41 protein-coding genes and 3 pseudogenes (1 of these 44 running past the window's edge) are annotated in these 57,671 nt (G+C 37.4%); 11 read left to right on the top strand and 33 right to left on the bottom strand.

Annotated features, from left to right (window positions below):
• Both IV86_RS06965 and IV86_RS06960 read left to right on the top strand, forming a co-directional pair.
• Positions 1 to 961, top strand: partial view of an MFS transporter gene (locus IV86_RS06965; protein WP_002834485.1) — the 3' portion only. Its footprint begins 233 nt before the window's first position; 961 of the gene's 1,194 nt are visible here — the last part of the coding sequence; its start codon lies beyond the left edge, outside the window; its stop codon occupies positions 959 to 961.
• 148 nt (positions 962 to 1,109) lie between these two features.
• Positions 1,110 to 1,964 (top strand): patatin family protein, encoded by an 855-nt coding sequence (locus IV86_RS06960; protein WP_002834486.1) that lies wholly within the window; start codon positions 1,110 to 1,112, stop codon positions 1,962 to 1,964.
• 40 nt (positions 1,965 to 2,004) lie between these two features.
• Here IV86_RS06960 and IV86_RS06955 read toward each other — a convergent pair whose 3' ends face one another.
• From IV86_RS06955 to IV86_RS06935, 6 genes and pseudogenes are all read right to left on the bottom strand, one after another.
• Positions 2,005 to 2,589, bottom strand: coding sequence for a peptidylprolyl isomerase (locus IV86_RS06955; RefSeq protein WP_002834487.1), 585 nt, complete (start codon positions 2,587 to 2,589; stop codon positions 2,005 to 2,007).
• Between the two features lie 98 nt (positions 2,590 to 2,687).
• Positions 2,688 to 2,825: pseudogene (locus IV86_RS08735) on the bottom strand (anion permease); the annotation flags it as partial.
• 25 nt (positions 2,826 to 2,850) lie between these two features.
• Positions 2,851 to 4,233: a class II fumarate hydratase gene (locus tag IV86_RS06950; protein WP_002834489.1), complete on the bottom strand. Its 1,383-nt coding sequence runs from the start codon at positions 4,231 to 4,233 to the stop codon at positions 2,851 to 2,853.
• A gap of 191 nt (positions 4,234 to 4,424) precedes the next feature.
• Positions 4,425 to 5,885, bottom strand: coding sequence for a UDP-glucose--hexose-1-phosphate uridylyltransferase (locus IV86_RS06945; protein WP_002834491.1), 1,461 nt, complete (start codon positions 5,883 to 5,885; stop codon positions 4,425 to 4,427).
• Positions 5,885 to 6,889: a UDP-glucose 4-epimerase GalE gene (galE, locus tag IV86_RS06940; RefSeq protein ID WP_002834493.1), complete on the bottom strand. Its 1,005-nt coding sequence runs from the start codon at positions 6,887 to 6,889 to the stop codon at positions 5,885 to 5,887. The genes IV86_RS06945 and galE overlap by 1 nt, the downstream gene beginning before the upstream one ends.
• Before the next feature lie 56 nt (positions 6,890 to 6,945).
• Positions 6,946 to 8,109 (bottom strand): galactokinase, encoded by a 1,164-nt coding sequence (locus IV86_RS06935; RefSeq protein ID WP_056979460.1) that lies wholly within the window; start codon positions 8,107 to 8,109, stop codon positions 6,946 to 6,948.
• Positions 8,110 to 8,389: 280 nt separating this feature from the next.
• Here IV86_RS06935 and IV86_RS06930 point away from each other — a divergent pair, with 280 nt between their 5' ends.
• The gene (locus IV86_RS06930; RefSeq protein ID WP_002834495.1) at positions 8,390 to 10,270 is read left to right on the top strand and encodes a glycoside hydrolase family 2 TIM barrel-domain containing protein; all 1,881 of its coding nucleotides are present in this window, start codon (positions 8,390 to 8,392) and stop codon (positions 10,268 to 10,270) included.
• Entirely contained in the window at positions 10,254 to 11,213 is a 960-nt protein-coding gene (locus tag IV86_RS06925; protein WP_056979459.1) for a beta-galactosidase small subunit, read from the top strand. The genes IV86_RS06930 and IV86_RS06925 overlap by 17 nt, the downstream gene beginning before the upstream one ends.
• 107 nt (positions 11,214 to 11,320) lie before the next feature.
• On the opposite strand, the gene IV86_RS06920 is transcribed toward IV86_RS06925, so the two are convergent.
• The 3 genes from IV86_RS06920 to IV86_RS06910 all read right to left on the bottom strand — a co-directional run bounded on the left by IV86_RS06920 (position 11,321) and on the right by IV86_RS06910 (position 15,727).
• Positions 11,321 to 13,264 (bottom strand): sugar MFS transporter, encoded by a 1,944-nt coding sequence (locus tag IV86_RS06920; protein WP_002834497.1) that lies wholly within the window; start codon positions 13,262 to 13,264, stop codon positions 11,321 to 11,323.
• 291 nt (positions 13,265 to 13,555) lie between these two features.
• Positions 13,556 to 14,584 carry an aldose epimerase family protein gene (locus IV86_RS06915; protein ID WP_002834498.1) on the bottom strand — a complete coding sequence of 343 codons (1,029 nt, stop codon included), beginning with the start codon at positions 14,582 to 14,584 and terminating at the stop codon, positions 13,556 to 13,558.
• Positions 14,585 to 14,731: 147 nt separating this feature from the next.
• A complete protein-coding gene (locus IV86_RS06910) occupies positions 14,732 to 15,727 on the bottom strand; it encodes a LacI family DNA-binding transcriptional regulator (RefSeq protein WP_002834499.1) in 996 nt (331 codons plus the stop codon).
• Positions 15,728 to 16,048: 321 nt separating this feature from the next.
• Between IV86_RS06910 and gnd the strand changes: the two genes are divergently transcribed.
• Complete coding sequence (gene gnd, locus IV86_RS06905; protein WP_002834500.1) at positions 16,049 to 16,948, top strand: phosphogluconate dehydrogenase (NAD(+)-dependent, decarboxylating); 900 nt, start codon at positions 16,049 to 16,051, stop codon at positions 16,946 to 16,948.
• Between the two features lie 115 nt (positions 16,949 to 17,063).
• Here the strand turns inward: gnd and gntK are convergent, their stop codons facing one another.
• Positions 17,064 to 18,611 carry a gluconokinase gene (gntK, locus tag IV86_RS06900; RefSeq protein ID WP_002834454.1) on the bottom strand — a complete coding sequence of 516 codons (1,548 nt, stop codon included), beginning with the start codon at positions 18,609 to 18,611 and terminating at the stop codon, positions 17,064 to 17,066.
• Between the two features lie 109 nt (positions 18,612 to 18,720).
• Positions 18,721 to 18,768 (bottom strand): annotated as a pseudogene (locus IV86_RS08915) (stage V sporulation protein M); the annotation flags it as partial.
• A 49-nt stretch (positions 18,769 to 18,817) separates the two neighbouring features.
• Here IV86_RS08915 and IV86_RS06895 point away from each other — a divergent pair.
• Together IV86_RS06895 and IV86_RS06890 are read left to right on the top strand one after the other, a co-directional pair.
• Positions 18,818 to 19,495, top strand: a complete 678-nt coding sequence (locus tag IV86_RS06895) for a GntR family transcriptional regulator (protein WP_002834452.1) — start codon at positions 18,818 to 18,820, stop codon at positions 19,493 to 19,495.
• 45 nt (positions 19,496 to 19,540) lie between these two features.
• Positions 19,541 to 20,563 carry a LacI family DNA-binding transcriptional regulator gene (locus IV86_RS06890; protein WP_002834451.1) on the top strand — a complete coding sequence of 341 codons (1,023 nt, stop codon included), beginning with the start codon at positions 19,541 to 19,543 and terminating at the stop codon, positions 20,561 to 20,563.
• A 53-nt stretch (positions 20,564 to 20,616) separates the two neighbouring features.
• Here IV86_RS06890 and uxaC read toward each other — a convergent pair whose 3' ends face one another.
• The 6 genes from uxaC to IV86_RS06860 all read right to left on the bottom strand — a co-directional run bounded on the left by uxaC (position 20,617) and on the right by IV86_RS06860 (position 28,210).
• Entirely contained in the window at positions 20,617 to 22,035 is a 1,419-nt protein-coding gene (uxaC, locus tag IV86_RS06885) for a glucuronate isomerase (protein WP_002834450.1), read from the bottom strand.
• Positions 22,036 to 22,057: 22 nt separating this feature from the next.
• Positions 22,058 to 23,611 carry a tagaturonate epimerase family protein gene (locus IV86_RS06880; protein ID WP_002834449.1) on the bottom strand — a complete coding sequence of 518 codons (1,554 nt, stop codon included), beginning with the start codon at positions 23,609 to 23,611 and terminating at the stop codon, positions 22,058 to 22,060.
• Between the two features lie 26 nt (positions 23,612 to 23,637).
• Positions 23,638 to 25,068, bottom strand: coding sequence for a glycoside-pentoside-hexuronide (GPH):cation symporter (locus IV86_RS06875; RefSeq protein ID WP_036673295.1), 1,431 nt, complete (start codon positions 25,066 to 25,068; stop codon positions 23,638 to 23,640).
• A gap of 223 nt (positions 25,069 to 25,291) precedes the next feature.
• Positions 25,292 to 25,525 carry a hypothetical protein gene (locus IV86_RS06870; RefSeq protein WP_002834446.1) on the bottom strand — a complete coding sequence of 78 codons (234 nt, stop codon included), beginning with the start codon at positions 25,523 to 25,525 and terminating at the stop codon, positions 25,292 to 25,294.
• 32 nt (positions 25,526 to 25,557) lie between these two features.
• The gene (locus IV86_RS06865; RefSeq protein WP_002834445.1) at positions 25,558 to 26,553 is read right to left on the bottom strand and encodes a D-isomer specific 2-hydroxyacid dehydrogenase family protein; all 996 of its coding nucleotides are present in this window, start codon (positions 26,551 to 26,553) and stop codon (positions 25,558 to 25,560) included.
• 34 nt (positions 26,554 to 26,587) lie between these two features.
• Positions 26,588 to 28,210, bottom strand: coding sequence for a mannitol dehydrogenase family protein (locus IV86_RS06860; protein WP_055125931.1), 1,623 nt, complete (start codon positions 28,208 to 28,210; stop codon positions 26,588 to 26,590).
• A gap of 181 nt (positions 28,211 to 28,391) precedes the next feature.
• Here IV86_RS06860 and IV86_RS06855 point away from each other — a divergent pair, with 181 nt between their 5' ends.
• Positions 28,392 to 29,810, top strand: coding sequence for an MATE family efflux transporter (locus IV86_RS06855; RefSeq protein WP_307724819.1), 1,419 nt, complete (start codon positions 28,392 to 28,394; stop codon positions 29,808 to 29,810).
• Between the two features lie 1,232 nt (positions 29,811 to 31,042).
• Here IV86_RS06855 and IV86_RS06850 read toward each other — a convergent pair.
• Complete coding sequence (locus IV86_RS06850) at positions 31,043 to 33,538, bottom strand: glycoside hydrolase family 31 protein (RefSeq protein WP_056979458.1); 2,496 nt, start codon at positions 33,536 to 33,538, stop codon at positions 31,043 to 31,045.
• Between the two features lie 273 nt (positions 33,539 to 33,811).
• Here IV86_RS06850 and IV86_RS06845 point away from each other — a divergent pair, with 273 nt between their 5' ends.
• Positions 33,812 to 35,218, top strand: a complete 1,407-nt coding sequence (locus IV86_RS06845) for an MFS transporter (protein WP_002834440.1) — start codon at positions 33,812 to 33,814, stop codon at positions 35,216 to 35,218.
• Positions 35,219 to 35,390: 172 nt separating this feature from the next.
• Here the strand turns inward: IV86_RS06845 and IV86_RS08845 are convergent.
• From IV86_RS08845 to IV86_RS06825, 5 genes and pseudogenes are all read right to left on the bottom strand, one after another.
• Positions 35,391 to 35,561, bottom strand: a pseudogene (locus IV86_RS08845) (putrescine carbamoyltransferase); the annotation flags it as partial.
• Between the two features lie 197 nt (positions 35,562 to 35,758).
• Positions 35,759 to 37,264 carry a xylulokinase gene (gene xylB / locus IV86_RS06840; RefSeq protein ID WP_002834439.1) on the bottom strand — a complete coding sequence of 502 codons (1,506 nt, stop codon included), beginning with the start codon at positions 37,262 to 37,264 and terminating at the stop codon, positions 35,759 to 35,761.
• 49 nt (positions 37,265 to 37,313) lie between these two features.
• A complete protein-coding gene (xylA, locus tag IV86_RS06835) occupies positions 37,314 to 38,657 on the bottom strand; it encodes a xylose isomerase (RefSeq protein ID WP_056979457.1) in 1,344 nt (447 codons plus the stop codon).
• A 14-nt stretch (positions 38,658 to 38,671) separates the two neighbouring features.
• Positions 38,672 to 39,823 (bottom strand): ROK family protein, encoded by a 1,152-nt coding sequence (locus IV86_RS06830; RefSeq protein WP_056979456.1) that lies wholly within the window; start codon positions 39,821 to 39,823, stop codon positions 38,672 to 38,674.
• A gap of 23 nt (positions 39,824 to 39,846) precedes the next feature.
• The gene (locus IV86_RS06825; RefSeq protein WP_002834436.1) at positions 39,847 to 41,232 is read right to left on the bottom strand and encodes an MFS transporter; all 1,386 of its coding nucleotides are present in this window, start codon (positions 41,230 to 41,232) and stop codon (positions 39,847 to 39,849) included.
• A gap of 225 nt (positions 41,233 to 41,457) precedes the next feature.
• Between IV86_RS06825 and yicI the strand changes: the two genes are divergently transcribed.
• A complete protein-coding gene (gene yicI / locus IV86_RS06820; RefSeq protein ID WP_002834435.1) occupies positions 41,458 to 43,740 on the top strand; it encodes an alpha-xylosidase in 2,283 nt (760 codons plus the stop codon).
• Between the two features lie 101 nt (positions 43,741 to 43,841).
• Here the strand turns inward: yicI and IV86_RS06815 are convergent, their stop codons facing one another.
• On the bottom strand, positions 43,842 to 44,699 hold the full coding sequence (locus IV86_RS06815; RefSeq protein WP_002834331.1) for an ROK family protein: 858 nt from the start codon (positions 44,697 to 44,699) through the stop codon (positions 43,842 to 43,844).
• Positions 44,700 to 44,881: 182 nt separating this feature from the next.
• Between IV86_RS06815 and IV86_RS06810 the strand changes: the two genes are divergently transcribed.
• On the top strand, positions 44,882 to 46,003 hold the full coding sequence (locus tag IV86_RS06810) for an NAD(P)-dependent alcohol dehydrogenase (protein ID WP_002834332.1): 1,122 nt from the start codon (positions 44,882 to 44,884) through the stop codon (positions 46,001 to 46,003).
• A gap of 157 nt (positions 46,004 to 46,160) precedes the next feature.
• Here IV86_RS06810 and IV86_RS06805 read toward each other — a convergent pair whose 3' ends face one another.
• The 9 genes from IV86_RS06805 to IV86_RS06765 all read right to left on the bottom strand — a co-directional run bounded on the left by IV86_RS06805 (position 46,161) and on the right by IV86_RS06765 (position 57,476).
• A complete protein-coding gene (locus IV86_RS06805; protein ID WP_002834333.1) occupies positions 46,161 to 47,588 on the bottom strand; it encodes a C69 family dipeptidase in 1,428 nt (475 codons plus the stop codon).
• A gap of 19 nt (positions 47,589 to 47,607) precedes the next feature.
• Positions 47,608 to 47,970: a PqqD family peptide modification chaperone gene (locus tag IV86_RS06800; RefSeq protein WP_002834334.1), complete on the bottom strand. Its 363-nt coding sequence runs from the start codon at positions 47,968 to 47,970 to the stop codon at positions 47,608 to 47,610.
• Positions 47,954 to 49,873: an OPT/YSL family transporter gene (locus IV86_RS06795; RefSeq protein ID WP_036673256.1), complete on the bottom strand. Its 1,920-nt coding sequence runs from the start codon at positions 49,871 to 49,873 to the stop codon at positions 47,954 to 47,956. Before IV86_RS06795 ends, IV86_RS06800 begins: the two co-directional genes overlap by 17 nt.
• A gap of 32 nt (positions 49,874 to 49,905) precedes the next feature.
• A complete protein-coding gene (gene tdcB / locus IV86_RS06790) occupies positions 49,906 to 50,961 on the bottom strand; it encodes a bifunctional threonine ammonia-lyase/L-serine ammonia-lyase TdcB (RefSeq protein ID WP_029257661.1) in 1,056 nt (351 codons plus the stop codon).
• An 18-nt stretch (positions 50,962 to 50,979) separates the two neighbouring features.
• The gene (gene ald / locus IV86_RS06785) at positions 50,980 to 52,086 is read right to left on the bottom strand and encodes an alanine dehydrogenase (RefSeq protein ID WP_002834339.1); all 1,107 of its coding nucleotides are present in this window, start codon (positions 52,084 to 52,086) and stop codon (positions 50,980 to 50,982) included.
• Between the two features lie 206 nt (positions 52,087 to 52,292).
• Positions 52,293 to 53,717, bottom strand: coding sequence for an L-arabinose isomerase (gene araA, locus IV86_RS06780; RefSeq protein ID WP_002834340.1), 1,425 nt, complete (start codon positions 53,715 to 53,717; stop codon positions 52,293 to 52,295).
• 29 nt (positions 53,718 to 53,746) lie between these two features.
• The gene (locus IV86_RS06775; RefSeq protein ID WP_002834341.1) at positions 53,747 to 54,475 is read right to left on the bottom strand and encodes an L-ribulose-5-phosphate 4-epimerase; all 729 of its coding nucleotides are present in this window, start codon (positions 54,473 to 54,475) and stop codon (positions 53,747 to 53,749) included.
• Between the two features lie 14 nt (positions 54,476 to 54,489).
• Entirely contained in the window at positions 54,490 to 56,085 is a 1,596-nt protein-coding gene (locus IV86_RS06770) for a xylulokinase (protein ID WP_002834342.1), read from the bottom strand.
• Between the two features lie 20 nt (positions 56,086 to 56,105).
• Positions 56,106 to 57,476: a sugar porter family MFS transporter gene (locus IV86_RS06765; RefSeq protein WP_002834343.1), complete on the bottom strand. Its 1,371-nt coding sequence runs from the start codon at positions 57,474 to 57,476 to the stop codon at positions 56,106 to 56,108.
• Between the last annotated feature and the right edge of the window lie 195 nt (positions 57,477 to 57,671).

The raw sequence follows: 57,671 nt of genomic DNA, 5'->3' as shown, positions 1-57,671 counted from the left end.
AATTTTAATTATTAGTTTACTAATTTTCTCAATTTTTAACGGTATTTCAGCTTTCACCACTACCTATGCGGCTTTTGTTATGATTCGTTTTATTGTCGGTTGTGGATTGGGTGGTGAACTGCCTGTTGCTTCGACTTTAATCTCGGAGAGCGCCCCTGCTCATGTTCGAGGGCGGGCAGTAGTGCTCCTCGAAAGTTTTTGGGCAGGCGGTTGGTTAATTTCGGCTCTAATCTCTTATTTTGTCATTCCCAGTTGGGGCTGGCGGATTGCCGTGTTTATCACTTCCTTAGCGGCGCTCTATGCCTTGGTTCTCCGTTTTAGTATTCGCGAAGCAGATTCAAATCATTCTTTTACACCCAAAGCTCGCCTAGCTTTACGTTTAAAAAATATTTGGAGTCGTCCCTATGCTAAAGCCACGTTGATGCTTTGGATTGTTTGGTTTATGGTTGTATTCTCATATTATGGAATGTTTCTTTGGTTGCCTAGTGTCATGGTGATGAAGGGGTATAGTATTGTTCACAGTTTTGGTTATGTGTTAATCATGACTGTGGCACAACTTCCGGGTTACTTTATGGCAGCTTGGTTAATTGAGCGATGGGGACGCAAATGGACTTTGATGGTTTTCTTATTCGGTACTGCCGTCAGTGCTATCGCCTTTGGTTTTGCTCAAGGGCTGATGATGTTATTGTTAGCTGGTATTTTACTATCCTTCTTTAATCTTGGTGCTTGGGGCGCACTCTATGCCTATTCTCCGGAGCAATATCCTGAAGAAATTCGTGGAACAGGTTCCGGGCTAGCAGCCGGAATTGGGCGCATCGGTGGGATCGTAGGCCCTCTTTTGGTGGGATTTTTAACTGAAAAAGGCGTTGCTTTATCAACTACTTTTATAATTTTCTTCATCTCCATTATGATAGCTGTAATTGCAATCGGCTTCCTAGGTAAAGAAACTATGGAAAAATAATTTTTATGAGAAAATTTTTACGCTATCCCTAGCTTTAATGCTCTTCTAGTATCACTTCTATAGCGCCTTAATTGGAGAGGTATTTGCCACAACTCCATCAAAAGCGCTAAAATAGTGTCTATAAAATTAGAAGAGAGAAGGTATTCCATTGGAAAAAGCAGCTTTAATACTAGAAGGCGGCGCTCTCAGATCATTTTTTACTAGTGCCGTTTTGGATTATTTTCTCGAAAAGCAAATGGATTTCGAGTACATCCATGGAGTTTCAGCTGGAACCATGGCCGCTATGAATTACATTTCAAAGCAAAAAAGACGTTCCGCTGATGTTAATCTCCATTTTCTTCATGATAAACGTTATATCGGCTTTAACAACCTCATTCGTAATGGTGGAATCTTTAACTTAGATTTTTTGTTTTCGCCTGAATGTTATGATTACAGCCCCTTTGACTATAAAGCTTATAATGAAAGTAAACAGATTTTTGAAATTACCGCTACCAACGTCTTAACTGGTAAAGCCGATATTTTCCGTAAAACGGATACTGACGGTCAAGAAGAAGCCGTCAAAGCTTCAGCTAGTATGCCGTTAGTCTCTGATATTCGGGTCGTTAATCACCAGCCATACTTAGATGGCGGAATCGCTGACTCGATTCCTTTCAGACGAGCTCAAGAATTAGGCTACGAAAAGATTGTCGTGGTCTTAACTCGCGACATTAGCTACCGTAAACCGGAAAATAGTCGCGCTATGAATCGTTTAGTTAAGTTTAGATACCGTGATTTTCCACGTTTTGTCCAAGCTTTTGCAGATCGTCCACAACAATATAATCGTTCATTAGCAGAAATCGAACGCTTAGAACGTGAAGGAAAAATCTTTGTAATCCGTCCTCAAGAACCCGTTTCAGTATCTCGGGTTGAACGTGATGATAAAAAGCTCATGGCCCTTTACGAAAAAGGAACTGAAGTTATTCAAAATCAATTTGCAGATTTACAGAAATATTTAGCACAATAAATAAAACCCTCCGAAAAATTAATTTTCAGAGGGTTTTATTTTATTTTTCAACGATTACTTGTTCCATCACAACATCTACGTTAGGGCGATCTTCGCCATTACGTTTTACCTTACTAATTGCTTTAACAACATCCATCCCTTCGAACACTTGTCCGAAGACCGTATGCCGACCATCTAGCCAAGGAGTTCCTCCTTGACGATATGCTTCCACAATTTCTTCAGGAAATTCTGCCGCTTTAAGTTGTTTAATCATTCGCTTAGGAACATTACTGTTAGTAACGATAAAGAATTGACTACCATTAGTATTTGGACCGGCGTTAGCCATAGATAGGGCCCCGTTTAAGTTATAGAGCTTATTTGAAAATTCATCTTCAAACGTTCTGCCATAGATGCTTTCGCCACCCATACCAGTTCCCGTAGGATCACCACCTTGAATCATAAAATCTGGGATCACCCGATGAAAAATAACGCCGTTGTAGTAGCCCTTCTCTGCTAATTCAATAAAGTTTTTAACTGTTTTAGGTACCAATTCATCAAAAAGTTGAATTTTGATGTCACCTTGGTTAGTTTTAATAGTTACTTTTGTACCAGTTGCATTTTCTAAGTCTAATTGTGGATAAGCCATTTATTAATTCTCCTGCTTCTTTTTTTGGGTCATAAACCATTCTAATCTATTTGAAATATAAAAACACGTCTAAAGTAACGGATTATAATAAGGGCTTTTTACCACATACCAATCACTTTCATCCAAAGTGAGCCAATTCCAACCCAAATTACGATGTAAACCACACCCAGAATGGCATTCATCCGCCACCAATCTTTTTGCGTTACAAAGCCCGAACCAAATAGAACGGAGACAGGCTCTAAAGTCATCTTTTTTACTCCTCTATTTATCATAATTAGTCATCTCAATGGGAACCACCCACTGATCAAATTGCTCAGCGGTAACTTTACCAGATTTTAGGGCAGCTTCTTTCAGCGTGGTCCCATCTTTTTCAGCCTGCTGAGCGATTTTAGCGCTATCGTGGTAGCCAATATGAGGAGATAAGGCGGTAACTGTCATCAGGGAATGGTTAACTAATTCTTCCATCCGTTCTGCATTAACTTCTAATCCAGCGATCATCAAGTCGGCAAAACTACGAATCGTACCTTCTAATAGAGTGGTTGATTCCAAGAAAGAGCTGATGATAACTGGTTTATAAACATTCATTTCAAAATTGCCCTGGCTTGCAGCTAAATCAATCGCAACGTCATTAGCCATAACCCGCACTGCCGCCATGGTAAGGGCCTCTGCTTGAGTTGGATTGACTTTACCTGGCATGATTGATGATCCGGGCTCGTTTGCTGGTAGTTTCAACTCGCCATATCCTGCCCGCGGACCACTACCCAAGAAACGAATATCATTAGCAATTTTCATCAAATCACTCGCCAAAGTTTTAATCGCTCCGTGAACCACATTCAAACCGGAGTGATGTGCTAGTCCATAAAATTTATTAGAATCCGCCGTGAATTCAAAGTGGTAGACTTCGCTCATCTGAGCTGCAATTATGGACGAAAAATGCGGAGCTGCATTTAAACCCGTTCCGACCGCTGTACCCCCCATTGCCAATTCACTTAGCGTTGAATTAAGTTCTTTTAAGTATTCCAAATCATGTTCAAGGGCGCTCTTCCATCCACTAATTTCTTGGCCAAAAGTTAGTGGAGTCGCATCCTGGAGGTGAGTTCGTCCAATTTTAACCACGTTCCAATATTGCTTTTGTTTTTGGTCTAATTGTTCAATTAAATGTTGAACTGCCTCTTCCAAACGTACTACCGCTACTGCAGCTGTAATATTCATGGCCGTTGGGAAAATATCGTTTGAACTTTGTCCATGGTTAACATCATCATTAGGCAAAATTTCTATTTCCGCATTAATTTTAGCAGCCATATGGGCCACCACTTCGTTTACATTCATGTTAGTTTGCGTTCCCGAACCAGTTTGATAAACTACCAGCGGAAAATCTTTCCGTAATTCAGCATCATCCAGTGCTAGCAGACGATCAATAGCTACTACAATTAAATCCGCTTTTTCAGCAGCCATTGATCGTTCCTTTTTATTAGCGATGGCTGCCGCTTTTTTAATCTGTAGAAGAGCTTTGATAATTTCCAGGGGCATCTTGGCACCAGTCGCAAAGTTATGACGACTTCTTTCAGTTTGGGCTCCCCAAAGTGCATCTACTGGGATTTGGACGGGCCCAAGCGTATCTTCTTCTGTACGATATTTTTCCATATTATGACCTCCGAAATTAATTGTCTAAGTCGCATTCCTACTAATTTGCTTCGTTTTTATTATAAAGGACTCCCGATAAAGCACCAGTGAAATTTAAAATAAAAATACGATCCACCTAGGATTATCCATCCCAGGTGAATCGTATTTAATAACTAATAATTCTTACAGGTTTAAACGAGCTTAAAATCTTACTAATTAATGGATGAGATAAAGTGCGCAAATGCGGCTTCACCGGCGTCATCCCATTTAAAGACTCCTGCATCAGCTAAAACTCGCGCAAAAACATTTCCAACCGCAGCATTTACCACGGCAGTAACATTTTCTGCTGTAATTGAATGTGTTGCCTTCAATTGATCCGCCCAAGCTTGATGCATTTCTGCCATTTGGTTAGTTTGACCCAATAGGTAATTTTCTACTTCTACCAATTCTGTCTTTAACCGAGCTGGTAAAATCGCTCTTCCCATTACTTCAATCAAACCAATGTTTTCTTTTTTGATGTGTTGAACATCTTGATGGGGATGGAAAATACCATCTGGAAATTCGGCTGAGGTTTGATTATCTCGGAGTACTACATCCAAAACATAGTTTTCTCCATCCTTGTACGCAATCGGCGTCGTCGTATGATGACGAGTTCCGTCCGTGAACGCTCTTACATCAACACTTTCATCAGAATAGCTCATCCACGCATCATGAATTTTAACAGCAGCATCTGTCAATGCCACCACATCACTACCAACTAACCGAATTGTTGACATTGGCCATTTCACAATTCCAGCTTCCACACCTGCTACTCCTAAATCAATCGTTCTAGCAATGGGAGCCTTCATCATTGGAAATACATGACGTCCGCCTTGGTAATGTTCGTGTGATAACATCGAACCTCCTACAATGGGTAAGTCGGCGTTACTCCCTACAAAGTAGTGCGGTAACTGTTTAACAATTTCAAGTAAATTGGTAAACGTCTGACGATTAATCACCATAGGGCGGTGAATTTGGTCTAAGAAAATAGAATGTTCATTGAAATATGCGTATGGTGAATATTGGAAGCCCCAAGTTTCACCACCCAAGGTCATCCGAATAATTCGATGGTTGCTACGTGATGGGTAACCCAAACGTCCTAAATAACCTTCATTTTGCATGCATAATTGGCATAATGGATAACCATCCTGAGGTTGATTACGAGCAGCTGCAATTGCTTTAGGATCTTTTTCTGGTTTAGAAAGATTAATGGTAATTTCAAGTTCACCAAAATCAGTTTCCGCTGGAAAAGATACATTCTTAGCAATGGCCCGTGTTTTAATATAGTCATTAGTTTTACTTAAATTAAAGAAATAATCCGTCGCTGCTTTAGGGCTAACTTGATACTTATCCCAAAAACGTTGATTTAAAATCGAAGGTAATGGCGTAACTAAATCCATTAATTGATCTGCCAAAATGCTTCGGTCTGATTGAGCATCTTCAATTTTACCGTTTTGAACCGCAGTTTTAACTAAGGCATCTACTAAGCTAGTTACTTGTTCATCGGTAGCTTCAACCGGTTGATCTTCACCCACTAAACCTAAAATCCGATTATGCACATAAATTCGATCTAAATTGGTGTATGGTGATGGCGAATCGATTACAACTTGGACAAATTGTTCTAAGCTACTCATTAGGCTTGTCCTCCTCGGTCATCGTATCCAGCTGGATGGTTGACTTTCCAATTCCAAGCAGTTTTGATAATTTCCTTAACATCATCGTATTGAGGTTGCCAATCTAAAATTTCACGTGCTTTATCACTCGCTGCGATTAAAGTACTAGGGTCGCCAGCTCGTCTTGGTGCCATGACAGCTGGAATTTCCTTTCCTGTCACTTCCCGAGCAGCTTCTAACATTTGGCGATTGGAGAAGCCTGTTGAAGATCCAAGGTTGAATGCATTACTATCATGACCTTGTTTGAGATATTCTAGAGCTAAAATATGAGCATCAGCCAAATCAACGACGTGGACGTAATCGCGTACATTAGTACCATCAGCAGTAGGATAGTCATCCCCAAAAATTTGCAACTGATCCCGTTCACCAGCAGCTACTTGTAAGATAATAGGTACTAAGTGTGTTTCTGGTTGATGGTCTTCCCCAATACTGCCATCTGGTTTAGCGCCAGCAACGTTAAAGTAGCGTAAAGCCACAAACTTAATGCCATCAGCCACATCTGACCAATGCATGATTTTTTCCATTGCTAACTTACTTTCACCATATGGATTGGTTGGAACTTGTGGATCAGATTCTTGAATTGGTACCCGTTCTGGTTCGCCATAAGTAGCCGCTGTAGATGAAAATACAATCCGTTTCACATCATGTTTAGCCATTACTTCAAGAAGTTTAACCATCCCAGCAGTATTATTATCAAAATACTTCAAAGGATTTTTCATTGATTCAGGGACCACGGAAAACGCAGCAAAATGAATTACCCCTTCTACGTTTTCTTTGGTGAAGACTGAATCCATAAATTCAGCATCTCGTACATCACCTTCGTAAAAACGAGCTTGCTGGTTTACGGCTGCGCGGTGTCCAGTAACCAAGTTATCAACAACCGCTACATCGTAACCTTTCGTAATTAATCGATCAACTGCATGGGAGCCGATATAACCGGCACCACCTAAAACTAAGACCGCCATTCTAATTCCTCCTCAATCTCTCAATGCGTATTACTATTTAAAAATTTTCACTAATATTAAAGTTCTTTAGGTCCATCAGCAATTTCAGCAATATAGAAATCAGCATCATAACCAATTGTATCGCGATAAACTTTACCAACATTTTCCTTGAAAGCTTCAACTTGGTCTTTTTCAACAATTGCGATTCCACAACCACCAAAACCAGCACCAGTCATTCGAGCACCTAATACACCAGGTTGTTTCCAAGCTGTTTCAGCTAAAGTGTCTAATTCCTTACCCGTTACTTCATAATCAAAGTGTAATGAAACGTGTGAAGCAGTAACTAATTCACCAAAAGTTGTTAAGTCGTCATCTGCCAAAGCCTTAGTTGCCTTGATGGTTCTTTGATTTTCAAAAACAGCGTGACGTGCGCGTTTAATTAAAGTTTCATCATTAATTAAGTAAGCTGCTTCATCAAATTCATCATTAGTTAAATCACCTAAAGTCTTGATGTCTAACTTAGTTTGTAAACGACGCAATGCTTCTTCACATTCAGAACGACGTTCATTATATTTAGAATCTGCGAGTTCACGACGTTTATTAGTATTCATAATTACAATGACGTGATTGCCTAATTTAACCGGAGCATAAGAATAATCAAGTGTGTTAGTATCCAGCAAGATTGCTTGATCTTGCTTACCCATTCCGACCGCGAATTGATCCATGATACCAGAGTTAACACCGACATAGTTGTTTTCACACTTCTGACCAATCTTAACTAGATCTAATTGACTAACACCTAAATCAAAGGCTGCGTTTAAAACTGCTCCGGTTAATAATTCAATTGAAGCTGAAGAAGATAAGCCCGCACCATCTGGCATATTTCCGTGAACGTAGAGATCGAAGCCGTGGTCAAACTTAACTCCTGTTTTGACTAATTCATTCATCATTCCTTTAGGATAATTAGTCCAACCTGCAGCCTTATCGTAATCCAAAGCATTGACATCAAAACTAATAACTCCAGCATCTGGAATATTAGCTGAGTACATTCTTACCGTATTATCGGTACGAGGAGCATAAACTCCATAAGTTCCGATTGTAATTGCACATGGGAATACGTGACCACCATTGTAATCTGTGTGTTCACCAATTAAATTGATGCGTCCAGGTGAAAAGAAAACCCTTTCAGGATTGGTGTCGAAAATTTCGGAAAATTCTTTTTTTAAGTCGTTTGCGTTCATGATGTGTCTCCTCCATAATTTTACTAAAATTTTATTAACTTGAATATATAGCTTTTACCATCACTTGTCAATACCTCTTTAATCCATTTACAACAAAAATGGTAGCGCTTCATTAAAAAACACTAGTGTTATAGATTTAGGGTTGCTTACAGCTTACTAAATCCTCCAAAAACATTAATTTTGGTTAAATTTTAACTAAAACAACGTATACAAATTTAGGGTTATGTTCTATCATTTTATTGTAAGCGTTTTATATTTTGGTTACGAAAGGAGTTTTATTATGCAAGCAAATCTTCAGTGGCTTGATGATCCTGAAGTTTTTCGAGTCAATCAACTACCTGCCCATAGCGACCACCATTACTATCGTGATTTAGACGAAATCCGTACAGGTAGCAGCTTTATTAAAAGTCTCAACGGTTCTTGGCGTTTTCACTTTGCGTCCACCCCGTCTGAACGTCCGCTCCATTTTTATTCACCTGATTTTGATAGTGCTGATTTTGATACGATCCAAGTACCAGGGCATATCGAATTAGCAGGCTACAGTCAAATTCAATATATCAACACTCTCTACCCTTGGGAAGGAAAAATTTATCGTCGTCCCCCTTACACACTTAATCAAGACCAATTAGAAGTTGGATTATTTAGCGATGCTGCTGATAACAGTGTCGGCTCTTATTTAAAACAATTTGACCTTGATGATTCATTTAAAAATCAGCGAGTTATCATTCAATTTCAAGGAGTTGAAGAAGCATTATACGTTTGGTTGAATGGCCATTTTATTGGTTATGCTGAAGATAGCTTCACTCCTTCAGAATTTGATCTAACCCCATATCTTCAAGACCAAGATAATCTTTTAGCTGTACAGGTTTATAAAAGAAGTACGGCAGCCTTTATTGAAGATCAAGATATGTACCGCTTTTCTGGTATTTTTCGTGATGTTAATCTCCTCGCTCTTCCGGCCGCCCATGTTGTGGATTTAGACATCAAACCGGAGGTAAAAGATGATTTTGAGCGCGGTACCTTGGCAGTTACTGCTGACGTTTCTGGTACTGATGCTATCTTAGAACTAACCGTTACGGATCAAAATAAACAGGTAGTGGCCAGTCAGACCCAAAGCGGAACGGGTAAGGTCCTGTTTGATTCCATGCCGTTTGATAATTTGACACTATGGTCACCAACAAGCCCCACCTTGTATCAGTTGTTGATTAAAGTCTACAACAATCAGCATCAACTCTTGGAAGTCGTTCCTTATCAATTTGGTTTTCGGCGAGTGGAATTACGTGAGGATAAAGTCATTTACGTTAATAACCAACGTTTGATTCTCAACGGGGTTAATCGCCACGAGTGGAATGCGCATAGTGGACGCGTCATTACCATGCAAGATATGCAGAACGATATTCAAACCATGCTTGATAATAATATCAACGCTGTTCGAACTTGCCATTATCCTGATCAACTACCGTGGTACGAACTATGCGATCAAGCCGGTCTTTACGTTATGGCTGAAAATAACCTAGAATCTCATGGTTCATGGCAAAAAATGGGGGCTGTTGAACCTTCCTATAACGTTCCTGGGGATAATCCTCATTGGTTAGCAGCAGTCGTTGATCGGGCTCGCTCCAACTATGAATGGTTCAAAAACCACCCATCCATTATTTTCTGGTCATTAGGCAACGAATCCTTTGCTGGTGAAGATATTGCGGCTATGCAAACTTTCTATAAAGAACATGACACATCTCGACTGGTTCATTACGAAGGTGTCGTTCGTGCTCCAGAATTACGCAATCGTATTTCTGATGTAGAAAGTCGTATGTACGAAACTCCAGCTAACATCGCTAGCTATCTAGAAAATAATCCCGATAAACCCTTCTTAAACTGTGAATATATGCATGATATGGGAAACTCTTTAGGAGGCATGCAATCATATAATGATTTAATTGATAAATACCCAATGTATCAAGGTGGCTTCATTTGGGACTTCATTGATCAAGCTCTGTTAGTTCATGATCCAATCACCCAGCAAGACGTCCTACGATACGGTGGTGATTTCGATGAACGCCATTCCGACTATGAGTTTTCTGGTGATGGATTACTATTTGCTGATCGAACCCCTAAACCAGCAATGCAGGAGGTGAAATACTATTATGGATTACACAAATAATCAATTACACGTTATATATGGCGATGCCAGTTTAGGATTAGAAGGTCCTAACTTTCACTATCTTTTTAGTTACGAACGAGGCGGGTTTGAATCTTTAGTGGTTAACCAAAAAGAGTGGCTCTACCGCACACCAACTCCGCTATTTTGGCGAGCAACTACTGATAATGATCATGGAAATGGTTTTGATGTTAAAACTGCCCAATGGTACGCAGCCGATCGATTCACAACTTGCCAAAAAATTGAATTAACAGTGGATGGACAACTCGTTCAACCGCTTCCCATCGCTCCCCTTAATAATCGCTATACCAACCATGAAATGGCAAATCAAGTGGCGTTAACCTACCATTTCGTTACTCCGACGGTGCCAAGCACTTCGGTAAGCATTACCTATACGGTTACTAGTGACGGTAATATTAAGGTCATGACCCATTTTGCAGGACGTGAAGGTTTACCTGAGCTACCAGCATTTGGACTACGTTTCATTATGCCCACGACCGCTACCGGTTTTGACTACCAAGGACTTTCTGGGGAAACTTATCCCGATCGTCTAGCAGGGGCAACTCAAGGTCAATTCCACGTTGACGGATTACCAGTGACTCCCTATCTTGTTCCTCAAGAATGTGGCATGCACATGCAAACCAGTCAACTAACGGTAACTCGTTCGACTACTCAAAATAACGCCGATCAAAGCAAGCAACCTTTTAGCCTTACTTTCAGCCAGGCAGATCAGCCGTTTGCTTTCAGTTGTTTACCATATACTGCTGCAGAGCTTGAACAAGCCACTCATCTTGAAGAACTACCATTACCAAGACGAACCGTGCTTTCGATCTACGGGGCGGTTCGCGGTGTCGGTGGAATCGATAGTTGGGGAGCAGATGTTGAAGCAAAATACCACATCCCTGCTAACCAAGATTTAGATTTCAGTTTTAATATTCATTTCTAAAATAAAGCCGATGCTGGAAAGATTTAAATTCTCCAACATCGGCTTTTAATATGCAAAAAAAGAACAATCAATGAATAAATCATTGATTGTCCTTTTAAAATCCAACTTTAGTTAGGTAATGTATTGGATAACTTCAATACATCTTCGCTATCCTTAACGTCTTCACCCAGCTCTTTGAGATAATCAAATTCAGGCATATCCTTGTTGGTAATAACTACCATTACAGTATCATCAAGGCCTGCTTTTTTAATTGCTGGCTGCCAGAATTCAATTAATTCTTGTCCTTGTTTAACGTGATCGCCTTTTTCAACATATTGAACAAATCCCGTACCACGCATTTCAACGGTACCAATTCCGATATGAATCAAGGTTAAGACGCCTGTGTCAGAACGAAGTCCAATCGCATGGCGAGTTGGGAAAGTTGCTACAACTTCACCATCAAATGGAGCTAAAACTTGACCATCGGTAGGTTTAATTGCAAATCCTTTACCCATACTTCCACTCGCAAATGTCTCATCTGCAACGGTGTCTAAACTGATTAATTTTCCTGAAACCGGATTACGGTAAAGAGTTGTAATTCCGTCCTCTTTTTCAATTTCTGCAGGTGTTTCATCTGTTTCCAAATGTGTTGACCAAGTTTTTTCAAGCTCGTCAACGATTTCAGCATGCATTTTTTCGTCCAATTTAACCTTCTTGAAGAAGATGAAGGCTCCAATTAAAATCATAGCTGCTGGAACACCAAACATCATCAATTTGAAAATAGCTTGTCCGTGGGAAGTTACGTCCCCAGCAGTTGCTCCAGCGGTCATGCCAGCCCAAACGGCAGTTAAACCAACTACACCGTTTGAAATAGCTCCACCTAATTTATCAAGCAAAGGACGAACAGATAGAGTTAATGATTCGTCACGGTGACCGAATTTCAATTGTCCATATTCAACAGAATCACTTAAAACCATCAAAACAACTAAGAAGATAAGTGGTTGTGGAATGTAGAATAGTACGGCAGAAGTTAAGATCATTGGTAATGATTGTCCGGCAAGTGCAAACATAATCAAAGCAATGATCATGACTGAAATAGCTAAGAAGAATACTTTACGACGGCTAAACTTCTTTGCCAATGGTGGGAAGGCCAATACGGCGAACACCCCAATGATGGCATTTAATGAACCAAGTAATGTAAATTTCGAAGCATCACCTAAAATGTAAGTGAAGTAGTAAAGTTCAAGTGAGTTAGTAATTGCCATACCGGCCGTGTAAATTCCGTAAGTCAAAGATAACCACATTAATTGGTCGTTACGAGCCAATACTTTGAAAACTTGTTTGAAAGTTGTTTTTTCAGTATTTTTACGTAATTCAGAATCATTTTCCTTAGTTCCCATTGCTACAGCTAAAGCTGAAATCAAAGCAACCGCAGCGATGATAATCCCGAAGGCCATCCAACCACGATTATCACCTTGTCCGCTGTTCGCCTTGGTTGAAAACATCAAAACGATTGGCATAACGACTACACCAACGATATTTTGTCCAATATTAGAACCAACCCGAGCATAGGTAGCTGTTTTTTCACGTTCTGCTGAATCAAATGAAATCGCAGGAATCATTGACCAGAACCCAACATCTTTAAATGAATAGAAAATATCCATTGTAATATATAAAATAGCAAAAACAATTAAGTATAAAATTGGGTTAGATGTATTTAAACCACCTAAACTGGTAAATAAAAGTGCTAAAACAACTGAACCAATCGTTCCACCAGTAACAATCCAAGGCTTGAAATGACCCCAGCGTGAATTGGTATTATCAATCGCGTTACCAATTAGTGGATCAATTGCAAGTTCTACGAAACGTAATGCTGCAATGATCATCGTAATGTACGCGATCATTTTAGTTCCTTGAGCCCCACTACTCTTATCAAATAAATGGGAAGTCACGAACATAATAAAATAGGTCGATAATGTTGCATAAAACGCATCATGACCAAATGCACCAAATGAGTAAGCTAGTCGCGAAGTGATTTTACGACTTTTGCTTTGTTTAACTTCTGCATCCATAATCTATACCACATCTCCTTTAATTATCTATGCACTAAATGTAATCGTTTTCAGAGAGGATGTCAATGTTTTTTAGTAAAATTTGCTTAATTATTTTAGTAAATTAGTATTTAAACGACTCAGTCCGCTTCCCAGACCAACTTATCGTTGCCCATAAACCGCTATTCCAATCTTTTTTTAATTCTAGTTTTGGTGTTTTAGGCCACTCGATGTAGTTTTACTACCTACTTTATTAAATTATTTAACCATTTAAAAAGCGCTCGGTTTTTACACCTCACGCTTAATTTAGATTTAGTTTAAACGTTCATATTGATAACGAATAGTATTTGTAACTGGCTTACCTGGACGTAAAACAATATCACCAAAATCAGAATGATTGATTGCATCAGGTAATGTTTGTGCCTCAGTAGCTAAAGCATTGTACTCATGAGCTGCTTCTTGGTCAGAATCAAATGGGTTCGCCGTGAATACAACTAGTCCGTTGCGATCTGAATAAAGCTTTACTCGACGTTTACCATCAGTATCACCTACCATTGCAATAGGAGTAGTTTCACTCGGATTAACTTCGTAAGCATCATCAAATTCAATCCCACCATTTTCAGCGTTTAACTGTTTCAAGGCGTCCTCAATAGGTTGTTCTTGATTAAAATCATAGGCGGTTGCTTTAACCGAAAGCTTCTTGCCAGTGGGAACTTTTTCTTCATCGAATTCAAGGTGAGCTGTACTGCTAATTTGCAACCATTGTTTAGCCAAACTTGTTCGATCATCCGTTGTATTCCAATAAACATGATTCGTTGGGTTAAAGAGCGTCGCAGCGTCCGTATCACCCGTAAATGAAATCGAAACTTGATTTTGATTGTCTAGGGTAAATTTAATTTCTACATCAAGGTTTCCAGGGTAATTATCATCACTCGCCTTAATATGTTTCGATAAAATCACGCTAACTTGATCATCATCTTCACTAAATTTACCATCGAAATTTAAGGTATTAAAACCGTGGTCACCACCGTGCAATGAATGAGTTTGTTCGTTCATCTCAACTTGGTATTCTTGATCATCAATCTTAAATTTAGCTCCGCCGATTCGTCCAGCAACTCGCCCAATTGATTGACAAAGGCAATAGCCTACGCGTTGATAATCAGCCATGCTATCAAGTCCCCAAATTAATGAGTGTTCCACCCCATCCTCATTAACTACGAATTCTTGCCATGTTCCTCCATAGCTTAAAACTGAAATTCTAGTTTGTTGGTCATTAACCAATGTATAACGTATGACATCCTGACCATCTATTTGATCAAATACTTCTTTTTTAGTTTCCAATATTATGACACCTCCGTATTAATTAAACCGCTTTCATTTTTAGTATACCAAATTTGGATGAGGTTGAGTAAACATTTTAGTTAAAATAAAAAGACTCATAGTGGTTGGATAATTTAATCCGACCACTATGAGTCATTCACTTCTATTCTATTTCGTACTAGCTCGTTCTACCAACCTTGTACCCAGTTCCACACGTTGCGTGGTGGTGCGACCGGCCAAACGACTCATTACTAAATTGACTGCTGTGGAACCCATCAACTCCGTATCAACGTTGACTGCACTTAGTTCAGGATAAACAAAAGTAGCTAATGAAGTATTATTAAAACTGAATAACTTAACTCTGTCTGGTACTTTAATGTCATTCGTCTGAAGTGCTTTCAATGCCCCAGCCGCCATGGGATCATTGGCCACAAAAAACGCTTTAGGTAACTGATCTCCAAGCACATCAATTGCCTTTTGCATCATTTTAGAACCAGATTCGCTAGTATAATCACCCTCGAATACAAATTCCGGTTTAAAGGCGTTACGCTTGGTCATCGCGGCCTTAAATCCTAACATTCGACGATCTGTAACAGTTAATTGGTGATCTGTCGTCATTTCTAACCCATGGATAATCCCAATATCTTCAATCCCCTGTTGCCAGAAATAATCGACTACTTTTTCGGTGGCTAATTGAAAATCAGTTATCACACTGTCAAAGCCAGCTTCGAATTGATCATCGTCCACAAAAACTAAATTATCAGTAACGGCTGCAATTTCTTCAACTTGCGGTTTACTAAATTTTCCTACTGCTATTACTGCATCAACATTTGGGCCTAGTTCTTGTAAATTATTCTGAAAAATTCGTGTCACTTCGAATTGATTGTCTTGTCCACGTTGCTCAATTCCCATTCGAATCGACATATAATACAAGTCATCTTGTTCTTCAGTTTCTGAGTACCATTGAACAATTGCCAAGCGTTTTCTAGTTGTTAAATTATTATGACGTTTATTTTTGGAATAGTGTAGAGCTTCGGCGGTTTTTAGGATTTTTTGTCTAGTTTCATCGCCAACTGAAAGAGACGCATCTTTATTCAGCACGCGTGATACGGTCGCTAACGATACGCCAACTTTATCCGCAATATCTTTTAATGTGGCTGCCATGAGCTGCCTCCTTTGAATTACTTAATTGTGCATAAATTCATTTTTCTATTAATGTACCTCGACTGGCACACAATCGTGATAGCACTCATGTAAAACTTTATCATTAAATATTGGAATTGGCGACAACAAACAACAACGTTTCCTACAAAAAAGTAGTTTAAGCCTCATAAAATAAATTACAAATATTGAAAATTCAAAAGTAATATATCAATCGTGGTTAAATAAGCGAAAATCATTACCTAATCTTGACAGCTTCACCTGAAAACGGTATCATTAATACAAATACTGATATATCAGTTTTAAATTGGAGGTTATTTAATTATGAAACTAGGTTTAATCGGATTAGGAAAAATGGGAATTAATCTCGCGCAGAATATGTTACGTCACCAAAATGAAGTCGTTGGTTTTGATTTAAATCAAGACTTAGTTAAAAAGGCGGCTAGTCTTGGCGCATCTTCTTCAACTTCACTTGAGGAGATGGCTCATCAGTTACCAAGTCCTAAAATTGTTTGGGTAATGGTTCCTGCTGGTAAACCCACTGATAATACCATTGAAGAATTGTCTCATGTTTTAAATAAAGATGATATTGTTATTGACGGAGGCAATACCTTCTGGAAAGATTCACTTCGTCACAATCGCTTACTTACTGAAAAAGGTATCCACTACTTCGACTGTGGTTCTTCAGGCGGTTGGCGTGGCGCTTTAAATGGTGGAAACTTTATGATTGGCGGAGATGAACCTGAAATTTTTGAAACTATTCGTCCTCTATTTGAAGATATCTCCCAAAAAGATGGTTATTTATACACTGGTAAAGCCGGATCCGGTCACTACTTGAAGATGGTTCATAACGGGATTGAATACGGAATGATGGAGGCAATTGGTGAAGGATTTGAAGTTCTTCAAGCTTCTGATTTTGAATATGACAATGAGGCAGTTGCTAAAGTTTGGAATAACGGCTCAGTGGTTCGTAGTTGGCTCATGGAATTAGCTGAAGATGCCTTCAAAAAAGACCCTAATTTAGATAAGATTAAGGGCCGTATGCACTCTAATGGTGAAGGTCAATGGACCGTTGAAGATGCGTTGGACCATGGTGTTCCAACACCAGTAATTGCAGCTTCCGTTATGACTCGCTATCGTTCGATGCAAGATGACACATTTAACGGCAAGGTTGTTTCGGCTTTACGTAATGGCTTTGGTGGTCATGCCATGGATAAGAATTAGAATAATCAAATATTGAAAGAAGGTTCGATACTTAGCTTATTGGAGTATCGAACTTTTTTCAATAAAACATCAATATAAAAAGCCTTCAAATCACTCATTTGAAGGCTTTTTATATCTATTCTTTCTCAGTATTAGCAAATTCTCTTTGATAATCTGCAATACTTTTATATTCGCTCGATAACTCTCTACTCAACCGAATATAGATTGGAATCAACTTACGGTACTTTTCATACACCGTTTCATCTGGCGTATATCTTTTTTCAGATCCAATATATTTACTAATATCTTCTAACTTATTTTCTAAACCAAGGCTCATCTTAGCCAAAAACATGGCTGCTAAACTTCCACTTTCATATGACTCTGGAATTACTACATCATGTTCATACACGTCTGCTAACATTTGTCGCCCTAATGAAGATTGTACAAACCCACCCGCAGCTAGAATTTCCTTAGGTTCGCCTGTAAATTCTTTTAACGCAATTGTTACTGAATACAAATTAAATACAATACCTTCCAGAACGGATCTAATCATATGAGCTCTAGTATGTGAACGATTAAGCCCGAAAAACGACCCTCTAGCATTAGCATCCCATAATGGCGCTCTTTCGCCTCCTAAGTACGGATGGAAAATTAGGCCGTCTGATCCAGCAGGAACCTTTTTAGCAATCTCAGTTAACATATCAAAAGAGTCCATCTTCAATAATTTGGCTGTCTCTTTTTCCGCTCCAAATAGTGCGTCATGTGCCCAACTAAAAATAATTCCACCATTATTAATTGGCCCTCCAATTAAGTATTTACCTTCCATTATTGGGTAGCAATATAGTCTACCCTTAGGATCAATTGCCGGTTTATCCGAAAAGCTACGAACAGCTGCCGACGTTCCAATATTAATAGCTAACACACCCGGTTTAATCGCCCCAACCCCAATCGTTGAGAGCGCACCATCCGTGGCACCCATGACAAAGTAAACATCCTCATCCAACCCCATAACCTTAGCGTACTCTGGTCGTATACCTTTAATTTTATAGGTTGGTTGAACCAGCTCTGGCAATTGATTCTTAGTGATTCCAACTTCACGAAGAATTTCATCATCCCATTTAAGCGACTTAATATTTAATAATCCTGTCGCCGCTGCCATAGATATTTCTTCTTTTAATTCATTAGTATACCTCCAAATAATATATTCTTTGATTCCAACCCAATAAGCTGTCTTATTAAAAATATCCGCCCGCTCATTCTTTAACCACAACAATTTATATACTGGTCCCATAGGATGGATTGGTAAGCCTGTTCTTCTGTACATTTCCATCCCTTTGCCATTTTGCTTATACTCAGCCACATATTTTTCCGGACGATTATCTGCCCATGTAAATGTTCTAGTTAATGGATTAAAATTATCATCTAGTGCTATCAAACTATGTTGCTGAGCTGACCAAGAAATTGCCACCACCCTTCCATCTTCAAGATTGGCCTTCGCAATCACTTCTTGAATGGCTTGCAATGTTGCATTAAATATATCTTCTGGATCTTCTTCAGCCATATCAGGTAAGGTTTGATACAGTTTGTACCCTTTATTTGATTTTCCATATATTTTTCCATTCAAATCGTAAAGCAAAGCCTTTGTACTAGTTGTTCCAACATCGATTCCGATAATATAATCCATAAAAAACCACCCCTGCAAAAACTGATATGTTAGTTACATTTTAAACCTGATACATCAGTGTGTCAAGCGCTTTCATGGTTGTCATAACAGCAAAAGCGTTGTGAAATAATCATTTATAATTAATCAATTTTTTTATAAATCCACCTATAAATTTAGGCTTATGCTAAAATTAGTGTAATAAAAATTGTCCTGGGGGTAACTGCTGTATGGATAACATGCGTGATAATGCTTATAACCAAATCAAGTATCGTATCATCCATTTTGAATATGTACCAAAACAAAAAATATCTGAAAAAACTATTTCAACTGAATTAAATTTAGGGAGAACTCCCGTAAGAGAAGCCTTAATTCGTATCGAACGCGAAGGTTTAATTGAAGTGGTACCACAAAGTGGAACTTATATTACTCAAATTGATATGCGTGCGGCGATTGAAGGGCGTTTTGTCCGTGAATGCATTGAACCAAATATTATGGTGAATGCTGTCACTAATATTTCAGAAGAATCACTTAACGCCCTTAAACAAAACTTGGAACACCAGTTAACAAGTGCTCAAAACTCTGATCCCGATAAATTCTTCGATCTTGACCAAGAATTTCATCAAAAATTTTACACCGTTACTAATAAGGAGATGGTATGGGACTGGCTTTTAGGAAACAATACCCAATTAAATCGCTTCCGTCGCTTACGCCTAAAAGAAGCTGATCTTGATTGGAAGACTTTGTTAAACCAGCATCAAGCTATCTTCAATGCTGTCGCAAATAAAGACGTCGATGAATTATCTTATTTAATGAAAGAACATTTACACTTAATGTTGGAAGAGAAACAAAACGTTGTAAATGCTTATCCCGATTATTTTCAAAATATCATTAAGGAAGAGAACTAATAAAATAAGTTTCAATATACTTTACTAGTTTTCACGGAGCATAACATGTCAAATGAACCCCAAAAAAGAGCTACTATTTTTGATATTGCCAATGCACTTGGAATATCGCACACTACCGTTTCAAGAGCTTTAAACAATAGTCCTAAAGTTAAAATATCAACTCGTAAGAAAATTCTACAGACTGCTCATAAATTAAATTATGTCCCTAATCAAAATGCTCGAGGGTTAAATCAAGGGCGCACCTATACCATTGGTTTATTTTTTACCGATCTTCAAAATGGTACCTCCGCCCTATTTCTAACTAGTATAATTTTAAACATTCGCTCGCAACTACCAGAAAATTATTTCTTATCAATCAATTCTATTTCTTCAACTGATGAATTAGGTGTCTTTGATGGAGTAATTGTAGTTAGTCAATCTAAAAAAGATCAAATATTTATTGATAAGTTGATATCAGAAAATATTCCAGTGGTAGTGCTCAACCGGCATATAAAAAATAGAAATATATATAATTATTGGTTGGATAATTATGAAGCATCTCGAAAAATCACACTACACGCATTAAATTCGGGCTCGCGTAATGTTGGTATAATACAAGGAAAATCAGACTATAATTCCACTCATGAACGTTCTCAGGGGTATCTCGATGCCCTTTCTTTTTGGACAAATAAATACCCACACCGCCCGCTATATCGCCATTTACCATTAAAGGGAGATTATTCATCCGAAGGTGGTTATCTCGCTATGAAAACTCTTCTACAAGATTTAGATAATCTTCCCGACTATGTATTTATCGAAAATGACGATATGGCTATCGGCGCTCTAAAGGCTATTAACGAAGCCTCAAATTTAGCGAAAAGAATTAGAATTTCTGGATTTGATGACACAAAAATGGCAGCGTTTAGTATTCCAGCTTTAACCACGATTCATAGTCCTATCGCTGAAATGACAACCCTAGGAGTAGCAACCTTAAATAGATTACTAAATAAGGGATCCTCAACTAATACGCCTTTAAATAAACGTTTTGAATGCCCCATTATTTTTAGAGAAACTTTACCTAAAAAATAACGACTCCGACTTGAACCAAATTCAAGCCAGAGTCGTTATTTTTATATTAGTAATTAATCAAAGAATCCAAAATACTTATAAGCATTATTGTATGAAATATCTTGTACAACTTTACCCATTACTTCTGTATCTTCTGGAATTCTTCCTTGTTCAGATAGTTTTCCTAAGAAGTTACATAAAACGCGACGGAAATACTCGTGGCGTGGGTATGATAGAAAACTACGTGAGTCAGTTAACATACCTACAAAGTTAGGTAGCAAACTTTGTTGAGCAAATACACGTAACTGTTCGTCCATACCTTCAGCTGTATCATTGAACCACCAAGCTGCACCCAATTGAAGACGTTGCTTTGTCTTGCCTTGGAATGACTGCATAAGAGTTGCAATTTCCATCCAATCATTTGGATTCAATGAATAGAAAATCATCTTAGGCGTAATATCTTTTGTTGACATTTCTGTTAGTAATTTTTGTAGTCCAGTTACAATATCAGGCTGCGTCCCCATTGAATCGAATCCTGTATCTGGTCCTAATTTTTCATACATTGGAGTATTTAAATCACGTCCAGAATTGATATGGAATTGCATTACCCAATCAAATTCATTATTCAAACTCATTAATACTTTAAGCAAAGCTGTAAGGTAACCATCACGTTCTTCTCCAGTTAGTTTTTCACCATTAATTGCTTTAGCAATGATTTGATCAAGTTCACTATCTGATAGTTCAACAAAATGATATGTTGGCAATGAATGATCTGATAGGCGTCCACCCATTTCACTAAAGAATTCAAAACGTTGACGAAGAGCTTTTGTGATATCATCGAATGACTTGATTGAAATTCCTGAAATTTCAGAAAGTGTATTTAAATATTCTCCAAAACCTGGTTTTTCAATTTGCATTAATTTATCAGGACGCATTGCTGGAAGAGTTCTAAAACCACTTGTTTCCTCTTCTTCTTTTAACAACTTATGGTAGTTCAAATCAGAAGCTGGATCATCTGTTGTAGCTACTAATTTTACATCTGAATTTTTAATCAAGTTACGAGGCTTAAAATCGTCTGTTGCTAAAAGCTCGTTAGCTTTCTTCCAAATTCTTGGAGCTGATTCGACTGTCAAACGTTCGTCAATATTAAAGAAACGTTTCAATTCTAGGTGAGTCCATTCGTATAGAGGGTTTCCGTATGAATGTTCAATCGTGTCTGCCCAAGCAAGGAACTTTTCGTATTCATCCCCATCACCTGTGATCAATTCTTCATCGATACCATTGGCACGCATTAAACGCCATTTGTAGTGGTCACCATATGTACCCTCATTTAACCAGATCCGACTAATGTTAGGGTAATTTTTATTTTCATAAATGTCCTCAGGATTTAGATGGCAATGAAAATCAATTATTGGCATTTTTTCCGCATAATCATGGAAAAGCTTCTTAGCCATATCACTTTCGAGTAAAAAATCCTTATCTAAAAACTTCATAAACTTAATCCTCCTAGATTAATTAATTTTTAGGTTCATATTTAGCCAAAACTGCTTCTTTAGTTGTTTCTACACCTTGTAATAAGTCAACATGTTCTGCCATATGGATATTCAGGAACCTATCGTATTCATCCGTATGTGTTTCCAGAATGTCAAACAAACGATCGCGATATACGTTCTTGTAATTAACTGTATATCCTAATATTGACCCATACATTGTGTGCAATACTTGACGAGCATCATCATCCACTAATAGCATTTTTACGTCATCTTCAGTTAGTGTTTCTGGCTTTGGAGCCTTTCCATCTGTTTGAGCGTTAAAGACATAAAATGCTTTAACATCATCTAAATTATCATAGCTAAACTTGTAAAGTTCTAACATGAACTTAGGATCTTCGTGAGCGACCACTCGAAGTGCTTCGAGCCAGTTTGTACCGGCAGTCTTTACATGCCATCCGTAACCGTTGGCTAAGCGAGCAATAATTGGATATGCTGATAGTTTATCTGATCCAGAGTGAACGCTTAGTTTATAACCGAATTTTTCAGCAATTGCTTCATGTTCAGCAAACTCTTTTTCAAAACGAGCAAGATCACCAATGTAATCAATCCCCTTTTGGAATTCACCGTAGAAACGCGGTGCCAATGTTTCTGGTGTAACATTTGCATCAGCTAGCTCGTTAGCAAAGAAATAGTGTTGTGCAGGAGTTGTTGAGACTGGTGTTTCATCAACTGAAATTTCAAAATCTAGTGCAAATGGTTTAACAAATTTTTCATTTACATATTCGGCAAACAATACCCCTTCGTTGAATACCAATACGGATTCTTTTAAATCACGATTTGTAAATTCAACAGTTTGTCCATTACCTAAGTCAAATTTCTTGTTTAGATATTTTTCCTCAAATCCATGACGAATCTCATCTGATAACTTATTGTATTCTGCATCCAAATCTTCATCAGAGTAATTCAAGAATTCTGTATGAGTCTTTTCCGTCAAATCTAAGGTAATCATTGTTGCACCAGAGCGAACGGCATAATCAATTTCATAAGCGTTCTTTACATGATCACCATCTGCGCCCCATCCATCCGTATATCCTTCTTCAAAAACAGACCAAGAAGCTGCTTGAATTACATCTGTGAACGTACGATTACTCAAAAGTAATTCACGAATTGATTGTTGAGCTAATACAGGAAAGATTCCCTTTCCTTTTAGTAACTTGAGATGTGCATTCGATGCATTTCCCAAACGATCTCCTAATCCTAAAGTATATTTGTGACCATGACGTGATGAAGGATTAATCCATGCAAAACGTTTTGCTAAAGCTTTGTTATTGAAGAAATTAAGTGGAGCCTTAATCAAAGCATAGTCATCATCGATTAGGCATTCATCTGCTTGAAAATCTTTGATAGCTCTTGCATCTTCATATACTACCAAGCTCTTATTTCTACCTTCACGGTAAATCAGGTAAACATTGCGACGATCAATCTGTACAGATGGTTTATAAATCCCACTATCTACATCAGCATTACGGTCTTCTATTAAAGTTTTTACATCTGTTAATAAATTTTTCAAATTCATTATTATTGCCTCTTTCTAAATTTATTTTATAAATTTCCATTTTCCCAATGACCATGATCTAAGTCGTTAGAAATTCTTGTAAATTTCTCATCGTCCAAACGGAATAGGAGTAACAGAATTATCCCTGCTAGTGCTAAACAAATTGCTGGATACAATGTCATTGCAATTTTAATACCATTTAGAGCTGCACTAGTTTGCGCGTGATTTGCTACATAACCAGTTATTGCTAGTAGCCCTGAGGAAACTAAGGCTGCAATTGATTGAGCGATTTTCCGTGAGAAATTGAATGCTGCATATGTAATACCCTCTTTACGAGTGCCTGTATGCCATTCACCATAATCGATTACGTTAGATACCATTGCCCATGTGATACCGTTTGGAATAGCTAGCGCAACGTAACCAATGGTGACAAATAAGATAAATGTATATAAATTCGTTGGTAATACAAAGTTAATAGCGTTAGCAACTGCTCCGATAAATAAGCTCACAATCGCTGTACGTTTTTGTCCAAAATGCTTCGTTAGTGCTGGCACCATAAACACACCCGCGACTGAACTTCCCATCATGATAAAGTTAATAATCGGTTGTAATCCAATATTTCCTAAATTATATTGAGCGTAAAAGACCATCATTTGGTTATTAGTATTCATAGCCGAGATAGTAAACAACGTCATTAAAATCAAGGCTCCTAAAGGTCCATTGGTAAATACAACTTTTAAGTAATCCTTCATCCCCTCTTTTTCACCATTAGCACGTTTAACATGAAGATTTTCACGTGTACCTAAGAAACAAACTAAGAATCCTAACACACCCGCGACTGCAAAGATGGCTGCAGAAATTGTGTAGCCGTGTAGCGGATGACCACCACTAGTAGCCGTCATCAGTGGGATGAATGCAACCCCAGCAATCAATTGCGCTGCTACTGATCCAATTTGACGAGTAGTCGACATGAAACTTCGATCTTCCAGATTACGGCTCATAACCGAAGCCAATGATCCGTACGGGTCATTGGTCATTGAGTAAAACACACCCCAAATCATGTACGTGATAAGAGCATACATAATCTTCTGGTTCATACTTAACCCAAGTGGCATTGTAAATGTTACAACTGTCATTATTGCTAGTAGAATAGCTGAGAGCATCATCACCGGCCTAAATTTACCATGCTTGCCCGCTTTACGATTATCTACTGCGGCTCCAACGATTGGATCCATAACAGCATCAAAAATTTTGGTGAAGGCAAAAATTGCCCCAACGATTCCCGCCGAAATTCCCGTACCATCAATCCAAAATTTAGTTAGATAAGCCTGACCTAAGTCAAACATAAATCCGTTACCCATATCACCAAATCCATATGCAATTTGTTGTGATTTAGGGATTCTCTTAGTTGAATCATTTAATAATACATCTGTTTTTTTAGAAACTTTTACTTCATTTGCATGCGTATTTTCCGCCATAAATTCACCCTCCGAAACAAGTTTTCCCAAAATGTTCACGAGAACATTTTAGGAAAATAAAGGTGGTCTGTGACACTCAAAAGAGTCTTAAACAGCCCCAGATGTTTGGACTCCTTCTACGTGTCATCATACACCTAAACAGAAAACGTTTTCAATGATTTTTCAAGAGAAACGCTAAACATTATTCAATTTAATAATATTTAGCGTTGTTCTCCCTGAATCACTAGAGTCTTAATCCTTTTAGCGCTTGTGCCAACATTTCACGATCTTCTCTGTTGTAGAATTTGAATTGGCTTGACTCTAACTTATTAAATTCCTCAATTAGCATATAAGCTGCTAAATAGCGCTTCAACCCATCTTTGCTTGCTCTAATATCATCTGGATTATCTAATTTAGAACCCCCAACTACTGCTAGCGCAAACTGGTTTGGATCAATCTTAATTTTCTTATCATTCATTTTTAAATTCCTCCACGTAATTTAATAATGTGTTATTTAACATTTTTTGTCAATTCACGGACAAGTGGAGTATCGCTAACCATATTTTTAACATCTGATACACATTTTTCCCCCATACCATGTAAACATTCATATGTATATGCGGATGTGTGCGGTGTAATCAAGAAATGTTCATCACTCAAGAATGGATGTGTAGCACGCACTGGCTCCACTTCCATCGTATCAGCTGCATAGCCACCAACTTTTCCAGCTTTTACTGCATCCAACATTGCTTCTTCGTCAATCAAGGCTCCTCGAGCATGATTTACAAAGAAAACACCCTTTTTAGCTTTATTTAAAGTTTCAGCATTGATCATGTGTTGATCGGTTGCATTTAATGACGCATTCAAAGAAATATAATCACAGTTTGCTAGTAATTCATCTAATTCTACCCGTTTGATATTAGGATGTTTTTCAAACCAGCCTTCTGGAGCATGAGGATCAGGATCGGTTACCATGACATCTTTCCCAAAGAAACTAAATAACTCTGCCACCCTACTACCAATGTTTCCGCAACCAATTACACCAAATTGTTTGTCAGAAAATTCATGTCCCATAAACTGAGCACGGTCTTCATAATGATCATCCTTAACTCTTTGAGCCGCAGCACCTGTTTGTCGTACAAGTGCCATCAAATTAGTTAAAGCATTCTCTGCAACCGCATTACGCTCTACCAATGGAGGAACAATTGTAACCTTTGTACCATGTTCCTTAGCAGCTTTCAAATCAATGTTGTTATAACCAATACCATGGCGTGAAATTAATAATAATTCATCTTTATTATCGAAGAAATCTTTTTTGAAGAATGGCGTTACGCTAGAAACAATAATATTATAACCGCGTAGTTTTTCAGCCAATTCAGAACCAGGTATATTAGGGTCCACCATAAAACGATCTACCGTTCCGATTTCTTCTAATTCTTGCCAATGCTCTTTAAAAACTTGTCCAAAACTACTAGAATTAACAACTGCTATTTTGTATTCTGTCATTACCTTTTCCACACTTTCTTAAAAGAATAGTTTTTTATTGCAAAGCCTTATGCAATGTTGATTTAATAGCACCTTTACCAGTTAACATACTCTTAAAGTCAGCTTCAATTTTCTCTGCTAAGCCAACTTGGTATAAATCAACTCCGAATATATCTACGTTGGATAATATTTTTATTACTTTATCGTGAATGCCATCAGCATTTCCAAAACTTATATCTTTAACTTGTTCGTGTAGCTCGTTGAATAACGGGTCTGGACTTGGTTGGAATTCTTCTCCACTATCATCGATTGCCATTAAATAACGTAACCAAGCTGCAATTACCAATGGAATAAACTTTAAATTCTTAGGATCAAGTGCTGGTGTTTGAACATAATGTTTAATAGTAACCCCGTAACGAATTGCTAATTTTTGTGAAGTATCCGTCGCAATCCGTTGAGGTGTATCTGGAATGTATGGATTTGGTAAACGTTTAGTTACTAATTCATCAATAAATTCTTTCGGATTAATCACCTCAGGATCTTTAACCACCGGCAATCCTTCTGTATATCCGATTTTCTTAATCAAACCTACTAGATCTTCATCTTCCATTTCTGAAGCAATTGATTTAAACCCTAGCACTGATCCAAATATTGCCAATGCAGTATGTAAAGGATTCAAACAAGTAGTAACTTTCATTTCATCAGCAGCATTTACCGTATCTCGGCTTGCCATAATTACGCCGGCTTTTTCAAATTTAGGACGTCCATTCGGAAAACTATCCTCAACAACTAGATAATGTGCCTCTTCGGTATTAGTAAATGCAGCAATATTAGTATGCTGCGGTGTGTGTAATATATCTGCATCTTCAAATCCATCCTCACTTAAATCATTTGAAATCTTATCGGATGGGTTAGGAGTAATACGATCAATCATTGATAATGGGAAGGAAATTTTATCCTTATCCGACAAATAGTTGATAAAACTTTCATCAACAAAGCCATTATTTTTCCAAGCATTAGCTATTTCTAACACCGTTGACTTTAATCGATCTCCGTTTTGTGAAAAATTATCTGTACTCAGTAAAGTCAATGGCTTGACATTAGTTTCGTAGCGTGTAAGGAGGAGGCTCACCAAAGTTGTCATGTTATTTTTAGGATATTTAGGACCATTTTCTAAATCTTCTGCCACAACTGGGAAGTATTCACCAGCGCCATTTTTTAGATTATATCCTTTCTCTGTAATTGAAAAAGAAACGACTTGTAAACTATCCGCTGCAAAAATTTCTTTTAGCCGTTCGAAACCCTTTTGGCCTGCATCAGTTGGACCAGCAAAGATTGCTTCTCCGACTGAAGCAAACAATTCACGTTCTTGTGTACCGTCCGCTTTCGTAATAACGCGTACCACGCGATTATTATATTTATCATATACATCAGGGATGACTGCTTGATCATAAGTTTCTACAACAGTTACGCCCGTTTCCATTTTTTTATCATTGATTAACTTATTAGCAATTGCTGCGTGAAAAGCACGAAATAAATTTCCACCACCAAAATGAACCCAACGAGGCGATTCCTTCGTTTTTTTAATAATAGTATCTTGTTCATACATTGGTACTTTTATACCTAACTCAGCAAAATAATTACCATTAGTTAGATAATCATCAGTAATTTTAACCATAACTCTCAAACCCTCCATTACGTATTTATTGATAATTGATAATCGACAACTGATATACTAGTATCGTTGAATACGCTTTCATTTTATCACATAAAAAAAAGCTGTCAATAGCAGATTATTCCTTATTTTAGCTTAAATTTTAACTAGAAATTTTTTCGATTACCCTGTATATTAATGTTAAATAACCCTTAATGCCTATAAACTGATATACCTGTATTGCATTTTAATCAAAAAAATATGGAGAAAAATCATGACTTCTAAAGAACTTAATGCCGATTTAACCCAGGGTAAACCTTTCATTAAAATTCTTATTTTTTCTATGCCTTTAATTGGGGGAAGTATTTTCCAACAATTATATAACTTTATCGATACAATAATTGTCTCTCGATTTCTTGGAATTGATGCATTAGCAGCAATTGGAGCTTATTACCCTTTAAGCTTTTTAGTTTTGGGTTTTATTCAAGGCTCTTGTATAGGTTTTAGCATTCCGTTATCGCAAGATTTTGGTGCTAAAAACCATGACGCTATAAAAAAAGACTTATTTAATGGCTCACTAATTTGTTTAGTATTAACTCTTACAATTACTCCCCTAATGATTATGGTGGCTGGTTATCTGTTAGAAATTTTGAATACACCTCAAGAAATCATGTCTATCGCAACAAATTTTACTATGATTTCTTTTTGCGGAATTCCATCCAATATTCTATATAATTATTCTTCGAGTATCCTACGAGCTCAAGGTGATTCTAAACATCCTTTTTTCTTCTTAATTCTATCTTTAGCTATAAACATTGTTTTAGCTTTAATTTTTATTTTATTCTTCAATCTTGGACTAAATAGTATTGCTATTGCCACTGTTATTAGTGAATTTTTCGCTGGTATTTTAAATATTGTGTATTACATTAAACATCCTTCGTTTGTTAAAATTTCACTTTCTCGTAATTTTTTTAATTTTCAAATTTTTACGCATATTTGTATCATAGGTTTTCCAATGGGAGTGGAGTACTCTATTTCTGCGCTGGGGGCCATTGTTATGCAAAATGCTATCAATTCATTAGGTATCTATGCCGTTGCAGCACAATCCGCTGGTGATAAAATTCGTCAATTATTCACACTTCCTATGGAAAGTGTAGGGGCAGCCGTTGCTACATATATGGCACAAAATTATGGTTCTAAACAATCAGCTAGATTAAAAAATGGTATCAAAGCAAGTTTAACTATCCAAATTATTTGGTCCCTTTTTTCCTTTATACTTATTTTATTTTTAAAAAAACCGATTATTAACCTAGTTTTAGGTGTTAGTAAGGGACCAGTATTTTCAATGACTCATCAATATCTAACCATTGTAAGCTATTTCTTTATTATTCACGGAAGTCTTATGATATTCAGAAACACCCTACAAGGATTAGGACATAGTATGTATGCTGTTATTTCTGGAGTTGGTGAATTAATCGGAAGGTCCATTGGTGGATATTTAGCAATTACATCACTCAGTTATACTATGATCTGTTACTCTAATCAATTGGCTTGGATTGTATCTTTAAGTTACTGTGTAATCGCTTTGAGTTTTGTATCAAAAAAAGACACTTTACTATATTAGTTTAGAAAGACGTTATAACAGAAACGTAAAAGGGTAATAAAAAGTTAGACAAAATATATTTAATTTTATACGATGGATTATTCTCGAAATTCATCGGAAGTCAAGCCTTTCTACAGAAATTCTTTGGTTGTCGTGCCACTAACATATTCGGCGACACTTTAATTTAAATCCGCATGTTCACTAACAACGATTGTTATTAGTTCATGACTGGCTCCATCCATAATGATCGTAAATTTAGTTAGAGTTTCTAAAAATATTTCTAACATAGTTTTTACTTTTGGCGTGCTTCTCTGGTTTAATGCTTCAATAAAGGAATTAAACGAACTGGTTAAGCAAATTTAGTTCAGACGGTACACATACTTATCATCGCTAATTTTTGGAGAGTATTTTATACGATGCTTATCCTAACTTAATGTTCACAAACTAATCCACCTTAAATATTTTAGTATATTTTGGCATAAGAAACCCCAGAATTATTAGATTTACTTTCTAAATAATGGCTCTACAATAACTAGTGTCGATGGATAATAAAAATTGTCTATCGACACTTTTTTACGCAAAAAAGGACATCTCCTCATCCTTAGTGCTACAATCATGTCGACTAAAACCCAATTGAAAGCAGATGATAATATATTCTGTACTGTCTTTATACAAGATAATGTCCTTAAAACTGATACCGAAAATAGAAATATTATTTATCACTTCGAACGATACTATAGCTTATCCAGTCGTAAGACTGTTAAATCGTGTAACCACTCAAGTTAAAATCGCTACTATGCATCAATCTCAATGGAACTCTAGAGAATATCGCCTTTTAAAATACTATTGGAGTTTATATTTAAAACCATTCAATCAGATAGAGTCGAAAAATCCTACTTAGAAATCACATTTAAAGGATTGTTTAACCTCTAAACAAGTTGTTTCCGAAGATATTAGTGCTAATTCGGATTTTTCTGAAGTCTACTTTGTTGTTCAATCCATTGCTGATACCATTCGGTATCAAAACAAAGAAAGATTGTTACAACTACTTAAAACCAAAACTACTAATCCATCGCACACTTACGTATATAGAAACTGAAAACACTTAAGAGATTATATATATCAAATTTATATTTAAAGCTAAAAAAGAAAACCAATTCGTAAATGAATTGATTTTCTTCATCAACACTTGTTGACTTAGGGCCTAAATAATTAGGGAGTATTTCGTAAAAATACGGAATTTCTTTTATTTATTAAATTGAAATCAAATCTTTCACATGAAAATTAACTCCAACTTGATAAATATTTTGTTTTGGATTTGCATAACGGATTAAGGCTCTTCGTTTCTCTCCGTCAAAATACCATCCTGAATTAGTATCTTTAAATTTTTCATAACTAAGATATCTATCCAATTCTTCCTGTTCAATTCTCACTGTCAAAGGTGCTATCTTTGAACAATAAACTTCTAATTCAATAGTTTTAACTTTAGTTTGATAACTTCCTTCACGTTGTACATTAATATTTACTCCATCTGAATCGGGTTTAACTCGAACTTTGGTCTCCAAAAATTCTCCTTTTTTATAGTCATTGGACACCCCATCATCTTCATAAATTGTAAACGAAGTTTCCGTACTTGGCTCAATCATCAATTCAAGTTTATTAATTAAATCATTATGAACGTTATTAAGCTCTTTACTCTGTGGAACGATACTGCCACATCTTAAAAACATCGGAATACTAGATAAATCAACAGGTATTTCAATTGTTTGACCACCATCGTAGTATTTCGAAGTTTTCATATCAAACCATTTCGTGCCCTCAGGTAGATATATTTGTTTTTGAACTTGATCTCGTTCAAGGACATTGGCTATTAATAATGATGGTCCTAACATGAACTCAAAACTTTCCTCCGCAACGGCTGGATCATTTTGAAATTCGTAGACAAGTGGACGCATAATCGGTTCACCCTTAGTAGCTGCAATGTGTAAAAGAGAATAAAAATAAGGAATTAACGAATATCTGAGTTTAATTGCATCTCTAATATATTTAGTATAGTTCGGATATGTCCAAGGTTCAGTAACTGTATTATCGGTATTACATGAATGAATTGAAAATCTAGGCTGAAAAATCCCATTTTGTACCCAACGGACAAATAGTTCAGGTTCTGGTAGTGGCCCATCGAACCCACCAATATCGCAACCTTGATTTGCCACACCAGATAATCCCATGCCTAAGATAGTTGGAACATTATACTTTAAGTTCGTCCAACTTGTATAATTATCTCCTGCCCAAGTTTGTGCGTACCTTTGTATACCAGCAAAGCCCGCTCTATTCACTAAATATGGCCTTTTTTCAGGCATAGCTTCGTTAATTGCATCTTTAGCAGCCTTTGCCATCATCGTCGACATAACAGGCTTCAATTCACCAATGGTTTTGCCTTGACCCTCAGCGTCTACTCTAGCATTATCATCATTAATCTCATATTCATTATTATCATTCCAGATTGAACTTATTCCATTCGAAATTAAGGACCTCTTCATATATTTTTTCCAAGTCTCTCTACCTTTCGGGCTTGTAAAATCAACAAAGTGAGCTGCACCTCCCCAATATTGATCAACTTGATCATCATCGTTATTTTGGTTTCTGACATATGCTTTGTTTTGCTCAAAATCTTTCTTAAAAGGATGTGTCAATAACATTCCTGGCTTAATATTCGGAGCTAACAAAACTCCTTTTTTTTCTAGTTCCTCAACAAATTTTTGGGGATTTGAAAATCGCTTTTTGTTCCAATTGAATACATATCTCTTACCGTCTTTTCCTGAAGTGTATCCTGAAGATAGAAAGAATCCATCACAAGGAATATCATTCTTTTTGCATGTATCAACGAAATCTAAAATAGCCTTATCCGCATCTTTTTCTAGTTCTGTATAGAACATTGTAGAGCCCATATATCCAAATGAAGACATTGGCATCATTGCAGATTTTCCAGTCAAATCCGTATAATGTTCTACTACATCTTTAATAGTTGGTCCGCCAATAAAAAATACATCAAGGTCTCCACCATCACACTGAAAATAGCTATATCTTAACCAATAATTACTATGTTCACAATCCATATCAAAAACTGAATCATGTGCTGTATTATAGAATAAACCAGTTGCAATATTATTTTCAGTGTTAAAATTAATGTAGAACGGAATCATTTTATATAGAGGGTCTGATTTTTTGGCATTCCATCCTAATGAATCTGTATTATGCATCCGCATACGTCGTTTGAATTTATTTAATTCCCCAGATTTTTCTCCGAATCCATAAAATTTATTCGTATCTCCCATCGTACTGTAATGGTATTCCCGTCCATTATCATCCATAACAAAAGAACGTCGTGGCAGATCCTTATGTACTACGTTTCCATATTTATCTACAATCTCAAAATAAAATGGTGCTTTATAGATATGTAGTGCATATTTCCCATTTTGTACTGTATATTTATCTTCTTTCTCTACCATTTGAATTTGTATTGGAGTAACTTTTTTTCTTTCGTTCGCTAATAATCCGTCAGTTGTATCTTCCCAAGCTGTCTTAACTAATGCGTAAGATTGTTCGGGTTTAAATTCATCATCAAACGTTCCGCGAATCCGAATAATATTTTCATCTAAAAGATATACCCTAAAGTTAGCTCCATCGGTCTTAATATCTAAATAATCGTCATTATTTTTAATATTCAATAAATTTCGGCTTGTTTTCATCTAAAGTCACACCATTCCTTTTTTAACTTTGTAAAAGAAAATATTTATCCAACAAGTGATATATTAGATACATCAGTATGTAATCACTTTAATATGTTATGTAAACGCTGTCAATAAGTAAAAAATTACTTTTTAACTTTATCTGTGTAACATTATTCCACAATGTTGTATTTTTTTATGTGATATTAATTTTCCATTGAAAACGCTTTCTTTAAGTGATATTATTTTGCTGTACTGATATATCAGATTAAAAATTAAAGGAGCGTGCCACTTTTGGATAAAACACAAAAAACCATTACCTTAAATACTAAACCTTTTAATATTAAGGATAAGGTCGGTTATATGTTTGGCGACATTGGAAATAATTTCTCTTTCAACGTTGTTAACTCATTTTTGATGATTTTTTATACAAACGTACTTGGATTAACAGGGGCCCAGATTGGAATATTATTTCTCATAGCACGTTTTGTAGATGCATTCGCAGATATTACCGTGGGTCGACTTGTAGATAACAGTAAACTTCACAAATCAGGTCGTTTTAAACCTTGGATGAGTCGTATGCAATACCCATTATTAATTTTTCTAGTGCTATTATTCGTGCCAATTGTACAAACTTGGGCTCTTCCAGTTCGATTACTCTGGGTATTCATTACTTATCTCGGATGGGGAATCTTCTACTCTACCGTTAATATTCCATACGGATCGATGGCTTCCGCGATTAGTAGTGATCCTAATGATAAAACTTCTCTATCTACATTCCGTGCCCTCGGTTCGGCTTTAGGTAGTGCCATTACAAGTTACATTATTCCATTATTTATTTACATCGGAGCAACACAAAAAATTTCAGGAACTCGTTTTTTCTGGGTTGTAGCAGCTTGTGCAGTGCTAGGATGGGTGTGCTATGAATTAACCATTCACTTAACAACTGAACGTGTTAGGACCGAAAAAAGTGAAAAAGTCCCTTTGGGTCGTTTAGTTAAGGGTCTATTTGAAAATAAGGCGTTAGTTGTTTTAGTTTTAGTTGATATCATGGTTGTTATTAATCAAAATCTTTCGGGAACTATGATTTCATATCTATTCAACGATTATTTTAAAAACAAGAGTGCTATGGCTGTTGCTTTAATTTTTAATTTTGCTACTGTCATCTTACTCGCCCCATTTGGTCACTATCTCACTAAAAAATTTGGACGCAAGGAAACGTCAATTGTTGCTTTACTTTTTGGAGCTTTGATGTATGGTACTTTATTAGTAGTACATACTCAAAGTGTTGCTTTTTACTTAGTAATGCTTTTCTTTGGTTCTTTAGGTGCCGGTATGTTCAATTTAATGGTTTGGGCATTCATTACTGATGTTATTGATAATCACGAAGTACTCACTGGTGTCCGTGAAGATGGAATTGTTTATGGAGTAAATTCATTTGCACGAAAAGTTGCTCAAGCTATCGCTGGTGGATTTGGTGGTTTTATGCTTACTTTCATTGGATACCAATCATCTACAGGTGGCGGAGTCATTCAGAATGACGCTGTTATTCACCGTATTTATAACTTAGCAACCGGTATTCCAACTTTCTGTTTAGCTTTTGCTGCTTTATTGCTTCTATTCTTCTATCCACTTAGCAAAAAACGCGTTACTGAAAATGCTACTAAACTTGCAAAGTTACATGAAAATAATATTCAATAATAAAATTATTTACTAATTAAAAATTAGCTTATTCACTAAAAAAGAGGATTGAACAGTATTCTAAAATCGTTCAGTCCTCTTTTTAACTATCCAATTCCTAGCAACTAATATAGTTATAACCTGTTAATATTACTTTCCACTAAGCATCTAATTTTCTTATAGCTTCTGCAGAAGTTCTAGTTGAGCTTTCTACAGAAATCATGCCAAGCGTCTTATTTTTTAGAAGTAGTGGCTAGTAACCATTCTTAATTGATTCTTTTATCTTAAGACCAAGATTAATCATGTATTTGATTTCCTCTTGTGTATATGTATTAGTGTCAATAAAATCTCTTTTTGTATTCATAACTGGTACTCCCTTTCGTTTTGCTTTACTTTGTTTACATGCTTATCACAAATTAATTACAAATGCAAATAAAACATTTTTAAATGCCTTGCGACAGGGTTCTAACCTATGTAACACGTGTCATTTCATGAAACATGTTTCATTTCACATAAAAAAGCCTTCTCCACTAATTTGGAGAAAGCCTTTATAAATACCCTCTAGAGATTATTTCGTCTATATTCCATTAATCCATGACTGATTTCTGCAATTTGACCATACACTCGTTTATACAATCGATACATCTTTTCATATTTTTCAACATTACCACTATTAGGCACATATTCTTGATCATATGACACAAATTTTTGGGCACAATCGTTCAATGAATCGAACCAACCGACTCCCACAGCGGCAATCATTGCCGCTCCTAAGCCGGGCCCTTGTTCATTCTTTAAAGTAACCACTTTTTTATTGAAAACATCGGCTTGAATTTGGAGCCATAGTGGACTCTTAGCGCCTCCTCCGATTGATACTACCGTATCAAAATCACTACCCTTTTCGGCAAAGATTCGCATAATATCTTTGAACGAGAAGACAATTCCCTCTAATACAGCCCGGGTAAAGTCTGCCTTATTATGGGTTCCATCAATTCCAATGAAACTACCGCGCGCGTCACCATCAGGGTATGGAGTCCGTTCGCCAACAATATATGGCGTAAATAACAAACCATTAGCACCGACGGTGGAATCGCCTGCGGCGTTTACAAATTCTGTGAAATCTTGATCGGCACTAAAAGTCTTCTTAAACCAACTCAGACTGTAGCCCGCCGCTAAGGTCACTCCCATCGTATAAAATTTATTTGGAATAGCGTGGTTAAAGAAATGTAATGCTCCCTTATAATCGACATCGGCATTATCTTCATACTTCAATACTACTCCGGAAGTTCCAATTGAAGATAGGACTTGATTAGAACTTAAGATTCCGGCTCCAATCGCTCCTGCCGCATTATCAGCGGCTCCGCCGTAGATCTTAGTCGTCGTCTTCAATCCGGAGAACTTCGCATACGTATCTCCAATCGTACCAGCGAATCCAATGGATTCAATTAATGGCGGGAAGATTGTTTGAGGCAAATCGAAGGCGTCCGCAATCTTCGTACTCCAAGTTTTGTTTTCTTCATCTAACATTACGGTTCCTGCCGCGTCCGAATATTCCATCGCGATTTTCCCGGTCATCCGATATCTTAGATAATCCTTGGGCAATAAGAATACTGATACATTATTAAAGAGTTCTGGTTCATTTTCTTTTACCCATAAAAGTTTAGGCAAAGTAAATCCTTCTAGTGGAACATTACGAGTGATATCAATAAAATCTTGTCCCATTGTATCTAGAATTTCTTTGCATTGTTCCGTTGTTCGGGTATCATTCCACAAAATAGCTGGGCGTAAAACTTGATTATGGTCATCTAATAGAACCAGTCCATGCATTTGTCCAGAATAGCTAATCCCAGTAATTTCATCCGGTTTGATACCATCCACTTTAATCAACCGGTCGATAGCCGCAGTTGTTCCGGTTACCCAATCCTCCGGATTTTGTTCACTATAACCTGGTTCGGGCTGATTCAAACTGTAGGCTTCACTTTGTTGGGCGACAATTTTTCCTTCACGGCTTACGGCTGAAACCTTAACCGCACTTGTTCCTAAATCTACTCCTAATACAACTTCCATGTCATTCACCTCTTCAAAATAAAAAGGTGGCAATTCGCCACCTTTTCGCTTATTTGCCTAATACGGTAAAAATATAATTATTTAATGTTGATTTCAATTGTTCTAAGTGACCAGATTTTGTTGCGGCAATCAATTCTGATTGAGGCTTATCGATCACATAATCTTCAAGTTCTTTGAAGGTTACCTTATCATTTTCAAAGTCGGCACCGATACCAGACTTGAATGAGCTGTAGCGATCTTCAATTACTGAATCAAATACACGATCTTCAAGTAATTTAGCAGCTACTCTCAATCCAGCAGCATAAGTATCCATACCTGCAGTATGAGCTAAGAAGAGGTCTTCCATAGTGAATGATTGACGTCTTGGTTTAGCATCAAAGTTTAAACCACCAGTAGCTAGGCCACCATTCTTAAGCATCTCATACATAACAAGGGTTGCTTCATAAATATCATTAGGGAATTCATCAATATCCCAACCAATCAACTTGTCACCCATGTTGGCATCAAGCGAACCAAGTAAGCCAGCGTCACGAGCCACACGAACTTCATGTTCGTAAGTGTGGCCTGCAAGATAAGCATGGTTACCCTCAAGGTTTAACTTAAAGTCTTTTTCTAGACCGTAGGTCTTAAGGAAGGCAATTGTTGTTGCCGCATCTGTATCATATTGATGTGATGTTGGTTCCTTTGGTTTTGGTTCAAGCAGGAATTGTCCTGTGTAACCAATTTCGTTAGCATAATCCTTAGCCATGTGGAAGAATTTAGCAATGTGTTCTTGTTCAAGTTTCATATCAGTATTGAGTAATGATTCGTAACCTTCACGACCACCCCAAAAAACATAGTTCATGGAATTTACCCGTTTAGCAATTTCCAAAGAATGTTTGATTTGAGCAGCTGAGTAAGCAACGATATCAGCAAAAGGTGCTGTAGCACCACCCGCAACGAAACGAGGGTTAGTAAAGAGACTTGATGTGTTCCAAAGCACTTTCTTACCAGTTTCTTGCATCTTTTCAACAATTTTGTCGACTACTTTGTCTAAATTAGCATTAGTTTCACGTAAAGTATTGCCTTCTGGAGCTAAATCACGATCATGGAATGCGAAATATTCAACGTTCATCTTGTCCAAAAATTCAAACATGTAATCTACTTTAGCCAAAGCTTGTTCCATTGGATCTTCAAATTTGTCCCATGGACGTTGAGCTGTACCATCTCCGAATGGATCAACTAAACGTTGGTCCATTGTGTGCCAGTAAGCAACGGAGAATTTCAACCATTCGCTCATCTTCTTGCCTTGGATAAGTCCGTCTGGGTTGTAGTAGTGAAAACCATCTCCAGCCTTTAGACCTTTTTGGTTACCAATATATTCCATCTTGTTAAAATCGTAATATTCACTCATTATAAAAACCTCTTCTATTTTTTGTATTGTAATTTAAGTTTCGAAACACCTAAAATAGTTCGAATCATTTGGGCACAGCCGCCATAAAGACTTGCATTTTTAACGTTCTCACTTAAAACAATCGGTGTATTTCTAACCGAAACATGTGCAAAACCATTACTTATTCGTTCTAAAATTTCTGGAAATTCTTTGAAAATGTATGCATTAACAACTAACACGTCCGGATCAAATGACACAATTACGTTATTAATTATCTTTGCAACATTATTCTCAAACTCTTTTAAAATTTCTAACGTTTCTTGATCTTTATCATCAAACATTTGTCGAACTAGTTGCCAATTTATATATTCCAATTTTTTAGCATTTTTAATCCGCGCTAAAATTACTTGGGGAGAACAAACGTCTTCAATTTTGTTGCTTTTCTCAAGTGACTGATTTTCGCTTTCAAAAGCAACCGTTTGACCAATCTCGCCTGCTTCACCTTTTCGTCCTCGATACAATTCGCCATCAATAATTATTCCTGCACCAATACCTTTATGCATACTAATGCTGACTGCATTCTGAATTTCATTTACGCTATAATCGCGCTCAAAAGTGGCTGTCAAATTAGCCTCATTTTCTAAAATTACTGGTATATCAAATTTTTTTGACAACGTATCAGCCAAATCAATTTGTTTCATATTCCAAAAAAGAGAATAAATAACTTGATTTTTATGAACGATTCCATGGATCGATACTAAAAGTCCTAGCAATCGTTCTTTATGCATTTCTTGAAATTCAGCCAATATTTCATATATTTTTTCAATGGCTGTGCTTATATCGTCATTTTCAAAAATTATGTGTCTACTATCTAATTTTTGACCATTAATTGACATAGAAAGCACTGATAATTCTTGATATCCAAGATCGATGCAAACCACATATCCATATTTCGAATTAATCCGTAACAACTCTGGCTTTCTTCCACCTTGTTGTGTGCTATCTCCAGATCCCGCTTCAACAACCAATCTACTTGAAATAAATTTATTAATTATTTGTGACACAGTCACTTTGTTTAGGCTAACATCCCTAGCTACCTGGCTTTTTGAAATCGGACCTTCGGTAAAAATTCTCTGTAAAACTGATTTTTCGTTTGCTGATCTCATCGTTTCTTTATGAATTACCATGTTGCTCTCCCTAATTACTTATATTATTCTTCTTCGTTTTCTTTTTGATGTTTTGCTGCAAGATCTGCTTGCATCTTATCTTCAACACCATCTACCTTGTAGAATAACAAAGCAATTGCTGATAGTCCAAAACCAATAATTGGAACCCAAATGTAATTTTGTTCAATAGCTCTTAAGGCTGTTGCTGTTTGTGTAGCATTAGCTACATAACCACCTGCACTCAAAATCATACCAGTTACTGCACCACCAATACCCATTCCAAGTTTAGCAGAGAAGCTAGAGAATGAAGTAACGATACCTTCGGCACGAACACCATTCTTCCATTCACCATAATCCACTGAGTCAGCTAACATAACAGCAATTAATCCTGAAACAAAACCAGTTCCTAGATATCCAACCAAGGTTGCAACAATAATGATTGCTACACTTAATTGACTTGCACCTATACTCAAAATTAATTGACCAACAATTGCTAAGAGCATTCCCATTAACATGGTATTTCTCTTACCAATTTTTTTAGCTACCGCTGGTGTAATAACAACTGCCAACAATGCCACAATTTGTAAACCTAATACCAATGAAGCTAATCCGGCGTTATGCATGTTGTATTTGAAGAAATAAACAGTAACTTGACTCTTGGTTTGCATTCCAAGCCAGTAAATAAAATTGATAAAAATGACAATTGCCCAAGGCCAATTTTTCTTGAGCGCTTTCAAAGATTGTTTAACTGGAATGGATTTTCTTGAACTCTTAGTTTGAATACGTTCTCTTGTATTAGCAAAAGTTATTAATAATAAAATTGCAGAGATAATAGCCAAAATTAATACACTAATAAAGAAACCTTTTTGTTGATTGCCACCACCAAAGAAGTTAACCATTGGTAATGCTGCAACTGTAACAATGGTTGCGCCTGCTGTACCAAAGAATTGACGAATTGTACTTAGAGTTACACGTTCATCAGTATCATTTGTTAAACTAGGCAAAATTGAAGTAATTGGAATATTTACAGCTGAATACAAAACATCTACTCCAATATATGTGATGTATGCCCAAACAACCTTTCCACCCATGCTTAGATTAGGTGTTGTGAAACACAATACACAGAAAATTGCGAATGGGATAGCAAACCATAGGAAGAATGGACGACTCTTACCCCATCTTGTATGGGTATGATCAATTAATAATCCCCAAACTGGACCATCAATAGCATCCACAATACGAGCCACCAAGAATAACGTTCCTACTGCAGCTGCTGTAATCCCGAAAACATCTGTATAGAAGAACATTAAGTATGTTCCAATCATTTGGAATGACAAGTTACATGCAAAATCACTCACAGCATAACTAATACGTTCTTTCCATGAAACTAAATTATGTGTATGTACTGGTTCTTTTTGTGGTATTTCCATAATATTAGCACCCTTTTCCTAATTTTTTATTATGATACAAAAGGTTTGTTAGTTCTATTTACAAACAACATTATACATGCTTAGATATTTTTGTAAAGCGTTTTCAAAAAATAATAAAAGCGTTGACATTAAAAGTGTATTCGCTTACAATTTGTTTTTGAAAAGGTTTGTTAGTTTTGCTTATTAATTGATTTGTCTATTAATTCAAGGAGGCTCATTAGTAATATGAAATTTACAAATGGTTATTGGTTAGATAAAGAAGGCTTCGAAGTAAATAATCCGAAACAAGTATATAGTTACGATATTCATGACGATAATGTACAAGTATTTGCTCCTTATAAGAAGATTAACGAACGTGGTGATACTTTAAATCTTGGTATGACTACTATTGACGTTACATCACCTATTAAAAATGTAATTGGTGTTAAATTAACTCACTTTGATCAACTTCAAAAAGGACCTAGTTTTGGTCTAAACGATCAACACGTTAATTTAGAAACATCTACAGAAGACAACCAACTTAAGATCCAATCTGGTGACTTATCTGCTGTATTTCCTGTAGATGGTAGTGATTTTAAAATCGAATTTAAAGCTAATGGTAAAGTTATCACTAAATCTGAACCCAATGCTGAAGGTGAAATCACCGAAACTGCTACTAAGAAACATTACATGCGTGAACAGCTATCAATCGGTATTGACGAATTAGTTTATGGACTTGGTGAACGTTTCACTTCATTCGTAAAGAATGGTCAAAGCGTTGATATTACTCAAAAAGATGGTGGAACTGGTAGCGAACAAGCTTACAAGAATATTCCATTCTACATCACTAACAAAGGCTACGGTGTATTTGTTAACCAACCTGAAACTGTTTCATTTGAAGTAGCTTCAGAAAATACTTCACGCGTTCAATTTAGTATCGAAGGTGAATCACTTGAATACTTTGTGATTTACGGCCCTACTCCAAAGAAAATTCTTGAAAACTACACATCATTAACTGGTAAACCAGCTCTTCCACCAGCATGGTCATTTGGTTTATGGCTTTCAACTTCCTTCACTACTGATTACAGTGAAGAAACTGTTATGAAATTTATTGATGGAATGAAAGAACGTAACATTCCACTTGATGTATTCCACTTTGACTGTTTCTGGATGAAGGGCTTTGAATGGACAAGTTTTGAATGGGACAAAGATTCTTTCCCAGATCCAAAGGGTCTAATTTCAAGAATTCACGATAAAGGTCTCAAAGTTTGTGTTTGGTTAAACTCATACATCAGTCAAAAATCGCGTTTATTCAAAATTGGTAAAGAAAAAGGTTACTTCATTAAACATAGCGATGGTAACGTTTGGCAATGGGATTTATGGCAAGCTGGTCAAGGCATCGTTGATTTTACTAACCCAGAAGCGACTGAGTGGTATAAAGATTACCTCCGCGAATTGATGGATATGGGTGTGGATGCATTCAAGACTGACTTTGGTGAACGAATTCCAGTTGAAGATGCTGTTTACTTTGATGGCTCCGATCCAAAACGCATGCACAACTACTACACTTACTTATACAACAAAGCGGTCTTCGATGTATTGTTGGAAAAGAAAGGCGAAGGCGAAGCTGCTGTATTTGCTCGTTCAGCTACAGTAGGTTCACAAAAATTCCCTGTTCACTGGGGTGGCGATAACTTATCACGTTATACTTCAATGGCTGATTCACTTCGCGGTGGATTATCATTCCTCCTTTCAGGATTTGGTTTCTGGAGTCACGATATTGGTGGTTTTGAAGATAACGCTTCAGCTGATATTTACAAGCGCTGGACTCAATTTGGTCTTCTTTCTTCTCACAGTCGTTACCACGGTAATATCGAATATCGTGTTCCATGGAACTACGATGAAGAAGCTGTTGACGTAACACGTAAATTTGTTAAAAACAAGTTAACTCTAATGCCATATCTCTATGATGAAGCTGTCCGTACTCATGAAACTGGTGTGCCATTGATGCGTCCAATGTTCCTTGAATTTGGCGAAGATCAAAACAGTTATCATTTGGATACTCAATACATGCTCGGCTCTAACTTGTTAGTTGCTCCTATTTTCAACGAAGAAGGCACTGTTAAGTACTATATTCCAGGTGGTAAATGGACTAACATCTTAACTAATAAAGTGTATGATGTTAATAGTAATGGTGAATGGATTACTGAAGAATACGACTATTTGAACCTTCCATTGTTAGCTCGTGAAAATAGTATCTTACTAACTAACCCTGATGCTGAACACGCTGATTACAATTATGCAGCTGCTCCTGAACTTCACTTATATCAAATGACCGAAGGAACTCATTCACAACGTGTTGTTGATAATAAGGGAAATGTACTTGGAGAAATTACCGTTGATGTTAACGGAGGTAATTTAACCGTTGATACTACAGTTCTTTCAGCTCAACCAAAACTTTTTGTTCATGTAGGAACAGAAGTTAAAGAATTCGATTTGAAAGACAGTAAAGAAACTGTTAGCTTATAATATTTAAAAACAAAAAACGTCCTTGATGTATTTCTCTACATCAAGGACGTTTTTTGTAATTAAATTTCGCTATAGTAGCTTAGGTAATAAGGCCAATATTATCAATTATAAAAATTATATGCCGCACCAACTAAATTAGCATCATTATGTAACTCTGCAGCCTTTACTTGAGGAGTAATTGGAATATCGCGAAGATTTATCATAAGGTTTTGAAGAGTTTGATTCAATCCTTTAATAAAATTAGTATTAGCAGAAACTCCACCACCAATAATGATTGCCTCTGGATCTATTCCGAACTGAATATTATAAATGACATGCGCAAGATTATCGTACATCTTTTGTACCTCTTTCATGGCATTTTTGTCACCCTTATAAGCAAGTTCTAAAACTTCTCGCCCGGATAAATTATTATCATATTTGTCATTATAATTTTGACCGAGATGCACAGCCGTTCCAACTTTACTAAGCTGTTGATTTTCTAACGCTAACATCATACCAAATTCACCACCGTAAAGATGGCTTCCGTGAACGATTTGACGATTTATTACAACCGCACCACCTACGCCAGTACCAATAACTACAAATAGTACGTTATTCATGTCTTTAGCTGTACCAATTGATACTTCAGCTAAAGCCGCACAGTTAGCATCATTTTCCATTGTTATTTTAGTTTCTAATCGTGCCTCTAGTTCTTTTTGGATTGGAAAGTTATGAATATATGGAATGGCGCTAATACCACCAATCACCCCCGTGCGCTGGTCTACTGCACCTGGGATACTCATTCCAATTCCATCGACATCCTTAAAGCTATCTTTAATTTGTTGAAGAACTTGATAAAAATCTTCAATATTATCAGGTGTTGCAATACTTCCTTTGTCACTTAATTGCTTGGTATTTTCATCCCACAGGCCATATTTTATTGATGTTCCACCTACATCGATTGATACTAATTTTTGCATGATTTATCCTCCAAATCATTCTTCTCTGCTAATTAACACCAATATAACCACATATTAGCACTCTTTCAAGCGTAAATTAAAAATAAGTTATTTATACAAAGTTAGTTTTGCAAACGCTTTCTTTTTGTGAAATAATTAGTTTATGAATCATACATACCAATTCACAAAGGAGATCCTAGTTCATGAAAATTAAAGCAGCAGTTGTTGATCAACAAAATAGTGATTTTAAGATTAAAGATGATATTGAATTAGCTGAAATGGGGCCAGACGATATTCAAGTTCATATGGTTGCCAGTGGAATTTGTCATTCTGACGAAGCTCTACGGGTGGGTGATGCTATTATTGATTATCCGATTGTTCTTGGCCATGAAGGTTCCGGAATCGTTGAAAAAGTTGGACCAGAAGTTACACAATTTAAACCTGGCGACCATGTCATTCTAAGTTTCTATGCTTGCGGAAATTGTGATAATTGTCTACGTGGGATCCCAACTCAATGCCGTAACTACGCCGCTAACAACCTTTCTGGTGTACGTCCAGATGGCTCAAGCCACTTCACTGAAAATGGCAAGCACGTTGCAGATATGTTTGACCAAAGTTCATTCACTTCTACGACCGTTGTTCGTGAACGAAATGCCGTTAAAATTGATGACGCTATCGATCTTCGTAAAGTTGGACCACTTGGATGTGGCTATGTAACTGGTTCAGGTACCGTTCTCAACACTCTTCAACCACGTCCCGGTGACACCATCGCCGTATTTGGTACAGGAGCCGTTGGTTTAGCAGCTATGATGGCTGGTAAGATTTCTGGTTGTATAAAAGTGATCGGAATTGATATTGTTGATTCTCGTTTAGCCTTAGCCAAAGAATTAGGTGCTACTGATGTTATCAATAGTAAAAATGTTGATGTAGTCGAAGAAGTGAAAAAATTAACTGGCGGCCTCGGAGTTAATTGGGCTGTTGACACAACTGGTATCACTAAAGTCATGGAAGATTCCATCAAAGTTCTAACCCAAGGTGGTACCACTGCAACTATCGCTGTAACACCAAATCACATTGACCTTGATACTTGGAATGATCTTTGTGTAGATGACAAGAAGATTGTCGGTGTCAACATGGGCGATTCGATTCCACAAATTGACATCCCTCGTCTAATTGAATTCTACAAAGCTGGCATGTTTGATTTTGATAAGACTGAAAAATTCTTTAATTTTGACGAAATTAATGAAGCAAATGCTGCTTCTCGTTCAGGTGAAGTTATTAAACCGGTTTTAATCATTGATCCTGATTATGTGCCTGGTAAATAAAAAATAAACCTCTAACTTAAAAATCCCGAAGACAAAAACTGTCTTCTGGGATTTTTATTTTGTATCCAAAAACCTTTTTTATACTAAAGAAACGAGGAAATCCATTGAAAGCAGATATTGAGTATCCTTATAAATCCTTAAAATGGTTTTATTACCTCTACAAATTAGGATCCATCTTAAACGTCAACTTCGACAATTCCGCTCCCTGTTTCGTTAGTTCTGCTAGAAGTTTTTTAGTTTCATCATTATAATGCTGGGCGATTAAATGGTTTTGTTTAGTTAAATAGTCCGTAAGTTGGGCTCCCTCAAGGCTTTCAGCTTGCTGGTCAACCTCACTAATCTTCATTCTTGCCCACTGTGATAATTCCTTTTGATAATCTAGGTCCGCTTGGATAAATTCCGCATAATGCGATTCAACGACCATTGCTAATGTTTCATATAACCAGTAGGCGCTATCTAACGACATTTGTTCAGGTAATTCTCGATATGAAACGTCTGTATCATTTGCATTCGTAAAGAACGGAACGTGTGGACAGAAACTTGGCACGCCAAATCCAATCCATTGCACTCCGGCAGCACCATTTTTACGACTATCGCGCATTTGGAGAATGTGTGAATTAGCAGTTCTCGATAGCGAAATGGCCCGATAAGTCTTGCGATCGTGCTCACTTCCGCTTCCGAGAGGATCGTATTTAGTTTCGTTATAGTGAGACTTCAAAATATATTGAATATCCTCAACTGCAATTTTCCGGCTAGCCTTCCGAATAAATGGTAGTTCTGGAGATTCAGGATCCTGGTCAATTTCTAGATTTAAGTACCTTTGGGCAAACCAAACCCGTGGAGTATTGTAGTGATGATCTTTTTCAGTATCCGTTCCAAAAATGTGACGGAAGTTCCACCGATCTCGGTCAGGATTCAAATGATGTTCTTCCACAAATGTTTGAATATTTTCTGACCACATGTAGTTATCGGGATCGTTAAAATCAATATCCTCAATAGCAATTTGGTTAGCTGCCACGGCATAGCAATCGTCGGGAATTCGTACAGCGACCCATTGATGACCGGTCACAATTTCCATATACCAAACTTCATCCGCATCATTAAATTGGACACCATTTCCTTCAGCAGAACCATACTTTTTAACCAGTTCACCCAAATAGCGCACACCATCGCGCGCCGAATTAATAAAAGGCAATACCAAAGTAGTCATTGAATCTTCTGCCAATCCATTTTTAACAAATGGATCATAAGCCAGTACCCGTTCGTTTGCGTAAACACTTTCTGTGGCACTTTCACCAACGTTCTTTTCGTTAAAGCCGTCCTCTTCATTAGGGCCATCACTTTCATCCCCATTCGGCGTAGAAGTATAGCGATAACCGCTTGCTGGTAAAGGCACCGTCAACCCATTGTAGGGCGATGTATAAGTTTCTTTACGCCCGCTAACTGCTGGTTGTACCAAAAAACGCTTTGGATGAATGGCAATTAGGCGGTCTTCATTTCTAGAAATATACGTCGCTCCATCTAGGGAAGCTGCTTTTCCTACCATGATTGAGGTACATGCTGACAATTCGATTCGATCTTCCATAATATTCTCCTTCGTAAATTTAAGAAATCCGTTTAATAATTTGTTCGTTTTCTTCCAGATGATTTAAATATAACCACAAACGACTGTATAAATACTCGTTAGCTTCGGTAAATTTATGACCTAAATTTTGCCCAATCTCATAGACACTCCGCTTACCATTTACTTGTTGAAATATGAAGCTCCCATATTCGTCCAAATCTAAATAAGTATTTTCGGGAATTTTAAAATTAAGCTTGCGGAAAAATCTTTGAATCCAATGATCTTGTGGCTTAATAATTGTAATAATTCCTTGTTTTAGTTCGTAGTCCACTCGTGGATTCTTTTCAAATACAATCTCCCGTAATTCATCATCTGTTAACTGATGCTCATCCCTCGTTTTCATCACTTGGTTTCCGATCTTCTACCTTTTTAATCATGTAAAGTGGTACAACAATGGCAACCGCTAATACAATTAAGATTATGATTCCCATCGCATTTCCGGCGGCAAAACCTTTAGGTGACGCATCTTTAAGCAAACCAGTCACGTGTAGAATAATACCAATCAAGCCAATGATTGAGCCCCCAGCGATTAAACCTGAAGAAAGACTGACACCACTTTGGATTCTTTTAGCTTTTAATGCTTCTCCCTTAGTTGTCTTATCTACAATCAATTTAAGCAACGCTCCCACTAAAATGATCGAAGTAGTCGAAATTGGTAAGTAGAAACCTAAAGCCACCGTCATAATTGGTAAATCTAGCATCCATAAAACAATCGCCATTACTATTCCGACAATGACCATAATCCATGGTAGATTTCCCGACATAATTCCCGTTGTTAGCGTTGCAATCAAATTGGCTTGGGGTAATCCAAATGGTGGGTTAGAACCGGTCACCTGTAATTGTGGAGCTAGGATCACGGTTGTTCCTACGACCGTAAATACCCCCACAATTCCGGCAATCATGTAGTATTTCATCATCTCACGATTGGAACCACCAATCATATAGTTAACTTTTTGGGTTTGCATATAACCCCCACCAACCGAGATTGCGGTAACAATGAAAACTCCAAATAGCAATAAGATTTCACTGTAGTTCTGATTTGTCCATCCCATTGATACAAAGGCCAAAGTCATAATTACCAATGAAGCAATAGTCATCCCTGACACCGGCGCGTTCGAGCACCCGATGGTTCCTGCTAAACGGGCCGAAACAATTACAAATAATAAAGCTAATAATAGTGAAAGAATTCCACCAATAAGAGCAACTAAAAATGAACCTGAAATAATAAAACCAGCGACAAAAATTAAAATTATCGACAACATCAATGCAATCACACCTAGGGCATTCTTTTCTTCCGTAGCGCTATTGCGAGCGTTGATTACTTTTTTAATCGAAGTCCAGATTACGGGAATCAACTTGATTGCTCCAATGATTCCTCCGCAAAGCATCATTCCGGCCCCAATATACTTAACGTACGATCCAGCGACATCATCCACACCCATTTGTGAAATATGCAAAGCTGCATTATTCCAAACGTGAGCACTTCCGCCAGCCATTTGGGTAAAGTAGCTTACCAACGGAACTACCGCAAAATTTGAAAGAATCGATCCCGCAAACATCGTTAAAGCTACATCAATTCCAACTACAAAACCGATTCCTGCTAACATCGGATTGACTTCAGTAGACATTTTCCAACGATAAAATGAATTTCCGGTGTAAGTAATCATATTGTTTAGCCACCCGAAAACTTGGGTTGTAACCATGGTAATCAAACCACCAATTCCGAAACCAATTCCTAAGAATTTAAGTGAATCACCACCACTTTCTGAGGCCACTAACGCTTCCGTAATCGCCATTGATTCGGGATAAGCTAGACGTCCATGTTCTTCTACAATTAGATAATTTTGTACTAACGAAGCACTCCCAATGGCAAATAGCACGGCTAAAATTCCCACCATCATTCCGGTCCAAAAATTAACGTGCCCGCCAATTAAAATAATGGCTGGTAAAACGTAAATCATTCCACTGGCAATGGCTTCACCACCGCTCGACATGCCTTGCAGTATATTTTTGCCTAAAATCCCTTTTTTTCTGGCAAAAATACTAACCAATCCTGATCCAATAATTGAACCTGGAATTCCTGCGGCGACCGTTAATCCAGCTTTCATCCCTGAATAAGCCGTTGATGCACCAAAAATAATAGCTAAAATAATCCCCATGATTAAGATGGCTGGACTACCACCCCGTTGCTTTTTAGTGACATACGGTACATGTTTACCGCTTTTTTGCTCCTTATTTTTTGCCAATTTGATTCCCTCTTTCACTCACAAAATATTAATTACCCAATGGCACCTTTATGCGTATCAACAGGAGTAAAGAAGTGATCAATAATCTGTGAAACTCGCTGTAGATCCACATTTCCACCGGAAACTAAAGCCACAACCTTCTTATCTTTAGTCCATTTTGGATCAATCTTACCTGCTTCTAAAGCGGCCGTTGGCAATGCTCCTGCTCCTTCAGCAACCACCTTGGTTCTCTGCATCAAATCTTTCATCGCTTTTGAAATTTCTTCTTCACTAACCAAGACAATCTCATCCACTAGTTTGGAAACAATCCCAAATGTAATATCACCTGGGGTTGCTACATCAGTTCCGTCTGCTAGCGTAAAATCTTGGTGATGTTTAACAATTTTGCCTGCATCAACAGACGCCTTCATGCCATGCACATTTTCCGATTGAACTCCGACGATATGAATCGAAGGGTTGATCGACTTCAAGGCCGTGGCGATTCCTGAAATTAAGCCACCGCCCCCGACTGGTACTACAACGGTTTCTACATCCACTAAATCTTCTAGAATTTCCAAACCGATAGTTCCTTGTCCAGCACAAATTAAAGCATCATTAAACGGATCTACAATGGTTTTTCCTTCTTTTTCAGCTCTTTCTCGCATCCATTCGTGAGCGTCATCAAAAGTTGCGCCATGAATATCTACTTCCGCTCCATATCCTCGGGTTGCATCGCGCTTCATTTGGGGCGCCTCATCCGGCATCACTACCGTAGTTTTAATTCCCAGCAACTTACCGGTCAAAGCTACTCCTTGTGCATGATTTCCAGCCGAAGCTGTAATTACACCTCGTTGTTTTTCTTCTTCATTCAAGTGGTTAATTTTGTTATTCGCCCCTCTAAATTTAAAAGAACCGGTTAATTGCATATTCTCTAATTTTAAATAGACATCCCCATGGACAACGTTGTTGCTCAAAAACATGGACTTAACTAACGGTGTCCGACGCGCATATTTTTTAATAACCTCGCGGGCTTCTTCAATCTGATTTAGATTTAATAAATTATCAGTTACTGCTACAACTTGGTTTCTGGGTTCTTTCTCTACTAACATCAACGCCACCCCCTTTTTCTATAGTTTCAGTTCAGTATATGGAAGATTCAAGGAGTCTGCCAAACCTTGATTAGTAATTTTTCCTTCATACAGGTTAATCCCAGATGCTAATGCTGGATCATTTTTACCAGCAGCTTTAATCCCCTGATCGGCTATTTCCAATAGATAATCTAAATTACCGGCAGCCAAAGCCATCGTGGATGTCCGTGGAACTGCTCCTGGTTGATTAGGTACAGCATAATGAATTACGCCATCTTTAATAAAAATTGGATCGTCAATCGTCGTTGGGTGGTCAATGGTTTCTACCGTTCCGCCTTGATCAATTGCAATATCAACGATGACTGAGCCCTTCTTCATCGTTTTAACCATCGATTCTTTAACCAACTTAGGTGGCCGAGAACCTGGAATCAAAATGGTCGATATAAATAGATCAGCATCTTTGATTTCTTGGGCTAAATTTGCTTCATTTGACTTAACGACTCGAACTTTTTTACCTTCATATAATTTTTGGAGCTGTTGGATTCTCTGGTCGTTCAATTCAATAATCACCACTGAACAACCTAATCCCAGTGCTGTATCTGCTGCACCGGTAGCGGCGTTACCGCCACCAAAAATTACAACATTACCCGCTGAAATCATGCCTGGAATTCCTGGCAATAAAATACCAGCGCCTTGATGTTGCGCTTCTAAATAATATGCTCCCATGATTACCGAGCGACGCCCCGCAATTTGGCTCATCGGTGCTAACAGTTCTAGCTTTCCATCTTTGACAATCGTTTCACCACCAATTGCCGTTACTCCTGCTTGCATCATGGCTTCCACGGTAGCTTTTGCAGATGCTAAATGCTGGAAGCCCCAGACAATCTTGCCCTTTTCAAAATATTGATATTCTTCTTCGTCAGGCTCCTTAACTTTAATACATAACTTAGCCTTCCAAGCTTCCGCATGAGAAACAATTTTTCCTCCTGCATTTTCAAATTCTTCATTGGAAAATCCGGCACCAATTCCTGCATCGCGCTCCACAAGAACTTCATTTCCAGCTTCTACCATCTTTTGCACATTTTCAGGTGTGGCTGCTACCCGTCCTTCGCCTTCTTTTTGCTCCTTAATTACAGCAATTTTCATAAAGACACTTCCTTAGAATTTAATTATTTACATGTGTAGTATTGCACAAAGTTAACCAAAATAAAAGGTATCTCCCTTAAAAAAACATTTGTTTCTTTAATTATGTATGCCCAAAAAATTTTTTAACCACCAAAAATGCCACGAAAGATTTCTCCTTCGTGGCATTGAATAAATTATTTTTAAGATTTAAATCTTACTGTAAAGCATTATTTGATGTTAACGTATGTCAAACCAAACATGTTGCTAAGGTCTTGTAATTGTTCAGCATCAATTGCAAATGAAAGAACTGTATGGTGTCCACCACCAAGTGTTAGCCAGCCTTCAGCACCTTGCTTCCAACCTTGTTTTGGAGTCCAAAGTTGTTTTGCAACTGGTAGATATGGTGTTTCTTTTTCAGTCTTGTTACCAGTAACATCATATGACATAAGTTTGAATTCGTCGCCATAGTCAGCCATTGTAACGTCAACAGCGTCACCTTCCATACCTGTAAATACAAAACGAGCAGGGTCTTCTTTACCGCCAATGTCCAATGGGTGTACTTCAACACGTGGTGTGTCACTGGCGATTGATGGGTCAACTTCAAGCATATGTGATCCAAGGATTGCTTCATGACCTTCACGAAGATCAAGTGTGTAATCTTCCATAAATACAGTTTGCTTGTTGTGAGCCATAATCTTCAATAAGCGGTCCAAAGCAGCTGTCTTCCAGTCACCTTCGCCAGCAAATCCATAACCTTCAGCCATCAACATTTGTGCTGCTAAACCTGGTAATTGTTCCAAACCAGCTAAGTCTTCAAAGTTAGTTGTGAATGCTGTGTATCCACGGTCATCCATGAACTTCTTCAAACCGAAGTATTCACGAATTTGATACTTAGTATTGTGTTCGAATTTTTCGGAAGAGTTTTGACCTTCAACAAAGTTGTAGTCATTCTTCATTTCTTCGTACTTCTTGTCAATGTCTTCGTCAGAAACGGCATTAACTTCTTCAACTAGGTCTGCAACACCCCAGTAATCAACTGTCCAACCAAACTTGATTTGAGCTTCGATCTTGTCACCATCTGTAACAGCAACGTTACGCATCTTGTCAGCGAAAGTTACGACCTTGATACCGTATGATTCGTTGTATGCAACAGCAACATCCATCCACTTAGCAATTTGTTTTTGAATGCCTTCATCACCCCAGTAACCTGAGATAATCTTGTTATTCTTACGTAGACGAGCGTTGATGAATGCATATTCACGGTCACCATGAGCTGATTGGTTCAAGTTCATGTAATCAAAGTCAATTGTGTCATATGGAATGTGGTTCAAGAATTGAGTTGCTAAGTGTAGCAATGGTTTTTGGAGTAATTCTGTACCACGAATCCAGTTTTTAGCTGGTGAGAAAGTGTGCATCCATGTAATCACACCGGCAACTTTATCATTGTAGTTAACTTCTTTCATTACTTCTGTAATGTTTTCAGCTGTTGTAGCAACTAGCTTGAATTTAACTGGATAAGGCAACTTCTTTGATTCGTTTAACTTATCAACGATTTCTTTTGCATCTTTTTCTACAGAACGTAGTGTTTCTTCACCATATAGGAATTGACTACCTGTAACAAACCAAAATTCATAATCTTGTACTTTTTTCATGATAAAAATCTCCTTATTTTTTAGTTTTTTTATTTTCTTGCTGCGTGTTCTTTAGACTTAGCATTTTCTTGACCGTAGTAGGCATTCTTACCATGCTTACGGTAATAATGTTTGTCTAACAAATATTGAGGAACTTCAACATTTCTTCTAGTCATTTGAAGAGCGTGGTAATCAATTTCTGAAGCAACTTCTAAAACCTTTGCATTGTAAACCGCTTTGTCAGGTGTCTTGCCCCAAGCAAATGGTCCATGTTGGCTAACCAAAACAGCTGGAACCGCTTCTGGATCAATCTTACGTTCCTTGAATGTCTTAACAATTACCTTACCAGTATTTTCTTCATAACCGCCTTCAATCTCTTCTTTAGTGAGTGCCGGTGTTACCGGCACGTCGCCGTAGAATGTATCAGCGTGGGTTGTACTTAAAGCTGGTACATCAATTTCTGCGGCGGCAAAGGAAACAGCCCATGGAGAATGGGTATGTACAATCCCACCGATTTCTGGGAATTCGTTGTATAAAACCGTATGCGTAGGTGTGTCACTAGAAGGATTCATTTCACCTTCCACAACTTCACCCTTCAAATTTACTACTACCATATCTTCTGGTTTCAACTTGTCATAGTCGACCCCAGATGGTTTGATAACGAATAGACCTTTTTCGCGGTCAATCCCTGAAACGTTACCCCAAGTAAAGGTAACTAAATCTAATTTAGGAAGTTGCATGTTTGCTTCGTAAACTTCCTGTTTTAACTTCTCTAACATTAACTTTATCCCTCCTAAATTACTTCTCCAGCTTGAGCTTCAACTGGTAAGCCTGCTACATATTCCTTAGTAAATTCGTCGTATGCTTCAACGCCTTCTGGTTCAGGGCTCAAGGTCATACTTTCAGGATTACTAAAGACGTTGGTGTCTAGATAATCACTTAAACTTTGACCATTACTGTCGCTAGCAAACATTGCTAGGACTGCCATTCCCCATGGCCCACCTTCGCCAGCGTTAGCCATTACAGTAATCGGAATATTAAGCGCATCCGATAAAACTTGTTGAGCAACTACTGGAGTACGGAATAATCCACCTTGAGCAATCATGACATCCGTCTTGATATCTTCTTCATTGCTAAGGATGTCCATACCAATTTTTAGGGGTGCAAACGCAGAATAAAGTTGAGTTTGCATAAAGTTTGGTAGGTTGAAATTACTATCCGACTTACGAACAAATAATGGTCGTCCTGCTTTGATATTTGTAATATTTTCACCAGATTGATAACTATAATTAATCAAATGTCCCAAATCATGATCAGCTTTAGTTGCTTCTAAGAAGAGTGCTTCATAGAGCTTATCTGGTGCTAGGTTAATTCCTAATCTTGCTGCAAAATCACTAAAGATTTGGGCCCAAGCATTGATATCTGATGAACAGTTATTAACATGAACCATAGCAACTGGGGCTCCATCGGGAGTCATTACAACGTCGATATCACGATGAACGGATTTCAAAGGCTTTTCTAGTACCACCATTGAAAAGGCTGATGTCCCGACCGAAATGTTACCAGTTCGTTTGCGAACACTATTAGTACCCACCATTCCAGTTCCTGCGTCACCTTCTGGAGGAGCCATTACGCTACCCGCTTGAAGATTGCCAGTTACATCAAGTAAATTAGCACCCTCGGCAGTTAATTCACCGGCTTTTTCACCAGCGCTCTTCACATCTGGGAGGACTTGGTTGATATCCCAATCAAACTGCTTAACATCTTCTAGTTCAGCAAACGTTTTCAGCATTGATTTTGAATAATAGCCCGTCTTTTCATCGATAGGGAAGACTCCTGAGGCATCACCAACACCCAATACTTTTTCACCAGATAATTTCCAGTGCACATAGCCAGCAAGGGTCGTTACAAAATCAATATCCTTAACATGTTCTTCGCCATTTAGAATTGCTTGGTAGAGATGTGCAATCGTCCAGCGTTGTGGAATATTGAAACTAAATGCTTCTGTCAATTTTGCAGCAGATTCTTCCGTGATGTTGTTCCGCCAGGTGCGGAATGGCACTAACAAATCATTATTTTTTGAAAATGCTAGATAACCATGCATCATTGCACTAATTCCGATTGATTTAATGGAAGTTAATGATTGATGATATTTGCTGTGCACTTCAGCAGCCATCTGCGAATAACTAGCTTGGATCCCTTGCCAAACTGTATCCAATGAATACGTCCAGATTTGATCCTTAAATTGGTTTTCCCAGACAAAACTTCCTGAAGCAATTGTCTTATAGTCACTGGTGATTAAAACGGCCTTGATTCGGGTTGAACCAAGTTCAATACCAAGTGCTACATTGCCATTTTCAATTTCTTTTGATATTTCAACTAAATTCATTTTAAAATCTCCAAACTAATTTATTTTCCAAGTCCTTGTTCTTCAATTTCTTCTAGTGTGTGACCTTTTGTTTCAGGTACACGTGTTCTGATAAATAGAACACCTAACAAACAAATAATTCCAAAGATTGCGAACACCGCTTCTTGAGGCATGTTAGCTGTCATGATTGGGAATAAAAGACCAACTAAGAATGAACCAATCCAGTTGAATGATGATGCAACTCCGGAAGCTTTACCACGAATTGCTAGTGGGAAGATTTCTCCGACGATCACCCATGTTAATGGTGCCCAAGTAAATGAATAGAAGGCTACGTAGATACATAGGAATACAACGATCATCATTGGGTTCATATCTTTGATGAACATGTTAAGAACAGCGGGAAGGATAAATGAAAGTCCCATAACCGTTCCACCCATGGTTAACAATGTCCGACGTTTAAATTTGTCAGCAATCCATAGGAATACTAGTGAACCAAGAACCAAAATGACACCTTGGATAATAGGCCACATCAATGCTGAACTTGCAGCATTTCCAGTTGCTTTTTCAACAATTAATGGAATGTAATAGAAGATGGCATTTGCACCTTGGAATTGTTGGAAAGCGGCTACCCCAACACCAGCGATTACTAAGTAACGGTATTTACCACTTAATAAATCTAAGAATGTTGAGCTAGTATTAGCTGATTCTTCTTCAGCTGCTGTTTCTCTGATTGTTTTTAATTCTGCATCAACTTCATTTTCAGGACGGATGTAAGATAATGTTCTTCTTGCTCCGTCAATATCATTACTTTTAACTAGGAAACGTGGTGATTCTGGTAATTTCAAAACTCCGAAATAAAGGATAACTGCTGGTACAGCGGCTAAACCAAGCATTAGACGCCAAGCCATTTGTTCTGGTAAATCTTTAAGTAAAAAGTCAACAATATATGATAGCAACATTCCTGAAACAATCATGGTTTGGTTAATACCTGATAGACGACCTCTTAAACGAGCTGGAGCCATTTCTGACATATAAGCTGGTACAAGGGCCGATGCAGCACCTACTGCAAGTCCTAAGAAAATACGTACAGCGATTAAATAAATTTGTCCATCGTGTGGAGAAAGCGCTGACAAAAGTGAGCCGATTGCAAAAACTAACGATGAAATCAAAATCATCTTCCGACGACCAAGTTTGTCAGACAAATTTCCGGCTAAAGCGCCACCAAAAATGGCCCCAAACATTACGGCAGATGTAATCCAACCAATTACCCCCGCATTATTTTGCAAGTTCCAATCAGTTTGTAAGAAGGGAAGTGCTCCTGTCATTACACCAATATCATAACCAAATAAAATCCCACCAAATGAACCAAAGAAATAAATAAATCCACTTGGAATCTTCTTTTCCTTACTCATTGTTTTCCTCCTTGAAATCACACATTCATATTTTGAAAGCGTATTCATAAGTTCGATATTAATCATAGAATATTTATACGGACAAGTCAATGTATTTTTTAAAATTTGTTAGGATGAATTTTTGAATAAAAAAATAAGGGTTTAAGTTTTTAAAACTTAAACCCTTATATCTTTTTAATTGATTCCCTAATGATT

It is taken from the genome of Pediococcus pentosaceus (assembly GCF_001437285.1).
GTDB classification, from domain to species: domain Bacteria; phylum Bacillota; class Bacilli; order Lactobacillales; family Lactobacillaceae; genus Pediococcus; species Pediococcus pentosaceus.
The sequence above is the reverse complement of the archived record's forward strand: the minus strand, read 5'-3'. Positions and strand labels throughout refer to the sequence as shown.

Coding starts and splice junctions, on each gene's coding strand:
- IV86_RS06955 (WP_002834487.1), bottom strand. CDS start 2,589: ATGGCTTATCCACAATTAGACTTAGAAAATGCAACTGGTACAAAAGTA.
- IV86_RS06950 (WP_002834489.1), bottom strand. CDS start 4,233: ATGGAAAAATATCGTACAGAAGAAGATACGCTTGGGCCCGTCCAAATC.
- IV86_RS06945 (WP_002834491.1), bottom strand. CDS start 5,885: ATGAGTAGCTTAGAACAATTTGTCCAAGTTGTAATCGATTCGCCATCA.
- galE (WP_002834493.1), bottom strand. CDS start 6,889: ATGGCGGTCTTAGTTTTAGGTGGTGCCGGTTATATCGGCTCCCATGCA.
- IV86_RS06935 (WP_056979460.1), bottom strand. CDS start 8,109: ATGAACGCAAACGACTTAAAAAAAGAATTTTCCGAAATTTTCGACACC.
- IV86_RS06930 (WP_002834495.1), top strand. CDS start 8,390: ATGCAAGCAAATCTTCAGTGGCTTGATGATCCTGAAGTTTTTCGAGTC.
- IV86_RS06925 (WP_056979459.1), top strand. CDS start 10,254: ATGGATTACACAAATAATCAATTACACGTTATATATGGCGATGCCAGT.
- IV86_RS06920 (WP_002834497.1), bottom strand. CDS start 13,264: ATGGATGCAGAAGTTAAACAAAGCAAAAGTCGTAAAATCACTTCGCGA.
- IV86_RS06910 (WP_002834499.1), bottom strand. CDS start 15,727: ATGGCAGCCACATTAAAAGATATTGCGGATAAAGTTGGCGTATCGTTA.
- gnd (WP_002834500.1), top strand. CDS start 16,049: ATGAAACTAGGTTTAATCGGATTAGGAAAAATGGGAATTAATCTCGCG.
- gntK (WP_002834454.1), bottom strand. CDS start 18,611: ATGGATTATATTATCGGAATCGATGTTGGAACAACTAGTACAAAGGCT.
- IV86_RS06895 (WP_002834452.1), top strand. CDS start 18,818: ATGGATAACATGCGTGATAATGCTTATAACCAAATCAAGTATCGTATC.
- IV86_RS06890 (WP_002834451.1), top strand. CDS start 19,541: ATGTCAAATGAACCCCAAAAAAGAGCTACTATTTTTGATATTGCCAAT.
- uxaC (WP_002834450.1), bottom strand. CDS start 22,035: ATGAAGTTTTTAGATAAGGATTTTTTACTCGAAAGTGATATGGCTAAG.
- IV86_RS06880 (WP_002834449.1), bottom strand. CDS start 23,611: ATGAATTTGAAAAATTTATTAACAGATGTAAAAACTTTAATAGAAGAC.
- IV86_RS06875 (WP_036673295.1), bottom strand. CDS start 25,068: ATGGCGGAAAATACGCATGCAAATGAAGTAAAAGTTTCTAAAAAAACA.
- IV86_RS06870 (WP_002834446.1), bottom strand. CDS start 25,525: ATGAATGATAAGAAAATTAAGATTGATCCAAACCAGTTTGCGCTAGCA.
- IV86_RS06865 (WP_002834445.1), bottom strand. CDS start 26,553: ATGACAGAATACAAAATAGCAGTTGTTAATTCTAGTAGTTTTGGACAA.
- IV86_RS06860 (WP_055125931.1), bottom strand. CDS start 28,210: ATGGTTAAAATTACTGATGATTATCTAACTAATGGTAATTATTTTGCT.
- IV86_RS06850 (WP_056979458.1), bottom strand. CDS start 33,538: ATGAAAACAAGCCGAAATTTATTGAATATTAAAAATAATGACGATTAT.
- xylB (WP_002834439.1), bottom strand. CDS start 37,264: ATGGAAGTTGTATTAGGAGTAGATTTAGGAACAAGTGCGGTTAAGGTT.
- xylA (WP_056979457.1), bottom strand. CDS start 38,657: ATGAGTGAATATTACGATTTTAACAAGATGGAATATATTGGTAACCAA.
- IV86_RS06830 (WP_056979456.1), bottom strand. CDS start 39,823: ATGGTAATTCATAAAGAAACGATGAGATCAGCAAACGAAAAATCAGTT.
- IV86_RS06825 (WP_002834436.1), bottom strand. CDS start 41,232: ATGGAAATACCACAAAAAGAACCAGTACATACACATAATTTAGTTTCA.
- yicI (WP_002834435.1), top strand. CDS start 41,458: ATGAAATTTACAAATGGTTATTGGTTAGATAAAGAAGGCTTCGAAGTA.
- IV86_RS06815 (WP_002834331.1), bottom strand. CDS start 44,699: ATGCAAAAATTAGTATCAATCGATGTAGGTGGAACATCAATAAAATAT.
- IV86_RS06810 (WP_002834332.1), top strand. CDS start 44,882: ATGAAAATTAAAGCAGCAGTTGTTGATCAACAAAATAGTGATTTTAAG.
- IV86_RS06805 (WP_002834333.1), bottom strand. CDS start 47,588: ATGGAAGATCGAATCGAATTGTCAGCATGTACCTCAATCATGGTAGGA.
- IV86_RS06800 (WP_002834334.1), bottom strand. CDS start 47,970: ATGAAAACGAGGGATGAGCATCAGTTAACAGATGATGAATTACGGGAG.
- tdcB (WP_029257661.1), bottom strand. CDS start 50,961: ATGTTAGTAGAGAAAGAACCCAGAAACCAAGTTGTAGCAGTAACTGAT.
- ald (WP_002834339.1), bottom strand. CDS start 52,086: ATGAAAATTGCTGTAATTAAGGAGCAAAAAGAAGGCGAAGGACGGGTA.
- araA (WP_002834340.1), bottom strand. CDS start 53,717: ATGAAAAAAGTACAAGATTATGAATTTTGGTTTGTTACAGGTAGTCAA.
- IV86_RS06775 (WP_002834341.1), bottom strand. CDS start 54,475: ATGTTAGAGAAGTTAAAACAGGAAGTTTACGAAGCAAACATGCAACTT.
- IV86_RS06770 (WP_002834342.1), bottom strand. CDS start 56,085: ATGAATTTAGTTGAAATATCAAAAGAAATTGAAAATGGCAATGTAGCA.
- IV86_RS06765 (WP_002834343.1), bottom strand. CDS start 57,476: ATGAGTAAGGAAAAGAAGATTCCAAGTGGATTTATTTATTTCTTTGGT.